Origin of the sequence: Bryobacter aggregatus MPL3 (assembly GCF_000702445.1) — a bacterium.
In the GTDB taxonomy this organism is placed as follows: domain Bacteria; phylum Acidobacteriota; class Terriglobia; order Bryobacterales; family Bryobacteraceae; genus Bryobacter; species Bryobacter aggregatus.
This window is the reverse complement of record NZ_JNIF01000003.1, coordinates 1381204-1438577: the sequence shown is the minus strand read 5'-3', so window position 1 is coordinate 1438577 and position 57374 is coordinate 1381204. Positions and strand designations below refer to the sequence as shown.

Genomic DNA, 57374 nt, shown 5'->3' with positions numbered 1-57374 from the left:
CTTCGATGCTGTCGCGACTGGGTCAAAGTCTGAAACGAATCTTCCTGCTCGACCTTCTGGATGGGCTTTGGCTCACCTTCCGGATGCAGCGGACGACGAATATTGCCACCGAAGAATATCCGAAGCAGCGCCCGCAGGTGGGCGAGCGCTATCGTGGCGCTCCGCGGCTGAACATCAATCCTGATAACGGCGAGACGCTCTGCATTGGCTGCGATCTTTGCGCCAAGGCTTGCCCGGAGAATCTGATCGTGGTGGGCACGGTACGCAACAAGGAAACCCGGCGCCTGGATCTCACTACTTTTACTTACGATCTGTCGCGTTGCATGTTCTGCGGGCTTTGCGAAGATGCCTGCCCTGTTGATGCGCTCGAGTTGACGCAAGATTTTGAAATGGCGTCTTACACGCGGGAAGGTTTGATCTGGGACCGCCAGATGCTTGAGGAAGGACCGAGACCCACTCACTACACCAAGTAATGGACACGGCTCTTTTCTACATCTTCGCCGCGATGACGCTGGTGGGCGCTCTGTTGACGGTGGTGCGGCGCAACCCGGTGCACTGCGCGCTCGCCTTGATCCTCTCGCTGCTCGGCGTTGCCGGACTCTTTCTGATGCTGTCGGCAGAGTTTCTCTTCGCTGTGCAGATTCTGCTCTATGTGGGTGGCGTGATGGTGCTGTTTCTGTTTGTCATCATGCTGATCCATGTCGAGGCTGCCGTCAAGCTGCGGCAGTATAGCCGGCAATGGCCGATTGCGATGGCGGCGGTGGCAGCCGTTTTCCTTGAGTTGGTGGTGCTGATCCGTACGGGTCTGCCGAATCTGCCGCCGGGCCCGGCGCCGCGGCTGAACCCACCGGGGAATACAGAGCGGGTGGCCGATAGTCTCTTGTTGCAATACGCGCTTCCCTTTGAAGCGGCATCGCTGTTGCTGCTGATTGCGGTGGTGGGCGCCGTTTGGATGGCGCAGAAGCATGAGGCGCCGGAATGAGCCTCTCCCCCATCGGTACCGGGCATTATCTGGCTGTGAGCGCCGCGCTGCTGCTGATCGGCTCGATCGGATTGCTGATGCGCCGCAATGTCATTGTCATTCTGATGTCCATTGAACTGATCCTGAACGCGGTCAACATCAATCTGGTGGCCTTCTCGAAACACTGGGAACATGTCACCGGCCAAGTTTTCGCCATCTTTGTGATTACGGTCGCCGTTGCGGAAGCCGCGGTGGGCCTCGGCATCCTCATTGCGCTCTTCCGCAATCGCGGTACGGTTCTCGCCGATGAGATCGACCTCCTCAAATGGTGAATCTTCTCTCCAGCTTCTGGTTCATCCCGCTGTACCCGCTGATCGGGTCGGCGCTCATCGCCGTTTTGCGGCGCGGCTCTGGCTATATTGCGTCACTGGCGATTGCGCTCAGTTTTCTCCATGGTCTGGGCGCCGCGCTCAGCCCCCGCAGTAGTGCGGTGACGAAGCATCTTTATGAGTGGATGCCGGGCATCGGCTTCAATCTCTTCTACGACGATCTCAGTGCGCTGATGGTGCTGATTGTCGGCGGCATTGGCCTGCTCATTCATGTTTATTCCATCGGATACATGGCGGAGGAAGATGGCCGTTGGCGCTACTTTGCCTATCTGAATCTCTTTGTCTTCTTCATGTTCCTGCTCCTCTTGTCGAGCAACCTGGTTCTGCTCTTTGCGGGTTGGGAAGGTGTGGGGCTGGCAAGCTATCTTCTGATCGGGTTCCACCATGACCGTCCGAACGTCAATCGCAGTGCGAACAAGGCTTTTCTCTACAATCGAGCAGGGGACGCCGGGTTTCTGATCGGAATCTTCCTGCTCTTCGGAGTGGCAGGAACCGTCAACTTCCAGGACCTCAATCGCCTGGCCGCCAGTCCTGCGGTGCTGGCCGCTGCTTTGTTGCTGGCGCTGGGGGCGACGGGCAAATCGGCGCAACTGCCGCTCTTTGTCTGGCTGCCGGATGCGATGGTGGGCCCCACGCCGGTTTCGGCCTTGATCCATGCGGCCACGATGGTCACGGCGGGCATCTACCTGTTTGCGCGGCTTGCTCCGCTCTATGCCATCGTGCCGGAGGCCGGTCTGGTGATCGCCGCCATTGGCGCGGTGACGGCTCTGATTGCCGCGACGATCGCGCTGGTGGAGCACGACATCAAACGGATTCTGGCTTATTCCACCGTCAGCCAGTTGGGCCTGATGTTCCTTGCTGCGGGTCTGGGGGCGACAAACGCCGCCATTTTCCATGTGGCCACGCACGCCTTCTTTAAGGCTCTGCTCTTCTTGTGCGCCGGCAACGTGATCCACTCGTTGCATGGTGAGCAGGACGTTCGCTACATGGGCGGACTGAAGGATCGCATGCCCTGGACCTTTCGCCTGATGACGCTCGGCGCACTCAGCCTTGCGGGCTTCCCCGGGCTGGCTGGGTTCTTCTCAAAGGACGAGATTCTCATCGCGGCGCAAGGCTCGCCTTGGCTGCTGGGGATTGCCTTTCTGGTCAGCTTCCTGACGGCTGCCTATTCCAGCCGTATGATCTGGGCGGTCTTCTACGGCAAATACGATCGCACCGATGCGCACGAGGCTCATGGGACAACACTGCACACGCTTTGGCCCCTCGCGATCGGCAGTGTGATTGGAGGCTATTTCGGCCCACACTCGAAGGACGGGCTGTGGATCATGGCTGCTTCGGCCCTGATCTCGATTGCCGGTCTCTGGATCGGGCGCGGCCTTCTGATTCCCCAAACACTCAAAACACTTTTTACGCAGAAGTGGTACATCAATGACGCCTATGAACTCGTGTGGGTACAGGCGATTGGCAAGCGAGGGGCGGCCGGGCTTGCCTGGATCGACGAGAACCTTGTCGACCTACTGCCCCGCGTCTCTGGCTACTTCACCAGCGGTCTCAGCTACCTCAGCGGCGCCTTCGACCGGCTGGTCGTGGATGGCGTCGTCAAGACCGTGGCGATTAGCTTTGAAGCTGCTTCTTTTCCGGTTCGGCTTCTGCAGACCGGCCGCATCTCGCAATACGGTCTGGTGATTGTCCTCACTCTCGCATCCGCGCTTGGCTGGTACTGGCTGCAATGATCTGGCTTCTGCTTCTTCCGATTCTGGCTGCGCTGTTGCTGCTGGCCCTGCCCAAGCGCATGGCTTGGCCGCTTGCCATCCTGGCCGCCGGCGCTTGCCTGGCGGAATCTGTACAACTCGCCCTCGGGCCCGTGCCGCAGGAACTGCGCTATGAGTGGATTCCTTCGATCGGGGCGCAGTTCCTGCTCACCCTCGATGGCATCAGCCTGCTGTTTGTGGGGCTCACGGCCTTGATGAGCCTGCTCGGAATTCTGGCCAGTCCACAAATGCCGCGGGCCTTTTACTCGATGTTGCTGTTGCTTGAGGCTGGCTGCTTTGGCGTCTTTCTGGCGCAGGACCTGCTGCTCTTCTTCATCTGCTTTGAAGCGGTGCTCATTCCGATGTACTTCCTGATCGGAATCTGGGGCGCCGAGCGGCGGCAGTATGCGGCCTTCAAATTCTTCCTCTATACGGTGGCCGGCAGCATTGCGTTGCTGGTGGGCTTTCTTGCGCTCTATCTCCAACACGCGGCGCAAACGGGTATCTACAGCTTCGATCTGCAGCAGTTGCTCCGTGTCAGCTTGCCGTTGCCGACGGAACGTCTGGTCTTCTGGGCGCTCTTCCTTGGCTTTGCGATCAAGATCCCGATGTTGCCCTTCCACACCTGGCTGCCCGATGCGCACACCCAGGCTCCAACAGCTGGCTCGGTGATGCTGGCTGCGGTGATGTTGAAGATGGGCACCTATGGCTTCCTCCGCTTCTCGCTGCCGCTTCTGCCGAAGGCCAGCCTGGATGCGAATGTTGTGCAGGTGATTGGAGCCTTGTCGGTTGCCGCCATCCTCTATGGCGGGCTGATTTGTTTGGCGCAAAGAGATTGGAAGCGCCTGATCGCCTATTCTTCCGTCAGTCATCTCGGCTTCTGCACGCTTGGGATTTTCAGCCTGAATCAGATGGGTATTGAAGGGAGCATCCTCCAGCAGGTGAACCACGGCATCTCCACCGGGCTGCTCTTTCTGTTGATCGGCTTTATCTACGATCGCCGGCATAGCCGCGACATCGGTGACTACGGCGGCATCAGCAAGGTGATGCCCGGCTATGCCGCAGTCTTTGCCGTCGCGATGCTGAGTTCGATTGGTCTTCCGCTGCTGAATGGCTTCGTGGGAGAGTTCACCATCCTGCGCGGTGCTTTCCTGGCGCAACCCTGGTGGGCTGTCCTTGCCGTGGTCGGCATCATTCTGAGTGCCGGCTATATGCTTTCCTTGTACCGGCATACGATGCTGGGTCCGATCACGAAGGAAGAGAACCGGTCGCTGAAAGATCTGAGCTTCCGGGAATGGCTGATTGTCAGCCCGTTGCTGGTCTGGGCGGTTTGGATTGGCGTCTACCCGAGCGAACACTTCCGGCTGATTCAAGAACCGGTCGGGATCCTCCTCGAAAGGTTGCGCCCATGATGCCCGTGTCGATCAACGATCTGTTTACGATCATGCCGGCGCTGGTGCTGGCGCTGTTTGGCTGCTCGCTGTTTCTGATGCGGCTGGATAGCCCTCGTGTGTATCCGGCCTTCCTCGTTGTGGGTGAGATCCTCGCCGCGATCAGCCTCTGGCGGCAGAACGGCTTTACCAGCCTGACTGGCTTCCAGGGTTCGGTGGTGATCGATTCCTTTGGCATCTACATGAATGCGATCTGCCTGGTGGGTACGGTCCTGGCAGCGATTGGCGCTTCCCGGTATCTCGAAGCTCGCGAAGAAGATCATCCCGAGTTCTACGGCCTGATGATGCTCGCCCAGAGCGGCATGTATCTCATGAACGCGGGCACGGAACTGGTGACTGTTTTTATTGGTCTCGAAATCACCGCGGTGAGCTTTTATATTCTGACCGGCTTCCTGCGGCGCGAGCCCCGCTCGAATGAAGCGGCGCTCAAGTATTTGCTGCTCGGTGCCTTCTCGAGTGGATTGCTGCTCTATGGCTTCTCGGTTCTCTATGGGCTGACCGGCTCCACGCGCTATCTGACGATGACGGCGCAACTCGGCACCCGGCTGCCCACCGATCCGCTGATCCTGCTGGCGGTCATCCCGATTGTTCTCGGCCTGCTCTTCAAAGTGGCCGCCGCGCCGATGCACATGTGGGCTCCCGATGCCTATGACGGCGCGCCCACTCCGGTGACGGCTTTCCTCGCAACCGCTTCTAAGGTGGCCAGCTTCGGACTTCTCTTGCGGCTCCTCCTCGGGCCGCTCCATCCCTTCCGTCCCAGTTGGGAAGGCGTCATTCTCTTTGCGGCCCTTGCCAGTCTGACGATTGGCAATCTGGCCGCCATCACGCAGAGCAGCGCCAAGCGCCTTCTGGCCTACAGCAGCATTGGACATGCCGGCTATCTGCTGCTCGGCCTGGTGGCAGGCAACCAGACCGGCATCGAAGGCATGCTGCTCTATCTGCTGGTCTATACGTTGATGACGACGGGCGCCTTCCTGGTGCTGGCTGCGATGGAGCGCGAGGGCGTAGAAGACTTTCGGGGATTGCTCTACAGCCACCCAGCTATCGCGATGCTGATGGTGATCCTGCTGCTCTCTCTGGCTGGGCTGCCGCCGACGGCCGGTTTTTTTGCAAAGTACATGATCTTTCTCTCGCTCGTCCAGACACGGCAGTACGCCGTGGCCATTGTGGCGGCGCTTTATGTTGCGGTCTCGCTGTATTACTACTTCCGCATTGTGCGCGAGATGACACAGAAACCGCGGGAGCAGGTGGGCCCCACGATTGCCATCAGTCTGGGTTGGCGCGCTGCTGTCGGTGTGGCTGCGATTCTCAGCCTGGGTCTTGGGCTCAATCCCGAACCGGCTCTCTCCTGGGCCAGGGAGGCGCTGCGATGAACGAGATCCTGACCGGGTATTTCCCTTACTTGATGGCTCTCGGTTTTGCGGCTGCTTTCCCCTTAGTGGTGGGCTATCTGGTCTTAGTGGAGCGCAAGCTGCTTGCCGACTTCCAGGCCCGGCTCGGCCCGATGCGGGTGGGACCACACGGCTTATTGCAGCCGCTCGCCGATGCGCTCAAGCTGCTGCTCAAAGAAGACATCGTCCCTGTCGAAGCCGATCGGGGCCTCTTCTATCTGGGGCCGGTGATCAGCCTCTGCACGGCCTTCGCTGCCTTCGCCGTGGTGCCGATCACAAAGTTTCTGAATATCAGCGACGTCAATGTCGGGCTTCTCTTTATTTCTGCGATGGCCGCGGTGGGGGTCTTTGGCCTGATTCTAGGTGGCTGGAGTTCGAACAGTAACTACGCCTTGCTCGGCGCGCTCCGCGCGGCGGCACAGTTGATCAGCTACGAAGTGGCGATGGGGCTGGCGCTGGTTTGCGTCGTCATGATGTCCGGAACCCTCTCGCTGGTCGGCATCGTGGAAGCCCAGCAGCGGCTGGGGGTCTGGTTCGTCTTTGGCAACTATGGCGGGATGCTGCTCGCCTTCTTTATCTTTCTGATCGCGGCTGTGGCGGAAATCAATCGCGCACCCTTCGATCTTCCCGAGGCCGAAAGCGAGATTGTGGCCGGTTATCACACCGAGTACAGCGGATTCCGCTGGGCGCTCTACATGCTGGCCGAATACACGAACATTGTGATTGTTTGCTGTGTTGCTGTGACGCTCTTCTTCGGCGGATGGCTCCGGCCCTTTCCGAATGTCGCCTGGCTGGCTTGGCCGATGGAAGCTCTTGTCCCGCTGCTGCTTTTCGGGCTCTGCGCCTATGGCTGCTTCCGGATGAAGCTTCTGCCTTTTACCGTACTCTTTGCATTGGCAGGCTTAGTCTTCCTGATTCCTGTCATGAACCAACTGCTTTCCGGCCCCTTCTGGTTCTTCTTGAAGGCCAGCGGTGTGTTCTATGTCCTGGTCTGGTTCCGGGCCAGTTGGCCGCGCCTGCGTTACGACCAATTGATGGATCTGGGGTGGAAACGCTTGATCCCTCTTGGGCTCGCTTGCCTTCTCGGCAACGCGATCGTCGGAATGATTTAAGAAAAATAGTTTCGTATGGAACTTAACGCTTTGCGTTCTCGTTCGTCATATCAACAGAGAGAGACGGAGAGCACTTCTAGATCCCCTTTCCCTAAAAAAAAGATCCGGAAGTGCTCTCTCGAAATTCTCCAAACACGGTACGTAGCCGGTCGGAAATTTCTCCTACGGTAGCATACGCACGCGCCGCCGCTAAGATGTGCGGCATCAGATTACCCCCTCCGCGCGCTGCCCGCTCCAATCCTTCTAATCCCGCAGTCCAGTCTGTTTGGCTTCGCGAGGCCCGCAATTCGCGGAGACGTGCCACTTGTCCCGTCTCGATCGCCGGATCGATCTGAAACACGGCTGTCATCTGTTTGTCCTCTTCCTCGAACTTGTTGACGCCCACCACAATCGCCGCGCCGCTCTCCACTTGCTTCTGGTACTCGTAGGCGGCGTTCTGGATCTCACCCTGGATGTAACCGCTCTCGATTGCCGCAAGCGTGCCGCCCATGGCATCGATGCGCGCGATGTAGGCTTCGGCCTCGGCCTCCAGCCGGTCCGTCAGCTCTTCCACCCAGTAGGAACCTCCGAGGGGGTCTGGCGTTCCGGTCACTCCGGTTTCGTAGGCAATGATCTGTTGGGTGCGTAAGGCGACACGGGCGGCCTCTTGGGTGGGCAGGCCCAGCGCTTCATCCATGCCGTTGGTATGCAGGCTTTGGGTTCCGCCCAGCACGGCGGCCATGGCCTGGAGAGCCACCCGCGCGATATTATTCATCGGCTGCTGGGCGGTTAACGTAGAGCCTGCCGTTTGAGTATGGAAGCGCAACAGCATCGAGCGCCGGTCCTTAGCTCCAAAACGCTCTTTCATCAGACGGGCATAAAGACGCCGGGCCGCACGATACTTGGCAATCTCTTCGAAGAAGTCATTGTGTGCGTTGAAGAAGAAGCTGAGGCGGGGCGCGAAGGCGTCGATCTGAAGCCCGGCCCGCATCGCCGCTTCGATATAGGCGATGGCATTGGCCAGGGTGAAGGCGATCTCTTGGGCCGCTGTCGAGCCGGCCTCGCGAATGTGATAACCGCTGATCGAGATCGTGTTCCACTCCGGCAATTCCGTACTGGCCCAGGCAAAGATGTCTGTGATGATGCGCATCGCCGGACGGGGAGGATAGATGTAGGTGCCCCGGGCAATGTATTCCTTGAGGATGTCGTTCTGGATGGTGCCCGAGAGCTTCTTGACCTGCGCGCCCTGCTTTTCTGCCACCAGCGTATAGAGCGCCAGCAGAATACTCGCTGTCGAGTTGATCGTCATCGAGGTGGTGATGCCGTCGAGCGGGATGCCTGCGAAGAGCACCTCCATATCGGCGAGCGACGAAATCGAAACGCCCACTCGTCCCACTTCACCCGTGGCGAGGGGGTGGTCGGCATCCATGCCCATTTGCGTCGGCAGGTCAAAGGCAACAGACAGACCGGTGGTGCCCTGGCTCAAGAGATAGCGGTAACGGCGATTGGATTCTTCTGCAGAGCCGAAGCCCGCATACTGCCGCATCGTCCAGAGCCGCTTGCGATACATGTCGGCATAAATACCGCGGGTAAAGGGATACTCGCCTGGGGGAGGTTGGGCCACAGCTAGGATTTGCCGATCTTGCGTGCCTTGAAATAACTCTGGAGACCGTAGGCGGACATCACGAGAAAGGCAATCCCCAACATCACCAGGCGGAAGAAGCTGGACTGGTCGCCTTTATAGTCGTAGATCCCCTTCGCGAGACTTCCAAAAATGAAAATCGCGAACACGGCAAAGAAGAAGCCGATCAACTCGTTCCAGAGAATGTGGAGCGGTTTGATGACACCGGGCATAAAGGCCTGTAAAAAACGTCTCATACGCTCGAAGCTTCATGCTAGCAAAGCCAGGAAGTTGCCGATAAGCCCCAATGTTATTCTGTGACTGGAAGCCGCATGGACGAGAACCTTAAAGAGCTGATGCAAGAGCTCGGGAATGCGATTAATGAGTCCCTTTCGGATTCCGATCGTATTGCTGCAGCAATAGGCGATATCAAACGCGCCGGGTATGACGTGTTCCTGGTGTTGGAGGCGACAATCGGCTTCAACAAACGGGAAGAAGACGAGGATGGCAATACTTCCTCCTCTTCCGCCAATCCTGAGAGCTTTGAAGCGACAGGCAAGGTGAGCTGGAACTCCCAGGACACCAAGTTCCTGAAAGCTTTGAAGATCTCGCTCGAAGAAGACGACCGTTAGGCGGGGAGCAGTTCCCGGTAGACCGCCGCTGTTTTTGCAGCCGCATTCTCCCAACTGAAGTCCTGTGCCCGCGCCAAACCCTTCCTGCACAAGCGGTCCCGCAATGACGGATCGAGGAGTTGTGTCAATCCGTACGCAATTGCTTCATGGTGCCCTGGGTCGATGAGCAGCGCCGCGTCTCCAGCCACCTCAGGCAGCGCCGAGCTGAGCGAAGTGAGCACGGGTAGTCCATGGGCCATTGCTTCCAGGACAGGAATCCCAAAGCCCTCATCGAGAGACGGGAATGCGAAGATCGAGGCGCGCTGGTAGAGCTTTCCCAACTCGTCATCGCTTACATAGCCTAAGACCTTCACCCTGGGCGGCAAGCCCTGCAACATCTCGTCGGCGCCAAAGCCTCCGGAGCCTGCAATCCAGAGTTCCCAATCTGCGGGCATCGCCCGAAACGCTGCAATCAGCCGTTTCGTATTCTTGCGCTTCTGAACAGCCCCCACCGTCAAGACAATCTTCTCCCGGCTCTCGAGCGGCACAACCACCGGCGGGAGTGTGACGCCATGTGGGACGACTCGCAATTGGCTCTTTGGGTAATCGAGATAAGACGCCACCTGGTCTGCCGTAAATTGCGATACGGCGATGATCCGGTCCGATCGTTCTGCTGCTTCTCTGGCCTGTAAGGCAAAGCGCTCGCGAAACTCTCGTGTCGAATACTCCCCGCTTAAAACAAAGAGATCGTGGAAGGTACTCACCATGGGACTGCGCTTGCGGCGCGGCAACCGTTGGTTCAACCCGTGGAACAAGGCCACCGCGGGCGGAAGGAGGTCGAGCAGCAAGGACTTGGGCGAGGGCGCACGGAGATAGCGGTGTGGCCGGTAATAGCGGCGATAAGAAAAGTCATCGGGCAGGCATTCCATCAGGTGCAGAGAGTACTTGCCCACTCCGCTGAGGTTCTGACCGATCGAATAGCTGGCGTCGAGGCCGATTAGTGGATGAGGGACTTGGCCGCCGGATCGGCTGGATCGAATGAGGTCTCGCACGAGGTCTCGAAGCGCCTATTCTCCCATAGCCCGTCCTCGGCCTCATCGAGCAGGCCTTCTAACTGCCAGGAGTTGTGCTCGCTGAGTTGCGCCGCTGCGACTTCGATCTGCACCTCCAGCGGTGTGCCCCGTGCGATGGCTTTGCCTCGAATCGAGTTCCGCAACGCAACCGCGATCTCATAGAGTTCGGTGGCATCGCGATCCGGGCTCAACAGTGCAAAGCGGCCGCGGCCAAGGTAGGATGCCAGATCGATATCGCCTGCCGAGATGCGCAGCAGTTCCGCGGTCTCCACCAGCAGCCACTCTTCCTCATGACGGCCGGCGATTTCCGATACCGCATCGAGATTCGCCAGGCATAACATCGCGCAGGCAGCCGGGGACTCCCGCCGCCCCATCAAGCGGCAGAAGGGCTCGCCCAGTTGTACGAAGCCGGTGAAGTTCAAGAGACCCGTGAGTTCATCGCGCACACTCAGGCGCCGCAGACCCGTTGAGATTCGATTGCGTTCAATGGCGCAACGCAGCGCTCTGCCGAGTGGTGTGCAATCCACCTCGTGCTTCACCAGGACATCCTGGGCGCCTTCTTGCACCAGACGCACCGTCAAGGCCGGATCTTCTGTATTCGCAATGATGAGAATCGGCGTGTGAGCGGCAGCTGCCTTGAGCCGTTGGAAGGTTCCAATACCAGCGCTATCGGGGACCCAAAGGTCAGCCAGGATGACATCGAAGCTGATCTCGTTGAGCAGAAGCAATGCTTCAGAAAGACTCTCGGCATCGCAGAGTTCATAGGGACTCAACCAAGTGTTCCCGTTCTGTAGTTCTTCGAGTTCGGCGAGGGCCTCGCGAACGAGACCAGCATCGGCCATGTTGTCCTCAAGCAGGAGAATTCTCGTGAGCTTCTTGCGCATCCTCACAAGGAAAGTGCAGGTAGCTCCTGATTCTTCTCAAGCTTCTTCGCCGAGTTCGTACTCTTTCAGCTTGCGATAGAGCGTGGTTCGCCCAATCCCCAGAAGCGAGGCGGCGGTGAGGCGATCGCCCTTTGTATATTCGAGTGCCCGCAAGATGGCCTGCTTCTCTAACTCGGCCAACGGAACAATCGGAACCATTGCCAGTGCGGGTGCGGCGGCTGTCCCTGTACCCGGGCTGATCGCGAAGGTGGGGCCAAATTGAGGAGTGCTTGCATCCGGAAAATGAGCAGGCACCGGAGAGAAGGATGCTTGTGGAAGCGTCAGACGCCTCCCGGTTCCGTGGAGGACACTCGAGGGGAGATCGGCTCGATGGAAGGCCGGGCCTGAGTTCACTGCCAACATATGTTGGACGCAGTTCTCGAGCTCCCGTACATTGCCTGGCCAATCGTAGGTCAGGAGTGCTTCCAGCACCTCGGGGTCCATGGCCTGGTGCCGTCCGTAGCGCTTGAGAAAGTGAGCCAGCAGATGCGGCACATCCTCGCGCCGTTCCTTTAAGGGAGACAGGCGCAGTGTGACCACGTTCAGCCGGTAATAGAGATCGCGGCGGAAGTTTCCCTTCTCCACCTCTTTGGCCAGATCGCGATTGGTTGCCGCGATGACGCGGAAGTCTGCACGCTTCTGGGTGAGGCCACCGACCGGCCGGAATTCCTTCTCTTGGAGTACCCGCAATAGTTTGGCTTGCAGGTCGAGCGGCAACTCGCCGATCTCATCGAGGAATGCCGTGCCTCCATGAGCCAGTTCGAGCAAGCCGGCCTTTGAGTTATTCGCACCGGTGAAGGCGCCTCGTACATAGCCAAAGAGCTCGCTCTCCATCAGCGGTCCTACCATCGAACTGCAGTCCACCGTAATAAACGGGCCATCATTCAAGACATGATGGATCGACCGGGCCACTACTTCCTTCCCCGTCCCTGTATCGCCGAGGATCAGGACGGGCCAGCGGCATCGACCGAGCTTGTCGATCAATCGCTGGAGCTGCAACATTCTCGGCGACTGGCCGATCAATACTTTGAGGTTTTCTTCGAGAGTTGGATGCATGAAGTCGACACCTTGGGAACTAGTGGCGCGAAGCCGTAAAAACTCTGTAGAAAAATGTGGCAATCACCATATTTTTCTGGATGTACTAGCTCGGACCAGAGACTCCCATCTTCGGAAGATCCAGTCGAAGCACGAACCCACGATACCCGGCGGCGCGCAGGCGCGCCATTAATTCTTGTGCATCATCTCGCGTGCTCCGTCCTGTGATCACCCGGTAGAGGACGGGCGCTGCATCGTTGGGTACCACGACGACATGGGGGAACTTGCCTGAGAGCTCCCGGCGCAAAGCTTCGGCCCGCTCCCGGTCGGACCATGCCGCTACTTGCACTCCATATAACTCCACTACCTCGCCCTTCGGTGGGGCGATGACGGTCAGCTTCACCTTCGCCAGTCCCGGGCCGATCATCGCGATCTCTTCGGCGGCGCGCTGGGAGAGATCGATGATGCGGTCTCCAACGAACGGTCCACGGTCTGTGATCCGCACATTCACTTGTTTGCGATTGCTCTCATTCTCTACGCGAAGCCATGTGCCGAAAGGCATCGTACGATGTGCGGCAGTGAGTTGCCGCATGTCATAGATCTCGCCATTGGCGGCGCGGCGGCCATGATACGGCACTCCATACCAACTGGCGATGCCTCGTTCGACATCCCCAATATGAACAGTGCGCGCAGGAGGTGGAGGAACCGATGGGGCGCGCTTTGCACTCTTGCGATGAGAGCAAGAGGAGGCGAACAACATAATGACGGCAATGGAAAATAACGCGTGAAGCCTCATGAAGAGAGCGTCCCTACTCAAAAACAATTCTACTGTGAAATGTTTTGAACTTTCACTTGAGTAGCTACCGCGTCCATCGCGAATTTTTTCCCTTGACATTAATTGCGAAAGACTTTATATCTGAAGCACTGAGTCCTCCACGCGAGGACTCAAATTGATGTTAGGGAGAATCATTCGAATGAAGAATGCAACCAAGGCGCCGGCAAAGAAAGCTGCAAAAGCTCCGGCAAAGAAGGCTGCTCCGGCAAAGAAGGCACCTGCGAAAAAGGCTGCTCCTGCTAAGAAGGCTGCTCCTGCCAAGAAGGCCGCCGCTCCTGCGAAGAAGGCCGCTCCGGCTGCTAAGAAAGCTGCTCCTGCGAAGAAGGCTACGAAAAAGTAGTCAGCATTTGTACCCGCAAGGGTGTGAGCCAATCTACAACCACCTGAGCCCCGAGCAATCGGGGCTCTATTCTTTTCTGAACACAACTACCTCAAAGCTCTCCCCCATCGAGAACAATAAGGTTCGCAGTTGCATTTCCCCCAATAAAGACAGGCTTTCCAGCACAGCGGGCCCGAGGGCGATGATGGAGGCCCGCAGCGTCGAGAAGCTGTGCCGCTTCCATCCCACCTCTTCTGCCTCTGCCGTCAACGCATCCCAATCCACATGAGCGGTGATGTCGCGTGAGCCTGGATCGAGCAGTAGATCCTTCGCGCTTGCGGCATGACGGCGGTAGCTCATCAGGGAGCCTTGCGGAAAGCGTGCCCGGTCTCCTTCGCGATACCCGTAGTCGATCAGGATGTAGAAGCCCGGACCATCGATCGAGGCCCAAGCCTCTTCCAGATAGCGGCGGGAAGCGGGCCGTACTTCTCTCACTCCCTCGCCTGGTTCGTGAGGCCACCAGTGGAACTGTCCCAGTGCATCGACATCCACTCGTAAGCTAAGTTCTCCATCCTTCACATCGACAGGCAGAGCATCAATGAATTCGTTCGAGAACAAAATGCTTCGCGATGTTTCAGGAATTTCCTGCCCTTGTTGCACCGCCGTATAGCGATCCTGGAAGGTCTCGCGAAGCTCTTCTCTACCAGCGCCGATGTCGACGAAGCTCTTGAAGTTGGGAAGCAAGCTTTCGGCCAGCGCCTTCACATAAGCGCCAAACACGGGCTGCAACTGGGATGCGGTGAAGAAATCCCCATCTTTGCCGAAGGGGTCTCCGCGATAGTAGCCGTTCTCTTTGTCATAGAGCGCCATCTCCATGAACTCGGAGAAGAGGATGGGCCCACTGGTGCGAATGCGCTGGGCGATTTTGATTGCGAGTGGGCTCACAAGTTATAGTGTCGAGCATGAGATGGATCGTCGGTTTGGCCATGGCAATGCAATTGAGCGCAGCGCCGGAAGAAGCGTCTGTTCGGAAGGTGCTCGACGCGCAGAGTGCGGCCTGGAACCGCGGCGACATTGCAGGCTTCATGACGGGCTATGAGCATTCCGAGGACATCACCTTCATTGGCAAGACTCTTACGCGCGGCTACGACGGCGTGCTTGCCCGCTATCGCCGCGACTACGGAGACCGCGCCAAGATGGGCAAGCTCCAGTTTGTCGATGTAGAAGTGAAGATGTTGGCGGAGGGCGTTGCTCTGGTGTGGGGACGCTATGTATTGGAGCGCACGGCGGAGGGCGGAGGCCCGGCGACGGGCCGCTTCACTCTCATTGCCAAGAAGGCCGCAGCAGGCTGGAAGTTCATCCACGACCACACGAGCAACTGAGCCCTAGTTGGGAATGCGCGCGGCAAACTCTTTCCCGGTCTCGATGGCTTCCTCTTCGCTCAGTCCGGCGATACCGGCGAGATAGCTTCCCTTGGCAAATACAAAGAGCGGCCCGGCGGCCGTGTTGGCAAAGTAGCCTCCATAGGAAGCCACAAACTTCGGATCCTGCATCTGGTTCTTGATGTCAAAGATGTAGCTGCCTGCTTGCTGGGCTGTCCGGCAACGGATGAGGAATAGCTTGTATTGCTTCTTGCCGTCCTCATAGGCAGCGAGATTGCCGCCTCCGAGATAGGACAGTCCTAACAAGGGTTTCTCTACGACGGTGACGGAGATCCGCTTGGCCGATGGAAAGCGGACATCCTCGGCGATCGCCCGTGGAAGATCGGGCAAGGTGGGGGCCTTCTCCGCTGTTGTCTTCGGGACGCTGGAGCAGGAGACGAGGAGGATCGAGAGAAAGAGAAGCTTGCCAGTCATCGGACAGCGATCATAACAGAAGTCTTCGCCGTTAGAAGTATTGCCCGGCTTCAATCAACTGCCGCAGCTCTTGCGGGTCCCGGGTGGCGCCGAGGGCGAGCATCAGCAGGATGCGGGCTTTGGGGCCGCTCAGGCTTCCTGCAAAGAGAACCCCTCGGTTGCGAAGATCGCGTCCGGAGCCTTCATACGCATAGGTGTCGAGCACGCGGCCTTGCGCGCAACGTGTAGAGATCAGCACCGGGATTCCGGCATCGATCGCGCGCTGGATGGCGGGTAGGGTCAACGGTGGCACATTGCCTCGTCCGGTTCCTTCGATCACAAGGCCACGTGCGCCAGTCTCGCGCGCATAGTCGATGAAGCGGCCATCGGCGCCTGAGTACATCTGGAACAGATCGATATGCGGCTCAAAGCTTTGGGTCGCAATTGCCTGGCGCAGCTTGAGGGTCCGGGCAAAGTAGACACGGTCTTTGTCGACGATGCCGAGCGGGCCAAAGACCGGAGATTGGAAAGTCTCAATCGCCTGCGTATCCATCTTGGTGGCATAGGCGGCCGCATGGATTGTCTCGTTCAGCAGGACAAAGACGCCTTGCTCGCGAGAGGCCGGATCCAGCGCCACCCGTAGCGCCGCGCGGATATTGGCCGGGCCGTCATAGGACAGCTCCGAGGCATTGCGCATGGCTCCAATCACGATCACTGGCTTAGAGGAGTGGTGGCGTAGGTCGAGAAAGAAGGCGGTTTCCTCGAGCGTATCGGTTCCATGCGTCACCACGATTCCTGCGATCTCGGGCCTCTCCAACTGTTCGCGGATCTGCTCCGAAAGATCCCACATATGTTGTGGCGTCATCTGCGGGCCAGCGAGGCGGGCAAAGTCGATCACCTCGACACGGGCCAACTGCGCCAGTTCCGGATCGTGGGCGAGGATCTCGTCCCCGGACAAGGCCGGCACCGCGCCTCCGCGCAGGGCGTCGTGCTTCATCGATATGGTTCCACCGGTGAAGAAAAAAAGAACCGTCTGCATCTCCTCCAGTATCGCTAGAGGTAGCGGAGCCACCAATCGTTGCGACGCTGCTTCAGATTGCCAAACCAGACGCAGAGCGGATAGCAGATGCCCACCACCAGGATCCAGATCAGATAGACCTCAGTGAGGCTGTAGCCGTATCCAGCCGGGTAAGTGTCGGCTGCGCCGCCTAGGGACGGCAGCGGCTTCCACAGGAAAGAGACCTCGCCATAGCGCAGCCAGGCGAGAGGAAAGGCGAGCAGATGAGCGAGTGCGAAGTGCAACAGAAAGTAGAATAGCGGCACGCGACCGATGCGGACGAGCGGGTTCGATTCAGACAATTGCCAGCGCCCGAAGAGCGCAAGCAGCAGAAGTCCAGGCCCCATTGTCATCAAGAGGAAATCGAGCGAAGGCGGGTACTTGGTGGTGCGGAAGAAGGACAAGAAGGTACCGGCCCAAGGTTGCGGGTCGCCATAGTGATTGATGCTGCGTAGCAGGACGAATGCCGCGGTCAAGCTCAATCCTGCGGGCAGGCTCCACTTCGGCTGGAAGCAGAAGCCCGCGGCCATGACCGCGATCCAGGGGATCAGCGGGTAGGCGACGAACACCACGATCGGGCCGAGGAGAAAGACTCCCGGTTGGTGGAAGATCTTCCAGGCGCCGTCCAACTGCAGCGGGTCGGCCAGGTTGTGGAGCGCAATGGTTGCCATGCTCAATAAACCCAGAACCAACTTCGGCAGATAGAGAAGGCCGCCCAAGGCGATCATCGAGCAACCGAGTGCCCAGAGGACGGTGAGTAACACCGGACCGTTGCTGAGGCTGAAGAACATTGCCAGGTGCAGCGCGGTCAGCTCCAGGAAGATCAACCAGAGACCGCGGCTGATGAGAAAGCGGGACAGCTTCGGCCGGTCCCCGTGTCCGGCCAGGGCGAGTGAGGCGCCAAGGCCTGCCGTAAACATGAAGACGGGCGCGCAAAGATGGGTCACCACACGGGTCCAGAAGAGGGCGGTTGTGGTGCGGGTCAGGTCGTCCGGCTGGAAGGACATGGCGCCGATATGGAAGAAATCGCGGACATGATCGAGAGCCATGAGAACCATCACCAGTCCTCTGAGGGCGTCGACCGCAGTCAATCGTGGCGGCCTCATAGCAATAATTTGTAACGGTACTACATTGGAGGAGTCCCTAAAAGGCCGATGTTATACTGAGGGCAATTTAGCGGGCGAGGTCCAAAGATGAGGATCAAAAAAGAAGTGGCACACTTCGCCTTGATGATCGTATTGGTCGCACTTGGGTTTGGGACCGCAGGTGGTCAAGGGGCTCGCGCGGATTCCGACAAGAATCAGGCGCAGAAGAAGAATGAAGTTCCGCCGCCTTCCCGTGTCAACATCCAGCCACGCGACGGCAAGCCGTTGAAACCAGAAGATACGGATCCATCCAAGCCCGCCAACTTGCGTGTGGACACAAACTTGGTCTTGATTCCCGTTGCCGTAACGGATCCGCTCAACCGTTTTGTGACAGGTCTCGAGCGAGAGCACTTTAAGGTCTTTGAAGACAAGATTGAACAGACGATCGCTCAGTTTGCCAGTGAAGATGCGCCGCTCTCTGTCGGGTTGGTGTTTGATACCAGCAACAGCATGGGCGCGAAGCTGCAAAATAGCAGGCAGGCCGCAGCGCAGTTCTTCAAGACTGCCAATCCGGAAGATGAGTTCTTTCTCGTACAATTCAACGACCGGCCGGAGTTGATCGTTCCGTTTACGCACAATACGGAAGAGATCCAGAACCGTCTTACCTTTACCCAAGCCAAGGGCCGCACCGCACTGCTCGATGGCATCTATCTGGCGATGAATCAGATGAAGAAAGCGACGAATCCGCGCAAAGCCGTTCTGGTGATCTCAGACGGTGGAGATAACTCCAGCCGTTATACAGAGAGCGAAATCAAGAACTTGGTGCGGGAAGCGGACGTCCAACTGTATGCGATTGGTATTTTCGAATCCTTAGGCGCGAGAGGGCGCACGGCGGAAGAGCTTTCCGGCCCTGGCCTGCTGAATGATCTGGCAGAGCAAACGGGTGGGAAGCACTTTGCGATCGAGAATGTGAATGAGTTGCCCGACGTAGCAGCTAAAATTGGCATTGTGCTGCGCAATCAGTATTTGATTGGCTACTCACCGAAAAATCAGGAACGCGACGGCAAGTATCGCCGCGTCCAAGTTAAGTTAGTACAACCAAGAGGTTTGCCGCCCCTGCGGCCCTCCTGGAGGCAAGGCTATTATGCACCTGTTCAATAGGCGCCTCTTTTTGCTGGCGGCCCCTCTCGCGATTGCGCCCCTGCGGGCGCAAGACGATCCAGTTTTCAAAAGCGACACGCGCCTGGTGATCCTCAACGCAACCGTTGTCGACAACAAAGGCAACCTTGTGACCGACATGAAGCAATCGGCCTTCAAAGTCTACGAGAACAATGTCGAGCAACCGATCAAGATCTTCCGCAGAGAAGACGTCCCCGTATCTCTTGGGGTGATTGTCGACAATAGCGGCAGCATGCGTTTGCGCCGCAATAAGGTTGAGATCGCGGCCATGCAGATGGTGAAGGCCTCCAATCAGCAGGACGAAGTGTTTGTCGTGAATTTCAACGACGACGCCTTTCTCGATGTCGATTTCACCGGTGAGATCAAGAAGATGGAAGAAGGGCTGACACGCATTGACGCCCGCGGCGGCACGGCGATGTATGACGCGATCAGCATGTCGCTCGATCACGTGAAGCGCAAAGGCAAGCGCGACAAGAAGGTGCTGATGCTGATCACTGATGGAGCCGACACGGCGAGCAAGATCTCGCTCGAGAAGGTGATCTCCCTGGCGCACTCGACCGATGTGGTGATCTACGCGATTGCGTTGTTGAGCGAAGAGGTGCCGCGCGAAGCCAAGCGGGCGAAACGGGCACTTGAGATGATCACCAAGGAAACCGGCGGGCTTTGCTTCTTTCCGAAGACTCTTGAAGAAGTGGATGCTCTCGCGCTCGAAGTGGCGAAGGATATTCGCAACCAGTACGTGATCGGTTATACCCCGACGGTGCAGGAACTGGATGGCACCTTCCGCACGATTCGCGTCGCGGCCACCGGCCCGAACCGGCCGACGGTTCGCACCCGGTCTGGTTATTATGCCGGGCCGCAGAAGGCAGCTCCGAAGGCGACGCAGAATAGTCTGCTCGATCCGAAGTAATGATCGGATTCCTCTGGCAATCCTCACGCGGCTACCGGTTGCGGCCCTGGGCTAGTCCTTATCTGCGCTGGCGCATGGAAACCTACTGGGGCACTCATGCCGAACAGATTGATTTCAACCAGTTCTGGAGCTTCCTTTGGACGCACCGCTGGGAAATGTGGCGCTTCCTCCGCTGGGCGGGCCGGATGCGCCACCACTAAATACTAGAGCGTCTGCGTCACCTTGGTAAGCGAACGCGGCTGGTCTGGGTTCAGCCCCTTCTCCGTCGCCAGGTAGCCCGCAAAGAGCTGGCCCGGGATGATGTAGGGGATCGGCGAGAAGAGTTCCGGAATCGAGGCTTGGATGCGGAAGGCCCGGCGCTTCGACTCAAAGGCAGCCTTGTTGCTCTTGTCGGTGATGATCAGCGACTCGTGCGTTGTCGAATCGATGCGAGTCAAGAGTTGCGAGATCGAATCCCAAGTGACGCCTGAGGGGGCAAAGACAAAAGCGGGGAAGTGCGGGTCGACCATCGCAATTGGACCATGGAGAAGGTCGGCGCTCGAGAAGCGCTCGGCGATCACATAGCAGGTCTCCATCATCTTCAGCGCGAACTCGAAGGCGTTCGCATAATTCAGACCGCGGCCCACCACCACTGCATGGTTCATGAAGCGATAACGGCCTGCGATTTCGGCCACCTGTGGTTCGAGCTTCAAGGCCTTTTCGGCAAGCCCGGGCAGGGTTTCCAACTGCTTGCGCTCCAGCTTTGCACCGAGGGCGTAGGCAAGCAGATACATTGCCATCAACTGGCCGGTGTAGGTTTTGGTGGCGGCAACGGATTTCTCTTTGCCCGCGCGCACCAGAATCGAGGCATGGCCCAGCTTGGCCAGGGTCGAATTGGCTTCGTTTGTGATGCCGAGAGTGAAAGCGCCATTTTCTTTGGCGCGTTCGAGAACGAGATTCGTGTCGGTGGACTCTCCCGATTGCGAGATCGCCACCACGAGGGTGTCCTCGAGATTCATCTTGCGATCATAGAGGGTATAGATACTAGGGGCGGCGAGCGAGACGGGAATGCCAGTGAGCAATTCCAGGAGATAGCGGCCGAACTGTGCGGCGTTGTCTGAAGTGCCCCGGGCGGCCAATACAATCAGGCGCGGTGGATAGGCCTCAAATTGCTTCTTGAGCTTCTCGATCCCCTTCCACTCCTGTTGGAGTGTTTTGGACAGGGCCTCGGGTTGCTGGCGAATCTCCTCGAGCATCTTGGACATGAAAAATGAGTCTCCTCAATGGGAGAAGGGGCGTTCCAGTGTCTAGCACTTTGAATCGCCCCTTCGCCGCGTCGTTCGGGTATATCCCTAGCTTTTTTACTTCTTTGTCCCCTTCGAATCGGGGTTTGCCGTCTCTAAGAGGATACCAGAAACGGTTAAAATTCTACGTTGCGCGCCTGACGAATGTTGGGATTTTCGAGCAACTGTGCCAGCACATGCTCCGGTACGACGGCATCGCAAGAAATGATCGCGGTGGCCTTGGCGGGGCCGGATTCGTTCGAGGATGCTTCTTCCCGGCCGAGCGAGAAGTTGGCAATGTTGATGCCGTTCTTGCCCATCACCGTTCCGATGTAGCCGATCACGCCGGGGACGTCGAGGTTCTTCAGATAGAGGAGGAAGCCGTCGAGCGGCGCCTCGCAATAGATGCCGTCAACTGCGAGCAGGCGGGGCTTATCGAGAACAACAGCGCCCTCGATGCTCGTCTTGCCGGCAGAGGTTTCAATCTCGATCCGGATCGAGTCGGTGTGGCTCGAGCGCAGGATGTGGTTTTCGTTGATGTTCAGGCCGCGGTCTCCGGCGATCTGCATGGCGTTGATCAGATTGGCTTTGCTTGCCAAGGAACGAGCCAGCAAGCCACTGAGTCCGGCATTGCGCACCAGTGTGGTGTTCAATTCGGCGACCTTCCCGGAGTAGGTGAACTTGACGGTGACCGGGTTCGAATCGCTGATGAACGAGGCGAAGGTGCCCAGGCGTTCTGCGAGCGCGATGTACGGTCCGAGGGCGCGGTACTGCTCCGGCGAAAGCGCGGGCATATTCACCGCGTTGATCGCGACCCCATTTTTCAGGTATTCCGCTACTTGCTCGGCGATGCGAACGCCCACGATCTCCTGCGCTTCTTCAGTTGAGCCGCCAATATGAGGGGTGGCGATCAGATTCGGCTGCTGAAAGATCGGGTGATCGGCCGGGAGCGGTTCGGGGTCGAAGACGTCCAGGGCCGCGCCGCCGACTTTGCCGGAGCTCAAGCCTGCGAGCAGCGCATCGATGTCGACCAGTTCGCCGCGCGCGCAATTGACGATGCGGACGCCGTTCTTCATCTTGGCAATGCTATCGGCGCCAATGATCTTATTGGTTTCGGGCGTCAGCGCGACGTGCAGGGTGATGTAGTCGCTTTGCGCAAACAGCGTATCGAGGTCAACCAGAGTGACGTTGATGTCTTCGGCCTGCTGCGCGTTGACGTAGGGGTCAGAACCGATGATCTTCATGCCGAAGTTGCGGGCCCGCAGGACGACTTCGCGTCCGATGGAGCCGAGACCGGCAACGCCAAGCGTCTTGCCGCGCAATTCGTTGCCGATGAACTTCCGCTTCTCCCACTTGCCGGCCTTGGTCGACTGGCTGGCGTTAGGGATGGAGCGGGCCATCGCGAGCATGAGGCCCAGGGTGTGTTCGGCAACCGAGATCGCGTTGCCGCCGGGGGTATTCATGACCAGGATGCCGGCGTTGGTTGCGGCCTGCAAGTCGACGTTGTCCACGCCGACACCGGCGCGGCCGACAACGCGCAACTTCGGCGCTTTCTTGATGAGCTCTTTGTTGACTTTGACGGCAGAACGCACCAGCAGCGCGTCGCAATCAGAGAGGTGTTCCTGATAGGTCTTGGGATCGGCTTGGATCACAGTCCAGCCTGGCTGGGAACTGAGGAGTTCAAAGCCCGCGGGGGCGATGGGTTCGGCTACGAGGATCTTCATTCGGCGTTAGACTGCGACAGGTTCCTTGACTTTGGTGAGTGCTGCTTCGGCGTAAACATTTTGGACCGCGGCAACGCCACGTCCAAATTCGACAGGATGGCCATTGGCGGCGAGGATGATCTCGAGTTCGGCGACCATCGCAAAGAGGTCGGGGAAGTCGAAATAGCCCAGATGCGCCACACGGAAGATCTGGCCCTTCATCGTGCCTTGTCCGTTCGCAATGATCGAACCAAAGCGATTGCGGAACTCTTTCACGATGATGCTGGAATCCATGCCCTCGGGCGCACAAATTGCGGTGACCGAAGAACCGGGATTGTTGCCAGAGAAAAGTTCGAGACCCAGAGCCTTGGCCGCTGCGCGCGTCGCCTTGGCCAGCAACTGGGCGTTCTTGATCAGGTTGTCCATCCCCAGATTGCGGATGTACTTCAATGCTTCGTCCAGCGCCAGCAGCAGGCTGACGGCAGGCGTCCAGGCGCTTTCGCCATTGATCGCGTTCTTGCGCTCGCGCTTCAGATCAAAGTAGAAGCGCGGGGTGGTGGCGGTGTCCATGCGCGCCCAGGCCTTTTCGCTCACCGACAGGAAGGCGAGACCGGGCGGGATCATGAAGGCTTTCTGCGAGCCGCCGACAACAATATCGAGGCCCCACTCATCAATCTTGAGCGGCATGGTGCCGATGCCGGTGATGGCATCGATGACAAACAGCGCGCCAGAGTTGCGAACTACCTTCGACATGCCTTCGATGTCATGTGCGGCGCCGGTGGAGGTTTCAGAGGCCTGGACAAAGACGCCGCGCAAATTTGGGTTCGCTTGGAGCGCTGCTTCCACCTGGGCGGGCGAGACGGCGCCGCCGTAGGGTTCTTCGATCACGGTCGGCTTCAGTCCAAAGCTCTTGGTGAGAGCGACCCAGCGCTCACCAAACTTGCCAGCCGTGCATACCAATACTTCTTCACCGGGCGAAAAGCAGTTCTGGATGGAGGCTTCCAAGGCTCCGGAACCGGACGCAACCAGGACGATGACGTCATTCTGGGTTTGCATCACTTCTTTGAGGCCAGCGAGCACCGATTTGTACACCTTCCGGAAATCCTCGGTGCGATGGTGCATGTCGGAACCCATCATCGCGTGGAGAGCTTGCGGCAGGAGAGGTGTCGGCCCCGGGGTGAGGAGGCGTTGTTTCTTGATGTACATATGGAAATGCAGGTAAACCGGGGGGGTTTTCACTAGAATAGCAAACAGCATGAGTTTGACAGAACGGATCCAAAAGGACATGGTCGAGGCGATGAAGGCAAAGCAGGAGCTGCGCCTGAGCACAGTGCGCGCCATCAAAGCGACCTTGTTGAAGTACAAAGCGGACAACATGAAGGAAGCCGATGAGGCTACCGAGCAGCAGTTGTTGAAGACACTGGTGAAGCAGCGTCTCGATGCGAAGGAGCAGTTTGAAAAGGCTGGCCGTCCAGAACTTGCAGAGAAGGAAGCAGCAGAATTAGCCGTGATCGAGAGCTACTTGCCGCAAAAGGTGAGTGCTGAGGAACTCGAAACGGTTCTGGCCGAGGCGATGGCCGAGACCGGAGCCACGACCAAGGCGCAGATGGGTGTGGTGATGAAGGCGGCGCAGTCGAAACTGGCTGGCAAGAATTTTGACGGCAAGGCGCTCAGCGATCTGGTGAAGGCAAAGCTGGTTTAGCGATCGCCCCAAACGGAGTCGCCATGCAGCGAGGGGCTTAAAGGGGGCAGGCTGCTCAATTCTTCCGCCTCCACTTTGACATCGGAAATCGCAAAGAGAAGGTGGGCGCGGAGCAGCAATCCCGCTTTCTGTCCATCGCCCTGATTGAGGGCTTCGAGAATCGGCCAGTGATCTGCTTCGGTCCGCGTCAAATCGACGCGGTCCTGTGCGATCCAGAGCGCATTGCGCAGCTCGAAAGATAACGAATCCCAAGTGCGCAGCAGAATCGAGTTGCGCGATTCCTCGAGAATCCGCCGGTGGAAGTTGAGGTCGTGGCGCGTATAGTCTTCCTTGCGGCCGAGGCGGGCAGCAACGTGGATTGCCTCGGCTTCCCGCCGTAGTTCTTCCACGCGGCCCTTCAAATACGGAGCCGCTAGTTGGCCGGCCAATTCTTCGAGTGCCCCCCGGGTCTGATAAGCCTCGAGGGTGTCCCGGTCGGACACTTTCCGGACGTAGCTGCCTCGATAGGGCTCCGTCACCACCAGTTTTAAGGCTTCCAACTCGCGTAAGGCCTCTCGAACTGGTCCCTGGCTGGTATTCAATTCGCGGGCAATCTGGAGTTCTACCAGCCGCGCGCCTTCGGCGATCTCTCCTGTCAGAATCCGCTGGAAAAGGATCTGCTTGACGCGGTCCGCCATGGAATCACGGCGGATGGGTTCTGGTAACGCCGCACTTTTTCTCAGCACCAGTCTCTCACTCCACCCCAAGTATAAATTATTTGTAACTTCCGCGAAGTTGATATTATCAATAATTGATAGAGGCGCTCTCGGCCGCAATTGAACTATGTGGATTATACGCACGGCACTGGACCGACCCTATACCTTTATTGTCCTTGCCCTCCTGATCCTTTTGATCAGCCCGGTTGTCATCCTCCGGACCCCGACTGACATCTTTCCGAACATCGATATCCCTGTCGTTGCAGTAGGTTGGCAATATACCGGCCTGAATGCACCAGAGATGGAAGGCCGCATCACCACCCAATTTGAGAGGGGGGTGACGACGCTGGTGGACAACATTGAACATGTGGAGTCGATTAGCGTCAACGGCATCTCGCTGATCAAGATTTTCCTGCAGCGGGGCGCGAGTATCGACCGGGCCAACTCTCAGGTCACTGCGGCGACGCAGAGTGTCATCCGCCTGCTTCCTGCTGGCATCACCCCGCCGCTGGTGATCAACTATAGTGCCTCGACTGTGCCGATTCTGCAGATTGGCCTGTCGGGAGAGGGGCTTTCCGAACAACAACTGAATGACGTCGGGCTGAACTTTCTCCGCACACGGCTGATCACGGTTCCAGGTGCGGCCGTCCCTTATCCCTATGGCGGCAAACAACGCCAGATCATGGTGAACCTGAATCCTCCGCAATTGCAGGCGAAGGGGCTCGCGGCAACCGATGTGGTGGCGGCACTAGGGCAACAGAATCTGGTGCTTCCTTCCGGGTCGGCAAAAATCGGATCCCTTGAATATACGATCGGGCTCAACGCGAGCACGCAGACGGTGGAAGAGCTGAACGACATTCCCATCCGGATTGCCGGCAATGCGCCGATCTTCATTCGCGATATTGCCCAGGTCAGCGACGGCTTTGCCCCGCAGACGAATGTGGTGCGGCAGGATGGGCGGCGCGGCTCACTGGTGACGATCTTTAAGTCGGGGAATGCCTCGACGATTTCTGTAGTTGAAAATATTCGCAAGATGCTGCCGGTGATTGCGCCTTCGCTGCCTCCGGAATTGAAAATGCAGCCGCTTGCCGATCAGTCCGTTTTTGTGAATGCGGCGGTGCAGGGCGTGATTCACGAAGGCGTGATCGCTGCGGCACTCACCGGCCTCATGATTCTGATCTTCCTCGGCAGTTGGCGCAGCACGGTGATTATTGCGATCTCGATTCCGCTGTCCGTGCTGAGCTCGATCATCACTCTGAGTTTCCTGGGCGAAACGATCAACCTCATGACCCTTGGCGGGCTCGCTCTGGCGGTGGGGATTCTGGTTGATGACGCGACGGTCACCATTGAAAACATCGAGCGTTTTCTCGAAGAAGGTCACACTCTGGAAGAGGCGATTCTGGAGGGCGCAGGGCAAATCGCGGTGCCTGCGATGGTCTCCACCTTCTGTATCTGCATCGTCTTTCTTCCGATGTTCTTCCTAAGCGGTGTGGCTCGCTACTTGTTTGTGCCACTTGCCGAGGCCGTGATCTTTGCGATGCTCGCCTCCTACATCCTTTCGCGCACTTTGGTGCCGACGCTTGCGATGTATCTGTTGAAGGCCAAGCACCACAACGGCAATGAACGCAGCTTCAATCCCTTGATCCTCTTCCAGCGCGCCTTCGAGCGTTCCTTTGAAGCGTTGCGTGGTGCCTATCGTGGGCTGCTCACCGCGCTGGTCCATTGGCGCTGGGTTTTTGTTCCGGTGTTCCTGTTGGTTTGCTGCTCCTCTGCGCTGTTGGTTCCCTGGCTGGGCGAAGACTTCTTCCCGAGTTCCGATAGCGGTGCGTTCACACTCCATGTCCGGGCCCGCTCCGGAACTCGCATTGAAGAGACCGCACGGCTTTGCGATCTGGTGGAAGGGAGTATCCGGAAGATGATTCCCGCCCATGAGGTGGATAACATCATCGATAACATCGGCATCCCTTACAGCTCGATCAATTACACTTACAACACTTCCGGCATTATTGGACCGGGGGATGCGGACATTCTCGTCTCGCTCAAGAAAGGTCACAAGCCGACGGCAGACTATGTCCGCCGCTTGCGCAAGAGCCTGCCCGATGAGTTCCCTGATGCGACTTTCTACTTCATGCCGGGCGACATGGTGACCCAGATTCTGAACTTTGGCGTTCCGGCGCCAATCAATGTACAGATTGAGGGCACGGATATTCATGGCAACCGTGTGGCGGCGAATCGCATTCTCGAAGAGTTGCGGCATGTGCCCGGCGCGGTGGATCTGCGCATCCACCAGCGTTTTGACTATCCCAAGCTCAATCTCTCGGTGGATCGTACGAAGGCGGCGCAAGGCGGCTTTACGCAGCGTGACATTGCAAACAGCCTGCTGGTTTCGCTGAGCGGCAGCTTCCAGACCACGCCGTCTTATTTCCTCAATCCGGCAAATGGCGTCAACTATAGCCTGGTCACACAAACGCCCCAGTACATGATGCAGTCGCTCGACGCGATCCGGAACATTCCGATCAGTGCCGCTGGTGTGACGCGTCCGGAGATCCTGAGCAATTACGCGACGATTGGACGCTCGCAAGAGATGGCGGTGATCAATCACTACAACCTGCGGCGGGTGATCAATATCTATGCGTCGGTGCAGGACAGAGCCCTGGGTGCGGTGGGGAAAGAGATTGAACAGATTGTCGATGCCAATCGCAAGTTGTTGCCACGGGGCAGCACGGTGACGGTGAGCGGGCAGCTGGCGACGATGCGCGAATCCTATACCGGGTTGATCTACGGGCTGGGCGCCGCGATTGTGCTGGTGTATTTGCTGATCGTGGTGAATTTTCAATCCTGGCTTGACCCCTTCATCATCATTACGGCGCTGCCGGCGGCGCTTGCGGGGATCATTCTGTTTCTCTTTCTGACCAACACCCGCCTGAGTGTACCGGCACTGATGGGCTCCATCATGTGTATGGGCGTGGCGACGGCCAACAGTATTCTTGTCATCTCCTTTGCCAAGGAACGTCTGCTCGCACATGGTGATGCCATTGAAGCCGCGATTGAAGCAGGCTTTACACGCTTCCGGCCTGTCCTGATGACGGCGCTGGCGATGCTGATCGGCATGGTCCCGATGGCCCTGGGGTTTGGCGACGGGGGTGAACAGAATGCGCCGCTGGGCCGCGCGGTGATTGGCGGTCTGCTTTGTGCCACTGTGGCCACGCTCTTGTTCGTGCCGGTGGTTTTTAGTCTCCTCCACAAGAAGAAGGTTCAGTCCTCATGAGTACGTCGACATCTCAAGCCGCGCCTACGGTCAGCAAATGGTTGGTTCTGTTTGTGGCGGCGATTGCCATCATCATTGGATATTTCGTCTATGCCGGCCTTCACAATCGTGTCTCCGCGGAAGCAAATCTGAAGACCGAGACGGAGCGCGCCGCGATCGCCACCGTCAATGTGGTGAGCCCAACGGCTGGAGCACCGATGCAGGAAATCGTCCTTCCGGGGAACGTGCAGGCCTTTAGCGACACGCCCATCTACGCGCGCACCAGTGGCTACTTGAAGGCATGGCATTTTGATATCGGCTCTCATGTGAAGCAAGGCCAGTTGCTGGCCGAGATTGAAACGCCGGAAGTGGAAAAGCAATTGGCGCAAGCGCGAGCCGAATTGGCTACGGCTCAAGCGAGCTTGAATCTGGCGAAATCGACGGCCGAACGATGGCAAGGGCTGCTGCAGTCCAACTCGGTTTCCCGCCAGGAAACCGACGAAAAGATCGCGAGTCTGAATGTCCAAAGAACGAGCTTTGACGCGGTCCAATCGAACGTACACCGTTTGGAAGATCTGAACTCCTTTCAGAAGATTTACGCGCCTTTCGATGGCGTCATCACGGCACGTAACACCGATATCGGCGCTCTCATTGCTGCCGGTGTGGGGACTGTGGCGGGCAAAGAACTCTTTCATCTGTCCGCCATCCAGAGACTGCGTATCTTTGTGAATGTGCCGCAGGTCTATGCCGCCGCTTGCCGTCCGGGATCGATCGCCACACTCTCTCTGCAGGAGATGCCGGATAAGAAATTCAGTGCGAAGCTCGTGCGAACCGCGAACGCCATCGACCCGCTTGCGCGCACCTTGCTGACGGAATTTGAAATGGACAATGCGCGAGGTACGGTGCTGCCGGGAGCTTATGTTTCCGTACGGCTCCGTCTCTCCGAGCAGACCCGTGCCGTGACAATCCCTTCCACGACGCTACTCTTTCGTGGAGAAGGCCTACGCGTTGCCGTCGTACACAATGGACAGGCCGACCTTGTGCCGATCACCATTGGCCGCGACTTTGGCGATGCGGTGGAGGTCCTTTCCGGACTGACTCCCGATGCAAAACTGATCACGAATCCAGCCGATTCGCTAACGAGCGGAACAAAGGTCCGCATTGTCCAATGAGAATCGTTGCAGGTCTGGTGTTGGCTTTGGTGCTGTTCAGCACGGGATGTAAGGTGGGGCCCACTTACACCAAGCCCGTGGTTCCGGCGCCGATTGGTTATAAAGAAGCCGATGGTTGGAAAACCGCACAACCAGCCGATGCGGTGCTGCGCGGCAGGTGGTGGGAGCTTTTTGAGGACACAGAGCTGAGCGCGCTGGAGGAGCGTGTGGCGGTTTCAAATGAGAGTCTGAAGGCGGCGGAGGCTCGCTTCCGGCAAGCACGTAGCTTGATCACCTATAGCAACGCGGCGCGTTTTCCAACGATCTCAACCTCACCGGGAACGGGTGGCCTCAGGAGCTCGGCGAACCGGCCAGGCTTTCCAGCGAATCTCACATCGGAGTCTTCAGCCAATCTGAATCTGCCCTTCGATCTCTCCTATGAGCTCGATCTTTGGGGCAAGATCCGGCGCACCATTGATGCCTCGCGGGATGCGGCACAGGCGAGTGCGGCCGATGTCGAAACTGCGCGGCTCAGCCTGCAGGCGGAGTTGGCTTATCAGTATTACGAACTGCGCGCTGTCGAAGCGCAGCAGCGCGTGCTGCAAGACACGGTGAAGGCGCTCGAGAACCTTCTGCAACTGACGACGAATCGCTATCACGGCGGCATCTCGCCGAAGAATGATGTCGCACAAGCCACTGCGCAACTGGAATCGACCCGTGCCGATCTGACGGAGACCGGTGTCGCCAGAGCGCAGTTGGAGCATGCCATCGCAGTCCTTACGGGTCAGGCGCCGGCAGACTTCCGGCTGAGTGGAACACCATCGCCGCTGAAACCACCGGTAGTGCCAGTCGGGATTCCGGCACAGTTGTTAGAACGGCGGCCCGACATTGCGGCCATGGAGCGCCGGACGGCGGAAGCGAATGAGCAGATCGGAATTGCGAAGGCGGCCTTCTATCCGACAGTTCGTTTTGGATTGTCGGGTGGTGTGCAGGGCACCTCGATGCTGAACTGGTTCAGTTGGCCCAGCCGGATGTGGGCTGTGGGTCCGACGGCGATGCAGACCTTGTTTGATGCGGGCCGGAGGAAGTCGGTGTCCGAGAGTGCGCAAGCCGCCTATGATGCGACGGTCGCCAACTATCGCCAGACAACGCTGACGGCCTTCCAGCAGGTGGAGGACAATCTCTCTACGCTCCGCATTCTGGAGAAAGAGGCGGAGCAGCAATCCCGCGCGATCGCTGCGGCGAAAGAATCGCTTGCCCTGTCGACGAATCGCTACCAGGGCGGCGTTGATACTTATCTGCAAGTGCTGACCGCGCAGACGATCGCACTCACCAGCGAGCGGCGGGCCATCGATATCCAGAGACGGCAGATGGGCGCGAGCGTGCTGCTGATCAAGGCGCTCGGCGGCGGGTGGGATACTTCGCAATTGCCAAAATTGTAGAGCTAGCTTGTGGAGTTTCAATTCCCCAATGCGGCGAAGTCGACAGGTGGCATGTCTGTCGTTGGACTGAAGAATGGTGGGGTTGCCGCGGGATCCAATTCCGGCTATGTATGGATGAAACCCGCCCCGTAGTCCCCGGCGCAATCTCGTGATAAGATCCCGGCCAAGGACGTAATTTTGATGACCCCTTGCTCACGACGTAGATTTCTAAAGACTGGTCTCGGTGTTGGCGCCGCTGTAGGCTTGGGTGCGTTCCCCATTGCCGCTGCGGGCGGCAAGGCAACGGATTGGGTGACCCTTGGCAAATCTGGCGTGAAGGTGACCCGGCTAGCCTTCGGCACTGGAACGATGAGTGGCCGCGTACAGCGGGAACTGGGCCAGGATCAATTCACACGGCTGGTTCGCCATGCCTATGACAACGGCATTCGCTTTTTTGAGACGGCCGAGTCCTATGGCGAGATGCACAAGATGCTCGGCGTCGCATTGAAAGGGCTTCCGCGCGATAGCTACCGGCTGATGTCGAAAGTGACGACGCGTGATGGGGTGGATCCGCAAACGAAGATCGACGAACTGCGGAAGCTCGCAAACACCGACTACTTCGATGTCATGCTGCTGCACTACCAGCATGTCGCGACTTGGCCGAAGGACACGGCACGCTGGCAGGATGGAATCCTCGAGGCAAAAGAGAAGAAGGCGGTGGTGGGACAGGGCGCGTCGGTTCACGGCTTGCCCGCATTGCGCCAGTTCCCTGGCAACAAGTGGCTTGAGATTGCAATGATTCGGATGAATCATAACGGCACCAGGATGGATGCCGAGCAATACAACACGAATGGGCCGGGCGACGTCGAAGAGGTGACCACTCGGGTGAAGGAAGTGCGCACGGATGGAATGGGTGTCATCAGCATGAAGCTGATTGGAGAAGGCGCCTTCACCAATCGGGACGATCGCCAGGCGGCCATGCGTTATGCGTTCCGCAACGCCGGGGTCGATAGCGTCACGGTTGGATTCAAGAATAAGGATGAGATCGATGAAGCGATCGAGAATCTGAATCTGGCTCTGGCCTAAGCGCTGCGTGTCCTGCGCCGTGCTATTTCAGCGGCCAGCCTACGATCGAGCCTCCTCCTAAGATGTTCCGATTCTTTGCGGGCGTAAACATCGTGTAGGGCTGGATCACTTCGAGTGCGCTGCCTTCATCCAGGGCCTGCAGTTGTGCCGGGCTGAGTTGCAGTTCGAGCGAGGCGAGGTTGTCGTGCAACTGTTCGAGCTTGCTGACACCCAAAAGGAGGGAGGTCATGCCCGGCTGGGCTGCCGCCCAGGCCAGCGCCACCCGCGCCATCGGAAGCCCTGCCTCTTGCGCCACCTTACGGAGGCTGCCCAGTACATGCCAGTTTCGCTCATTGAACTTCTGGAATGAGGGGAGGTTCAGATCGAGTCGTCCTCCGCCAACTGCCACCTGGCCGCTGCTGTTTCGCGTGTACTTGCCGGCCAGAAAGCCAGCGGCGAGCGGGCTCCAGGGTGTGATGCCTAAGCCAAACTCGCGGGCTGCAGGAACATGCTCCCGCTCGATGCCGCGCTCGGAAAGAGAATACTCCAACTGGAGTGCAATCGGGCCGTGGAGCGCGTGAGCGGAAGCGAGTGTCGCGGCCTTAGCCGCATACCAGGCCGGTACGTCCGAAAAGCCGAAGTAACGGATTTTACCGGCGCGAACCAGATCGCCTAGGGACTGCAGAATCTCCTCGACCGGCGTTATGAGGTCCCAGGCATGGAGCCAATAGAGATCGACGTAATCGGTCTGGAGCCGGCGCAGTGAGGCTTCGAGCGCGCGATGAATGTTCTTGCGTCCATTGCCTCCTGCATTCGGGTTTCCGGGTTGGGTATTGAAGGTGAATTTTGTAGCCAGCACTACTTGGTCGCGGAGTCCGCGTGCGGTGATGTATTCGCCGACTAGCTCTTCACTACGGCCCTTGGCATAACCGTCGGCGGTGTCGATGAAATTGCCACCGGCATCGATATAGGCGTTAAAGATCGCTTCCGAGACGTCATCGGGAGAACCCCAACGGGGCGTCCCAAACGTGAGAGCGCCCAAGGCCAGTGGGCTGACGAACAGGCCCGATCGGCCAAGACTGCGATAGCTATTGAGTTTCATGATGAGGGATACTCCGCCAACCCTAAGTGCATAATGGCATATGCGAAATGTGCTTGCGGCGATGTTTTCTGTCGCTGTTGCTTTTACGGTTATCCTGCTCTTTGCTTTCCGTGCCCGCCCCTTAGCGAAAACAGTGTCTGATCCCGTCTTCGGAGCAATTGCCGGAATTGCCATCGTGGTTTTCGCGGTACTGCTGTTCTGCAAAATCGTTGGGGTCTCGATTGGCGCCCTGTTCCGGAGGCTGCTTCCGGCCGCAACAGGTTCTCCACTTCCAGCGGCGCCTCTCCAAGCGGCCGCCCAACTCGCCTATGATGAGGACCCGTCGGCTTTGGTCACTTGTATCCACCTGCAGCCCATCGAGAGGGCGATGCGCGCAGCGGGCCTTGAGATCCGTGTGCGGGAATATCTGTCCCGGGCCCCGATTCTGCGGGTGAATTGCCGGATTCACGAAGAAGCGCTCCGCAAGAAATTCCAACTTACCCCGGCCATTCGTTACGCGGAAGGCTACGAGCCCGAGCGTTCGCAATGGGACAATCCGCGCGGCGATATCATCTGCACTGATTGCATTGCGGACCCCAGAGGGCAGGCAGACATTCTGGTGTTGCATCCCGACGAAGAACGGCCGGACTCGCCCTGGTTCCCGTCGCCTCCAGCGACACCGCGTTCTTAGGGGCGCTGCATTATTGTGCTTCGTGCCGCGACCATTTCTGGAAGCGATCGAGATACAGATAAACAACTGGTGTTGTGTAAAGCGTCAGAATCTGGCTGAGGATCAAGCCGCCGATGATGGTGATGCCGAGCGGGCGGCGAAGCTCCGAACCCGTGCCTGTACCGAGGGCTAGCGGCAGAGCGCCGAGCAAGGCGGCCATGGTGGTCATCAGGATGGGACGGAAGCGCAGCAGGCAGGCTTCGACAATCGAATCGTAAGAGTTCTTGCCCTCGATGCGCTCGGCGGCGATGGCGAAATCGACCATCATGATCGCGTTCTTCTTGACGATGCCGATGAGCAGGATGATGCCGATCAAGGCAATGATGCTGAGATCGGTGTTGGTCCAGAAGAGGGCCAGCAAGGCGCCGACACTGGCGGCGGGCAGGCTGGAAATGATGGTGATGGGATGAAAGCAGCTTTCGTAAAGCATCGCCAGGATGAGATACACCGTGATCAGTGCGGCGGCAATCAGATAGGGTTCTGTTGCGAGGGAATCCTGGTAGGCTTGGGCTGCCCCGGCAAATTGGGTTTGAATGGTCGGAGGCAGACCGATTCTCGTGCTGGCTTGTGTGGTCGCTTCTACGGCATCGCCTAAGGCCACGCCGGGCCTGAGATTGAAGGAGAGGGTCACCGCCGGAAAGAGACCCTGGTGGGCCACGGTCAGTGGCGCGGTGACGGTAGTCAGTTTTGAGAAGGCGCTGAGTGGAACCGGATTGCCTGTCGGTGGATTGACATAGAACTGGCGCAGAAACAGCGGGTTCTGCCAGAACTCTGGTGAGGCCTCCATCACGACGTGATACTGATTCAACGCGGTATACATCGTGGAAACCTGGCGTTGGCCAAAGATATCGTACAGGGTGTTGTCGATGACTTGAGCAGAGATACCAAGACGGGATGCGGTGATCCGGTCGTATTCAATCTTGGCTTGTAAGCCGCTGTTCTGCTGGTCGCTGCTGACGTCGGTGATGATCGGAATCGTCCGGAACTCATCCACCAGCCGGGGCGCAAAGCGGTTCAGATCGGCCAGGTTGTCACCGCGCAGCGTGAACTGATATTGCGCGTTGCTCTGGCGTCCTCCGATGCGGAGATCCTGGGCCGCCTGCAGATAGAGTGTGGCCCCCGGGACGTGGGCGAGCTTGGGCCTCAGACGATTGATGACCAGGTCCGCGGAAATCTTGCGTTGGTCGAGAGGCTTCAGCGAGATGAAGAGCCGCGCCGTGTTGTAAGTGCTGCCTCCGGTAAAGCCGACAACGGTTTGGACGGCGGGGTCGGCGGCAACGACGTTGATCATCGGAAGCAGAGTCTTGTCCATGGCCTGGAAGGAGATGTCCTGGTCGGCCGTGATCGCTCCCTGGATACGGCCGGTATCCTGTTGCGGAAAGAAGCCTTTGGGGATCCGGATGAAGAGATAGACGTTGAGAGCAATGGTGAGGAGCAGGATGACCAGGGTGAGAAATTGAAAGCGGAGTGCGATGTTGAGTGTCCGACCGTATTGCCGGACAATCCAATCGAAAGCTCGCTCGCTGGTGCGATACATCCAACCATGCTCTTTTTCCGTCTTCAGCAGATGGGCGCACATCATCGGAGTGGCTGTCAGAGAGACGGCCATCGAGACCGCAATGGCAACCGAGAGCGTGACAGCAAACTCGCGAAAGAGACGGCCGACAATGCCGCCCATCAGCAGCAGGGGAATGAAGACGGCGATGAGCGACACGCTGATGGTGAACACCGTCGCGCTGACTTCCCGTGCTCCCTGGAGCGCCGCCTCAAAGGGCGGCAGGCCTTGCTCCAGATAGCGGGTGATGTTCTCGATGACGACGATGGCGTCGTCGACGACAAAGCCCGTCGAGATGGTGAGCGCCATTAGCGACAGATTGTCGAGGCTGTAGCCCACCAGGTACATCACGGCGAAGGTGCCCAGCAGCGAGAGCGGAACCGCAATGCTCGGAATGAAGGTGGCGCGCGGGCTACGCAGAAAGGCAAACACCACAAGGACCACCAGCACGACGGAAAGAATCAGCGTCTTCTGGGTGTCGTCCACGGAGGCCCGGATGGTCACCGTCTGATCGATGGCGGTTTGTACATTGATGGCCTGCGGAATCGAAGAACGGAGTTGCGGCAGGATCGCATGGATGCGGTCTACTGTCTCGATGATGTTGGCTCCCGGTTGCCGGAAGATGATCACTAGAACACAGGGCTTGCCGTTGGCGTAACCGGCGTTCCGCAGATCTTCGACAGAGTCTACGGTATTGCCGATATCGGAGATGCGGACTGCCGCGCCATTGTTGTAGGCGATGACAAGAGGCTCATAGTCGACTGCCTTGAAGATCTGGTCATTGGCGCCCACCTCCCACATGTGCGCGCCGGAGGAAAGATGCCCTTTGGGCGTATTGGCATTGGCGCCGGCAATGATGTTGCGCACCTGCTCGAGGCTGATTCCATACTTGTTCAGGCTGATGGGATTCAGCTCGATCCGGACACCGGGCAGCGAGCTGCCTCCGATCACCACCTGTCCGACTCCATTCACCTGGGACAGTTTCTGCGCCATGATTGTCGAGGCTGCATCATACATCTGGGCCCGGCCAAGGACGTCGGAGGTGAGCGCCAGAATCAGAATCGGTGAGTCTGATGGGTTCACTTTGCGGTAGGTGGGGTTGCTCGGAAGATTCGTGGGTAGATAGCCCCGCGCGGCATTGATGGCAGCCTGTACATCGCGCGCCGCGGCGTCAATGTCGCGGTTGAGATCGAACTGGATCGTCAGGCTGGTGGAGCCGAGAGAGCTCGATGAGGTCATCTCCGTGATGGCAGCAATGCGCCCGAACTGCCGCTCGAGAGGAGTGGCCACCGAGGAGGCCATCGTTTCAGGATCGGCACCCGGCAAACCCGCACTGACGGAGATGGTGGGGAACTCCACTTGTGGCAGCGGGGAGACCGGGAGCAGGCGGTAGGAAACCATTCCGGCGAGGATGATCGCAACCACCAGGAGTGTGGTGGCTACGGGCTTGCGGATGAATGGCTCCGAGATATTCATGCGGACTTAGGAGTGCGCGAGAAGCGCGTGCCGAGACGGTCGAACCAGATGTAGATGACCGGCGTGGTGTAGAGCGTAAGCACCTGGCTGATAAGCAGGCCGCCGATGATGGTGATGCCGAGCGGACGGCGGAGTTCTGAGCCGCTGCCTGAGCCGAGCGCCAGTGGAATGGCGCCGAGCAGAGCCGCCATGGTGGTCATCATGATCGGACGGAAGCGCAGCAGGCAAGCCTGGTAGATGGCTTCCTCGGGCTTCATCTGGTCTTTGCGTTCGGCGGCCAGCGCAAAGTCAATCATCATGATCGCGTTTTTCTTGACGATGCCAATCAAGAGGACGATGCCGATCAAGGCGATGACGCTGAAGTCCTGGCGGAAGAGCAGGAGCGCGAGAAAGGCTCCAACGCCGGCAGACGGCAGCGCCGAAAGAATCGTCAGTGGGTGAATGTAGCTCTCGTACAGGATGCCGAGTACGAGATAGACCGTGATGAGCGCCGCCAAAATCAGCACCGGCTCATTGGCGAGCGAAGCCTGGAAGGCTTGCGCCGTGCCTTGATAAGTTGCCTTGATGCTGGCGGGCATGTTCATGTCGCTATAAACCTGGTTCACTGCCGTGACCGCATCGCCGAGGGAGACGCCCGGCGCAAGATTGAAGGAGAGGGTGACCACCGGGAACTGACCCTGGTGATTGATCGTGATGGGCGCCGTGGTGGTGACGACGCGGGAGAAGGCGCTGAGTGGCACTTGTCCGGTGATGGGGAATGCCGAGGAAGAGGCGATGGCTCCTGTGGTTGGAGTCGTGGCCGCGGTGCTTGTGGTAGCGGCTGGCGTTGTTGTGGCTGCTGTTGTTGCCGTTGTGGTTGTGCTGCCCAGCGCACCCGTAGGGCGAATGAATAGCGAGCCCAGGTCGGCGGGATTCTTGGCGAAGTGCGGCTGGACTTCAAGAATGACTCGGTACTGGTTCAACTGGGTGAAGATGATCGAGACCTGGCGTTGGCCGTAGGCGTCATAGAGGGTCTGGTCGATGGTGGCGGCCGTGATGCCGAGCCGCGAGGCGGTACTGCGATCGAAAATCAGATTTGCGCGCAGCCCCAAATTTTGCTGGTCGCTGGCCACGTCGCGCAGTTGGGGCAGCTTCTGCAGCTTGGCCAGCATCTGCGGCGCATAGACGTTCAATTCGTCGGTGTTGGGATCCTCGAGCGTGTATTGGAACTGGGTCCGGCTCACGCGATCTCCAATCGAGAGATCCTGCACCGGCTGCATGAAAAGCGTGATGCCCGCAACCTTGGCGAGCTCCGGCTGCAGACGGCGGATGATGTCCGAGGCGTTTGTCTTGCGATTCTCGAGCGGCTTGAGATTGATCAGGATTCGGCCGCTGTTCAGCGTCGTGTTGGTGCCGTCGATTCCGATAAAGGAGGAGAGGTTGGCGACGTCCGGATCTTTCAGAATGACTGCCGATAGCTCTTGCTGCAGGCGGGACATTTCCGGAAAAGAGATCGATTGTCCGGCCTCTGAGACGCCTTGGATCACGCCCGTATCCTGGATGGGGAAGAAGCCTTTGGGGACAAGGAAGAATAGAAAGATGGTGAGCGCCAAGGTGGCTGCCGCCACCAGCAAGGTCATCATCTGCCAGCCGAGCACCCACTTCAAGGTTCTGCCGTAAAAGTTCACGGAGGCGTTGAAGGCTCGCTCGGAAGCCTGATAGAAACGGCCCTCGCTGCGTTCGCTCTTGCGCGCGAGCAGCTTCGCGCACATCATCGGTGTGAGCGTGAGCGAGACCATGGCCGAGGCGAGAATCGTGACGCTGAGCGTGACGGCGAACTCACGGAACAAGCGGCCCACCAAATCGCCCATGAAGAGCAGCGGCACCAGCACGGCAATTAGTGAAACGGTCAAGGAGACAATGGTGAAGCCGATTTGCTCCGAGCCTTTCAAGGCGGCTTCGAGTGGACCGTCGCCCTCTTCGATGTAGCGCGAGATGTTCTCGATCATGACAATCGCGTCGTCCACCACAAAGCCCGTCGAGATAGTCAGTGCCATCAGAGTGAGGTTGTTCAGGCTATAGCCCAGCAGGTACATGATGCCGAAGGTGGCAACCAGGGACAGCGGCACGGCGACACCGGGGATGATGGTGGCTGCAAAGTTGCGCAGGAACAGAAACATCACCATCACGACCAGCGCGACAGTTAACATCAGCTCAAACTGCACATCGCTCACCGAAGCGCGAATGGTGTTGGTTCTGTCCGTCAGGATGTCGACCTTGATCGAGGCGGGCAGTGTTGCGGTCAACTGCGGCAGCAAGGTCTTGATGCGGTCCACTACGGAGATGATGTTGGCGCCGGGCTGGCGCTGGATGTTGAGAATGACGGCAGGGGTCTGGTTCATCCAGGAGGCTTGGCGCAGGTTCTCGATGTCGTCGACGATATTGGCGACATCGGTCAGCTTCACCGGTGCGCCGTTCTTGAAGGCCACAATCAGCGGCGCGTAATCGCTGCTCGACAGCAGCTGATCGTTCGCGCCAATCTGATAAGCCTGCTGCTTTCCATCAAAGTTTCCCTTGGCCTGATTGACGTTTGCCGCCACAATCACACTCCGCAGGTCTTCCATATTGAGACGGTAGGAGGCGAGCGCGGTGGGGTTCACCTGAATCCGGACAGCGGGCTTTTGGCCGCCGCTGATGCTCACCAGTCCCACCCCGGGCAACTGCGAGATCTTGGGGGCCAGGCGGCTATCGGCGAGATCTTCCACCTTCGACAGCGGCAGTTCTTTCGATGTCAGCGCGAGGGTCAGGATCGGTGTGTCGGCGGGATTGGTCTTGCTGTAGATCGGTGGCGTGGGGAGATCGGCCGGAAGGTAGGTGCCTGAGGCGTTGATCGATTGCTGCACTTCCTGCTCGGCGACATCGATGCTGAGGCTGAGATTGAACTGCAGGGTGATGACAGAGCTCCCCGCGGAACTGGTCGAGGTCATCTGCTGCAAGCCGGGGACCTGGCCAAACTGCCTCTCGAGCGGCGCGGTGACCGAAGATGCCATCACGTCCGGGCTGGCTCCCGGATAGAAGGTGACCACCTGGATGATCGGGTAATCCACTTCCGGTAGCGCCGAAACCGGAAGCTGCGTGTATCCCACGGCGCCGGCAAACAGGATGCCAATCATCAGCATCGTGGTGGCAATGGGCCGGAGGATAAAGATGCGGGAAGGGTTCATCTTATCTCGGGAGTTGCGAAGTATTCCAGCCGCCGCCCAAGGCCTGGATCAGTAGCACGCTGGCCGTCATGCGCCGGGTTTGGAGTGTGATGGCCGTACCCTCGGCATTGAGCAGCGCCGCCTGGGCGGTGATCACGGTTAAGTAGCTGGCGGTGCCTGCGATGTATTGCGCCGCGGAAAGTTCGAGGGTTCGTTTCGCCGCATCGATGGTCAGGTTGAGTACAGCGGCTTCGTCTTGCAAGATGCGTAAGGCAGCGAGATTGTCCTCCACCTGTTGCATGGCAGTGAGTACGGTCTGCCGGTAGCCCGCAACGGTTGCATCATAGGCAGCTCGCTGCTCGTTCACGATGCCCCGGCGCCGTCCGGCATCGAACAGCGTTTCCGCAAGCTGGGGCCCGACAGACCAGACGCGACTGGGCCAGGTGAACCATTTTGCGAGGCTGGAACTACTCAATCCAGCGCTGCCGGTGAGGCTGAGGGTGGGATAGAAGGCGGCCATCGCGATTCCGATCTGTTCATTGGCCGCCGCCACTTGCCGTTCAGCACTCGCGATATCTGGCCGGCGCTCGAGTAACTCTGAAGGGACGCCAATCGGAACCGGCGGCGGCAGTAACTTGAGAGGCGTGTGAGCGATGGTCAGCTCCGCTGGCGCCTTTCCCTTGAGGATGGCGATGCCATGCTCATAGGCGGAGCGCTGGACGCCAACGTCGATCAGTTGGGATTGCACTTGATAGAGCTGCGTCTCGGCTTGGGCCACATCGAGATCAGATGCTACTCCGGCGTCAAAACGGCTCCTGGTGAGAGCCAGATACTCCTTGTAGGAGGTCTCGGTTCTGTGAAACAACTCCGCCGCCGAGTCGAGTCCCTGGAGTCCAAAGTAATCTTGTGCCAGTTCCGTTTGATAGAGCAGACGCGCATTCGCGAGGCTGGCGGCCATCGACTGTGCTGTAGCGGAAGAGGCGGTCACATTGCGGCGGATGCTGCCCCAGAGATCGGGTTCCCAGGAAACGTTGAAGGGCAAGCTGTAGGTACGGCTGGAGCCTGTCACTCCCGTCGTGTTCGAGAGTGTACTCGAGATCCCCGTAGCGGTCATCGATGGGCTGGTGCTTACGGTCGGGAAGAGCGCGGCGCGAGCGACGCCAATGGCCGCGCGGGCCTGCCGGTAAAGCGCCTCCGCCTGCAAGATGTTCTGGTTTGAGAGATTCACCTGCTCAACCAGCGCATTCAGTTCGGGATCGTTATAGACCTTCCACCACTCCCCCTTTGCCAGGTCATCGGCCGGCTGGGATTGCTTCCATCCCGCCGCCTCGGCCTCCTTGAAGTTCACCGGTGGCGATTCTTTGAAGGGAGGAAGATTGGGAGGACTGGGACGGGAGTAATTGGGTCCAATGCGGCAACCAGTCAGAGCAGCCAGCAGCAGAAGCATTCCGAGCTGGTTCATCCGGCTCACGGCTTGCCCTTTCCCTTCGTGGGCGCTGGGGCTGGCGCGGGCGTGGGCGGAGTTGGCTTTTGAACGATCACCTTGGTACCGTCTTCCAGCTTGTCGACGCCAGTCATCACCACGACGTCTCCGGGTTGGACTCCGGAAATGACTTCTGTCTCATCGCCCTCGGAGGTGCCCAGCTTGACCGGATGCACCTTGACGGTCGAGTTTGCTCCCACCACATAGACATAGCTGGCTTGCACGTTGCGCTGGATGGCGGCAGTGGGCACCAGCGTCACTCCCGTCTTCATCTGCACCAGCAGACGGGCATTGATGAGCTGGTTGGGAAAGAGGGTGCCCTTTGGATTGTCGAACAAGGCGCGCAGCTTTACGGTGCCGGTGGTCGGATCAATCTGGTTATCGATGGTGACCAGAGTTCCTTGAGCAAGCTTCAACTGGGCATCGCGGGCATAGGCGTCCACCTGCAGTTTCTTCCCCGCAGCCACCTTCGCCAGGATGGCGGGCAGTTGATCTTCGGCGACCGTGAAGATGACGCTCATCGGATCCATCTGGGTGATCACCAGCAAGCCGGTGGTGTCTGTGGCATGGACGATGTTGCCGGCATCCACCAAACGCAATCCCACGCGTCCGGTGACGGGGGAGTGGATTCTACAGTAGTCCAGATTCACCCGGGCACTGTCGATGAGACCCTGGTCGAGTTTTACGATGCCTTCGTTCTGATGGACCGTAGCCTGCTGCGTCGCGAGTTGTTGTTGGGGAATCGCCTTCAGGGGAAACAGTTGCTGGTAACGCGCCAGATCGATGCGGGCGTTATCAAGCGTGGCCTGGTCGCGAATCAATTGCCCCTCGGCTTGGGTCAATGCTGCGCGATAGGGGCCATCGTCGAGTTCGACGAGCAGGTCGCCCTTGTGCACCATCTCGCCTTCCCGAAAGCGCACACTCATCAACTGACCATCGACACGAGTGTGAATGGTGACTGTGGCGAGCGGCGTGACGGCGCCAAGGCCCGTATCGTAAACACCGATCGAACCGGTGCGCGCGGCCGCAGTCACCACCGGCACACTGGCCGGAGTTTTTGGTTTTACCGTGTTCTTCTTTTCAAATTCGGAACGAAAGAAATAGACTCCGATGCCGAGAAGTAACAGGGCCAGCAGGACCCAAGGCCAGCGGCGGCGAGAGGGAGCCTTCGCTGCCTGGGCCGGGGGCGGAGGAGTTCCATTTCCGGGTTCTGGCGAAGGCTTGCTCTCAGGAATCATCAAGTATCTAATACTACGAATCTGAGAGTGAAAAAGAGTGGGTATAGTTACATTTCTAAGACGCTAACGGCGTAAGCTTGGCGGGGGGGGTAGTAGGTTGAAGCCGTGCCGGGCAAAGATCGAGCGTCCTTTTTCGGAGAGCAGGGCCTGAATGAACTGTTCGGCCAGTTTCAAGTTGCCCCCCTTGCGGCGAATCGGAGCCACTACTTGCCGGATTGGTGGGTGCAGATCATCGGGGATCAGATAGCCGCCCTTGTCAAAAATCATGCTCCAGGCGAGAATGCCCACCTCGGCATTCCCAGTTTCGACAAACTGCTGCGTCTGCCGGATATTCTCTCCATAGACCAGCATCGGCTGCACCCGTTCATAGAGCCCCGCTTTGCGGATGGCCGCCACCGCTGCCGCTCCATAAGGCGCCAGTTGCGGATTGGCCACCGCAATCAGCTTCACTCCCGGCTGCGTTAAATCATTGAGTGTCCGCACTGCACCCGATTTTGACCACAAGCCCAGCCGCCCGATCGCATAAACCTGCACCTCCTCCTTCACCACCTTGCGCTTCTTCACCAACTGATTCATAAACTCTTCACTTGCTGACAGATAAACATCGAACGGCGCGCCGTTCTCGATCTGCCGGGCCAGGACGCCAGACGAAGCAAATGTGAAATTGAACCCGATCTCCGGAAACGCCTCCCGAAGGACCCCTTCTAAGGGACTGAGGTCAGAGGCGGCAGCTACTGTAAGCGTATTCTGTCCTTGCAGGCTTGACAGTAAGACACTCATATTCAATACTAGAAGCAGGCTAAGAGAAGCCGGAGGATTCAAACGCATGGGAAAAATCATTGGGATTGACCTTGGAACAACCAATTCTGTTGTTTCAGTGATGGAAGGCGGGTCGCCGGTAGTGATCCCCAACCAGGAAGGCGCCAGAACGACGCCTTCGGTAATTGGTTTTACAAAAGGCGGAGAGCGGTTGGTGGGTCAGGTGGCGAAGCGTCAAGCCGTCACCAACCCAGAGAATACCATCTACTCTGTCAAGCGCTTTATGGGCCGCAAGCTCAATGAAGTGAGCGAGGAAAGCAAGCTGGTTCCCTATCACGTTGTCGCTGGCGACAACGGAGATGTGCGCATCGATGTGCAGGGGAAGCCATATTCGCCTCCTGAAATTTCCTCGATGGTGCTGAAGAAGTTGAAGGAAGCAGCCGAGTCGTACCTGGGCGAGAAGGTCACCGAGGCGGTGATCACCGTTCCTGCCTACTTTAATGACGCCCAGCGCCAGGCGACGAAGGATGCCGGCCAGATTGCCGGTTTGGATGTCAAGCGCATCATCAACGAGCCGACCGCGGCAGCGCTCGCCTATGGCTTGGACAAGAAGAAGGACGAGACGATCGCTGTCTATGACTTTGGCGGCGGCACCTTCGACATCTCGATTCTTGAGGTGGGCGACGGCGTTGTGGAAGTGAAGTCGACCAATGGCGATACGCACTTGGGCGGCGACAATATTGACGACCGCATTGTCCAGTTTCTGATCACCGAGTTCAAGAACGAAACGGGCATTGATCTCGGCAAGGATAAGATGGCGCTGCAGCGTCTGCGCGATGCCTCAGAAACCGCAAAGATCGAGCTGTCGAGCAAGCTGGAAGCAGACATCAATCTGCCCTTTATTACTGCCGACGCGACGGGCCCGAAGCATCTTGAAAAGAAGCTGACCCGTGGCCGTTTCGAGCAGATGATCGACGACATTCTGCAACGCACGATCGACCCCTGCAAGCAGGCCATTGCCGATGCTGGCATCAGCCCGCAGAAGATCGACGAAGTGGTTCTCGTTGGTGGTTCCACCCGCATCCCCAAGGTGCGCGAGATGGTACGCAACTTCTTCGGCAAAGAGCCGAACATGACCGTCAACCCGGATGAAGTGGTAGCCGTTGGCGCCGCAGTCCAGGGCGGCGTGCTCGGTGGCGAAGTCAAGGACGTGCTGCTGCTCGACGTAACGCCGCTTTCGCTCGGAATCGAAACGATGGGTGGCGTATTCACGAAGCTCATTGAACGCAATACGACGATCCCGACCAAGAAGAGCGAGACCTTCTCGACGGCTGCCGACAGCCAGACCTCGGTCGATATCAAGATCTTCCAGGGTGAGCGCCCGATGGCGAAAGACAACCGCCTGCTCGGTGTCTTCCAGTTGGTGGGTATTCCTCCGGCGCCGCGCGGGGTTCCGCAGATCGAAGTCGCCTTTGACATTGACGCAAACGGCATTTTGAATGTCTATGCGAAGGACAAGGGAACCGGCAACGAGCAGAAGATCACCATCACCTCCAGCTCTGGCCTGAGCAAGGAAGAAGTGGAGAAGATGGCGAAGGATGCCGAACTGAACGCCTCGGACGACCGCAAGCGCAAGGAAGCCATCGAGGCCCGCAACCAGGGCGACTCCATGTCCTACAACGTCGAAAAGATGCTGAAGGATCATGGGGATAAGATCGCGGAGTCGGATCGCAAGGCTGTCGAGTCGGAACTGGAAGAAGTGAAGCGGCTTCTGAAGGAAGAGAATGCGACTGCCGAGCAGATTCGCGGCGCTACCGACAAGCTGACCCAGGCCAGCCACAAGCTTGCCGAGGCCATGTATAAGACGGAATCGGCGGGAGCGCAGCAGGGTTCCCCGAATCCGGCCGATGAGCCGGCGGCGGAGAAGCCCAAAGACAATGTCGTCGACGCGGAATTTGTCGACGTCGATGACAAGAAGTAATTGAGATAAGGATCCAGATATGGCGGGCAAGACCGACTATTACGAGACATTGGGCATCAAGCGTGGCGCAAGCGACGATGAAGTCCGCAAATCGTATCGTCGTCTGGCCCGCAAATATCATCCGGATCTCAATCCCGGTGACAAGGCGGCTGAGGAGCGCTTCCGGCAGTTGCAGGAAGCCTACGAAGTGCTGAACGATCCGAAGAAGAAGCAGATGTACGACCAGTACGGCTTTTATTCCGATCAGCCCGGCGCGGCTGAGGGGATGAACAATCCCAACGGCGGGCAGGGCTTCGACTTTGGTGGCTTCGATTTTTCCGATTATTTCCAAAATGCGAGTGCGGGGAGTCGCGGTGGCGGCTCCCGTCCTGGCGGTGGCTCTGCCTCGAGCGGACCGGGTGGCTCGAGCTTCAAGGATCTCTTTAGCCAGGTCTTTGGCGGTGCCGGTAAGCAGAGCGCTGCGGGGCCGGAAGACGGCAGTGATCTGGAATATGCGTTGAATGTTGGCTTCTGGCAATCGATCAAGGGAACGCAAGTGCGGTTGACGATCCAGCGCAATGAATCCTGCGATGAGTGCCATGGCACGGGGGCTGCCGGTGGCGGGAGCACTTGTTTTGAGTGCAATGGCTCGGGTACGGTAACCCAGATGGCTGGGGCAATGAAATTCAATCTCACTTGTCCTCGTTGTAACGGAACAGGCAAGTTGTCTAATACCTGTCCGAAATGCCGTGGCGCCGGAGTAGTCGCGCGTCCGGATCAGGTGGAGGTTCGCATTCCTGCGGGCACCCAAACCGGAAGCCGGCTCCGCGTCGCGGGCAAGGGAAATTCCGGCACCCGGGGAGGCAAGGCCGGTGATCTCTACATCACCATCCGTGTCGAGGCTCATCCTTTCTTCAAACGGGATGGCGATAACATCGAAATCCGCTTGCCGATCACGGTGAGCGAGGCCGGCTTGGGCGCAAAGATCGAAGTTCCCACGATCGATGGACGCGCGATTCTGAAGGTGCCGCAAGGGACCCAGAATGGGCAGCGTTTCCGGATGGCCGAGAAAGGCGTCGAAAACGCGCGGAAGAACAGCCGTGGCGACCAGATTGTCGAAGTCTATATTCAGGCCCCGAGTGTGAATAATGAGCGCACGCGCGAATTGCTTCGCGAACTGGCGCAGGTAGAAGCAGAAGACCCACGCGCCGAAATTTGGCGCGAGACTTCGGCGAAGTAAGAAACCAGGAATTCAGGCATGGCAAGACCCAAAGGCAAAGGCGCTTACATGATCTCGGCAATTGCCGAGATGTATGAAATCCATCCCCAAACGCTCCGGCTCTACGAGCGGGAAGGCCTTCTTTTGCCCAGTCGCAGCGACGGCAACACACGCCTCTATACGGATGAGGACATTGAGCGGCTGGAAGTGATTTTGCAACTGACTCGTGAATTGGGCGTCAATCTGGCGGGGGTTGAAATCATTCTAAACATGCGGGAAAAGATGGCCGCCATGCAACGCCAGATGGAGCAGTTCATCAGCGCGATGAACCAGGAACTCACGCAGCACCCACGGCAGGGGCAGCCTGAGGAAGCAGCGCAGATGCTGATGCGCGTGGCGATTGTCGACGAGTTCATGCCATCCAAGCGCAGCGCGGCGAAGAAGGACTAGCGCGTCGGCGCTGGAAAGCGGCTCTCGCTCCCGGTGAAGATCTCCCGCAGCGGATTCTCTGCGGGCACTGCTCCAATGACATAAGGCCGCACCACAAGCAGAGTCTGTCCGAAAGATTTGCTGTTACCACTGCTCGAGAGCAAGGGGCCGAGCACCGGAATCTGTGACACCCCATTTAGTCCACTGACATTTGGCGAGACGCTGCGTGTCACTAGCCCCGCCGCGACCGCCCATTCTCCGGCCTTCAATCGCACCGTGCCGGTGTACTTCCGGTTGGCGATCACCGGGATGTTGTTGTTCGTCTGACCCGTCAGTACCTTGAACTCCGAATCGAGCTCCATGCTGATCTCTCCATTGGCGTGCATGTGCGGTGTCAGTTTGATCGTCAATCCTAGATCTTCAAACTGGATCTGCGGCGCAGCCACTTGGGTATTGCCGGGTGTGCTGCCGGCGCCGGTATCGAGAAAATTCGCTGTTGCGGTGATGATGGGATACCGATCTCCGATATGCACCGTTGCCGCCAGGCCATCGAGCGAACGGAGCTGCGTTGTATAAATACTTCTCGTATTGGAATGGGTCATGCTGGCAAAGAGTTTCGCGGAAGTCACTCCTAAGCCGAACAGCGTCGCTCCTCCTCCAAAGGTCATTGCGTTGGTAAAGCCGTTCACGATCGCAGGTGTCAGATTGGGCCGCTTGACCAGTGGAATCAGCTGGCTCTGTGTTGGTAGAGAGAATCCAAAGCTGAGTGTCGACTGATCGCTCACCTCATAGAACTCCACCTCCACCATCACTTGTCCGCGGTAGGACAGAAGCTGGGAGAGCGCGAGTTCGGCAGGCTTCACCTTGGACCAACGGTCGCGGATGAGCATCATGCCGCGCACCGAATCGATCGAAACCCGTTGCAATTCGAAGATCTGCTGAATCGCCCGTGCCAGTTCCTGCGCCTCGGGGGCGGAAATCGTGGTGGGCATCGGCAGGATGATGGCGACGTTGCGTTCTTGATCGCGACGCTTCTGATCGGTGTCCCGAATTACCATTGCCAGTTGCGGCGAAAGGGGATTGACAAAGGAATTGGTGGCTACTCCCGCCAGGTACAGCGCTTCGTCAAAGCTTGCATCCTCGAGTTGGACCTGGCGATTCTGAGGATTGTCATACTCGCCGTCGAAGAGCACTTCAATGCCGAAGTGCTGGAGCAGGCGCGTATAAATAGTCTTCGCATCCCCTGTCAGAGTCAGTGTGATCTTGTTTGTACTGGGAGCAAGTGAAGGCGGGGGCAGCAGCCGCGGAGCTTCCCGCAATTCAGCCTCACTGATGTGAATGAGGGGATCGTTCGCATCGGGCTCGACGGGAGTCTCTTTGCCGGAGATGAGATTGGCACCGGCCAGAGCTTTGGTGCGGAGCTGCGTCGCCTTCCCGGCTGCCAGACTATTCTTGGGGTCGATGCGTGCCGCCTGGGTATAGAGCAGCCAGGCCTCGGTTGTCTTCCCTGCCTCTTCCAGTTCCTGGGCGCGCCAGGTCAGGGATCTCGAATCCGGGAAGGAGAGGTCCTGTGCAAAGGCGGAGATCAGGCAAAAAAAGACTAGGGGTGCAAAGCTGCGCATCCAATAGAGAAGACGGAGGATTGGCGTGGAACGTGCAGCCACGGAATCCAGATCCTCCTAAACTTTTCGTTCCAGGCTCCCGATGAGCATCGTATGGGTAGCTTTCCGAGTAGCTTGAACAGCCTAAACCTCTCCACGCGGCAAGAGTCAGCTTCTCAGGCCGCCGGTCTGGGAAGCAACCGTTTTGCCCCGCGCGTGCCGGAGACTTTTGCCGAGCTGGGCATCTCGCAGAGCTTTGTGACCGATCTGGTGTTGCGCCGGCTTCTGCTCGAAGGCTTTAGTTCTTTGTCGAGCCTGAGCCAAACCCTGAAGCTCTCCATCTCGATTATCGATGTTGTTTTCAAGCACTTGCGTTCGCAGCAGTTGATCGAAGTGAAGGGGATGATCGGCAATGACTACTCGTTCGTCTTGAGCCAGGCAGGCCGCCAGTTGGCGAGCGATCGTTTCGCGATCGTCCAATATGCCAGTGCCGCTCCTGTTTCCCTCAAAGACTATGTCGCGGCGACAAAGCTCCAGGCGGCCCGTGTTCAAATCGACCGGCGCACCTTGCGCATGGCGTTTAGCGATCTGGTGGTTCCCGATCGTCTGCTCGATCAGCTTGGCCCGGCGCTGATCAGCCAGAATTCTATTTTCCTCTATGGGCCTTCCGGCAACGGAAAAACCTCTATCGCCGAGCGGATGCTCCGGGTTTATCAGGATGCGATTCTCATTCCCTATGCGATCGAAGTGGATAATCAGGTGATTGCACTGTACGACCCGGTGGTACACCAGCGGCTCGAAATGGACGATTCAGAAATCGATCCGCGCTGGATCCTTTGCAAGCGTCCCTGTATCGTCGTGGGTGGGGAACTCGTGCCGAATATGCTGGAGTTGCGACTGGACGATGCCTCGGGGATCTATGCGGCGCCCCTGCAAATGAAGGCAAACAATGGAATTTTTATCATCGACGACTTTGGCCGGCAGTTGATCAGCCCGCGCGACTTGTTGAATCGCTGGATTGTGCCGCTCGACCGGCGTGTGGACTACCTGTCCCTGCGCTATGGCGTCAAATTCCAGATTCCCTTTGAGATGATGGTGGTCTTTTCCACCAACCTTGATCCCTCTGATCTTGCGGACGAAGCCTTTCTCCGCCGCATCCAGAATAAGATCCTGATCGAGCCGGTGGAGCCCCATGTCTTTGATCAAATCTTCCAGCGGGTGTTCCGGGCTCGGGAAGTGCCTTACTTTGAGGAATCGTCGGAGTTTCTGCGGACGCTCTGTCTCCAGGATGGACGCGAATACCTTCGTGCCTGCTACCCCCTGGATATCTGCAATCTGCTGCAGTCCATCAGCCGCTACGAACATCGGACGGCTGAGGCGAATAAGGACGACCTCGAACGGGCCGTCCAGCTCTATTTTGCGAAGGGTTAGTGTGCCTTGGGCGCGACGAAATCGGGAGGAGCCTCCGCGCCCTCGCCAAAGAAGTACTTTTCCATCTGATCGAGCAGAAACTGCTGTGCCTCCGCCGTGCCGAGATTGAGACGGTACTCGTTCATGAGCATCTTCATATGCTCTACCCACTGTTTCCAGGCTTCTTGCGAGACATTCTCAAAAATCCGCTGCCCGAGAGGGTGTCCGTCAAAGGGAACTTCCTTCAGGCCGGGGAGTTCTTTTTGCAGCTTGACGCAGAAGACCGTACGTTCGGTCGCTTCACTCATATAGCTCCAGTTTAACGGGTTCAGTGGAGCTTGGGAGAATTACGAAGCGATCTGATTCTCCACGCCTGCCCCATTGGGCGAAGAAGCAGAGAGCGCATCGCGACGGGCCTTGAGGCTGCTCAGGTACTCGGAAAGCTTGAGCGGCATCTTGCATCCCTTCTCGTAGGAGCGCTGGACGGCCCTCTGATAGCGCTTGAGCAGGTCCTTCTGGGAAAGGTCGCCGATATCGCAGGATTGGATGTCGAGAAGCACCTCGATTTCCCAGGGCTGGAAGGTGTTGCGATTGATGGCGCCCTTGATCAGTTCCGCAATCAATCGATTGAATTGTGCGTGAACGATTTCAACATCATGCTTTGCCGGATCATACACCAGTGCCATACCGATACCTGAGCTCCCAACAACACATCGGTCACTCGCTCGAAAAACTTAAGAGTGGGACCAAAGTAATAGGAGATTCGATAGGAAGCCGCCGGTCCCTGCAGTGTTGGCGTGGCTCTCCGTTGTGCGAAGGTTCCGCACGAACATCATTGGGCATTCAGCTCAGAGGCGACTTTCTCCTTCGGACCATCGTCAAAGAAGCGGTACATCGCGGGCACCACCAACAGCGTTAGCAGTGTCGAGGTGATCAAGCCACCAATCACAACGATGGCTAGTGGCCGTTGTACCTCGGAGCCTGGGCCGGTGGCGAAGAGGAAGGGTACAAGCCCTAAGGCCGCGACGGTGGCCGTCATCATAACCGGCCGGAAGCGGGAGGTGGCGCCTTGTACAATTGCTTCTCGCACCCCGACCTCCGCTTCCCGCAAGCCATGAATGTTCGAAACCAGCACCACGCCGTTGAGCACCGCGATTCCCCACAACGCGATGAAGCCAACTGAGGCCGGAACCGACAGAAACTCGCCCGTCGCAAACAGTGCCGCCACCCCGCCAATCGAGGCAAAAGGCAGCACCAGAATAATCAACGAGGCCAGCTTCACCGAGCGGAACAACAGGAACAGCAGGAAGAAGATTGCGCCAATGGTGATCGGCACGATCACCATGAGATGCTTCTTCGCCCGTTGCATGTTGTCGAATTGCCCGCCCCACTCAATGTAGTAGCCCGGCGGCATTTTCACTTCAGCATTCACCCGTTCCTGGAGCTCTTGCACGTAGGTGCCGAGATCGCGGTCCCGTACATTGACGCCGGTGACGATTCTTCGCTTTGCCATCTCCCGCTTGATCTGGGATGCGCCTTCCTTATATTCAATCTGGGTGAGGCTGCCGAGTGGAATCTGTGCCCCGTTGGGAGCTGTGAGCAGAATGCCCTGGATGTCCTGGATGCTGTTGCGCAACGCTTCCGGAAAACGAACGACCGCATCAAAGCGCCGTTCTCCTTCAAAGATCTGGGTGGCGCGCTTACCGCCTACGGCCGCTTCGATGACATCGTGTACGTCCGAGGCGTTGAGTCCAAAGCGGGCAATTGCCTGGCGGTCAATCGTAATCGTGAGATTCTGTTGCCCCTTCATGCGATCGACCTTGACGTCGCCGGTGCCCCGCACCTTGCGCGCTACACGAGCCACTTCATTGGCCTTCTCGACAAGCGTGTCGAGATCATCTCCAAAGATCTTGACGGCCACATCCGCGCGGACGCCGGTCACCATTTCATCGACACGATCGGAAATCGGTTGCGCTAAGACCGGGTTGATGCCCGGTAGAGTCGCAATCCGCTTGCGGATCTCTTCGGCAATCTGATCTTGCGTGAAGCCCTGTCTTTGCTTTTCTGGCTTCAACTGCGCCATGAGGTCGCTCTCGTAATAGCCAGCCGGATCGACGGGAGAATCGCCACGGCCCAGGCGGGACACGATGTAGTCAATGCCTGCGATGTCCTTGATCAGGTTCTGGACGGTCATCTCGATCTTGATCGATTCGTCGAGTGAGATTGTGGGGGCGCGGTCCGCATTGGGAGAGATGGTGCCTTCCTTCATTTCAGGAATGAACGAAGTACCCAGATACGGGAAGACGGCAATGGTGCCGCCGAATAAGAGCAGGGCTACGCAAATTGTCTTCCATTCATTTCTGGTGGCAAGGCCCAGCAACCAGAGATAAGGACGCTTCAGCATGCGGAGGAAGAAGGTGTCGTGCTCGCCGCCCCCCTTCAGCAGATAGGCCGAAAGCACCGGTGAGATCGTCATGCTGAGCACCAGCGAGATGGCCAATGCGATGGCGATCGTGTAGGCGAGCGGCGCGAACATCTTGCCTTCCATGCCCTCGAGGGTCATCAGCGGCAGGAAGACCAGGATGATGATGCAGATACCGAAGATCACCGGTGTGGCGACTTCCAGCACGGCGTCGGTGACGACCCGGAGGCGATTCTGTTCCGGATGTTTGCCGAGGCGGTCGAAGACGTTTTCGACTACTACCACCGAGCCATCGATCATCAGACCAATCGCGATCGCCATGCCGCCGAGCGACATCAGGTTTGCCGAGATGCCGTAGTGGTTCATCACCAAAAAAGTCAGCGCGGGGGTTAAGACGAGCGTCGCGATCACGATGATTGAAGAGCGCAAGTCGCCGAGAAACAGAAAGAGAATGACGACAACGAGCAACATGCCTTCGAGCAACACTTTACTGACCGTATTGAGCGCTGCGTCCACCAGCAGAGAGCGGTCATAGTAAGGCACGATCTGTAAGCCGTTCGGCAGCATGCCCTTTGCATTGATCTCGGCAACGCGCGCCTTGATCAACTCCACCACTCGTTTGGCGTTGCCGTTTGCGATCATCATGACGATGCCACCGACACTTTCGGTGTAGCCACCCTTCACCACGGCGCCCACACGGACTTCTTCGCCGATCTTCACTTCTGCGACGTCCCGGATCAGCACAGGAGTGGCTTTCACCTCTTTCAAGACAATCGTGCCAATCTCTTCCGCACTCCGGATGAGGCCGACGCCACGGACCAGAAATACCTCTGGCCCCTTGCTCAGAATGCCGCCACTCGAGTTTGCATTGTTCCGCGCCAGGGCCTGATGGACGTCATGGATCGTCACGCCGTAGTAGCGCAACTTGATCGGATCCACCAGCACTTGATACTGCTTGACATAGCCGCCAGTGGAGTTAATTTCTGCGACGCCGGGGATGTTGCGGAGCAGCGGCCGCGCCACCCAATCCTGGACAATGCGCCGCTCGACTAATTCCTCTTTGGTGAGGGCACGCTTGCCATCCTTTGGACTTTCGATGGTGTACTGGTAGACCTCGCTCAAGGCGGTGGATACTGGCCCCAGTTCGGGATAGATCCCTTCGGGGAGCCGGCTCTTCACGTCGCCTAGGCGTTCCATGACGATCTGGCGCGCAAAGTACAAGGGCGTTTCGTCATTAAACACGAGGGTCACAATCGACAGGCCGGGCTGATTCTGGCTGCGCAGTTCGGTCAAGCCGGGCAAGCCGGTCATAGTGATTTCGACGGGAACCGTAACCAGCCGCTCCACCTCATCCGGCGATCGGCCTTCGACAACAGTGGCCACCTGCACCTGGATGTTGGTGACATCGGGGAAGGCATCGACAGACAACTTGCGCGTCGCATCGATTCCTGCGCCCAGCGCCAATACGGCAAGCACAACGATAATCAACCGTTGCTGGAGAACGGTACGAATGAAGGCTCCAAGCATTGCTTACCCGCCCTCGCTACCCTGGATGGCTTGCTTGCGCCGTTCATTGTTGAGATGGAAGGCGCCGTCGAGCACAAGCTTTTCTCCCGGTTGCACCCCTTCGAGGATCACTCGTTTCTCGCCAAACTCGGCACCCACCTTCACTGGACGGAGCAGGAATACGTTGGGCTTCACCTGCACAAAGATGTACTCCTCGTTCCCTTCGCGCACCAGCGCACTCATCGGAACCAGCCGCTGCCGTTCACTCTGCTCCTTTAAGATGACCGTCGCCAACATGGCCGGCTTGAGCTGTTGGTTGGTATTGGGGACATCCATCCTGCAGCGTACGGTTCTCGTCTGCGGATTCACGGTGGAGCTGACAAAGGACAAGTGTCCTCGCAGGGTCCGTCCGAGCGCGGGAATCTCCGCTTCTACGGCTTGCCCCACCCGCAACCGGCCGGCATTCTGCTCCGGAACATCCGCCACCATCCACAGCGAAGAAAGGTCAGCGATATCGAAGACCGTATCCGCAGGCTGAACGACCTGACCGAGGGTGATCTTTCGGTCCAGCACCGTGCCATCCATACTGGCTACAATCCGGGACACGGAATGGAGGGTGCGGGATTTTCTGAGCTCCTCGATTTCTTCGGCGGGCATTCCCAGCAGACTCAACTGGTCGGCTGCGGCATCCATTTCTGCGCTGGCCTGCGAAAGCTCTGCCTCGCGGCGATGCACTTCCGCCGATCCGATCACATCCGCTTCAATCAGCCGCTTGGCTCGATCCATGGCGCGTTGTGCCAATTGCTTCTGGCTAATCGCCTTCAGATAGCTCAATTGCGCTTCGGATAGTCCGGTGCTGTTGAGCAGTGCAAGCAACTGCCCCTTCTTCACCATTTGTCCTTCGTGGACGAGCAGAGAGGTGATGCGCCCCATCATTGGGCTACTGACGCGCGTTGTCCGCGTCTCATCCGCCTCCAGTTGCGCGGCTACCGTAATGGCGGCCCCGACACTCTCGAGTGTGGGTTCGCCTAAGGTCAATTGCTTGAGCAATAGCGGGGAGGCCTTCACCTCCATCTCGTTTGACTGTTTGACTGGGGTGCTTGCTGCTGCAACGGGTTGCGATGGGGAACTGACCTTTCCGCATCCGGCCGCACCCGCTCCCAGGGCAATTACCAAACCGAATTCCATTCTCCGCATCATGGCTGTTGTCTCCGCAAATCCACTGCTTTCAATTCATCGAGATCGATCAAGGCGGCCTGGCGGTCGAACTGCGCGTGCAGCAGATCCAGCCGCACGGTGCGCAAGACACGCTGTGCGTCGAGCACTTCCAGAATTCCGCGCTCCCCCAATTGATAGGCGGCTTGTGCTCCACGGAGCGCCTCTTCCGCTTCCCGAAGGACGCCTTCGCGATAAGCGGCCAACTGCTCCGTCACCACCTCATATCGCCGATAGGCGCCTTCTACTTCTGCAATCAACTCCAACTGGCGGCTATTCGCGATGGCGCGGGCCTGTGTGATCAGCGCCTGTGCCTCGAGAATGGGCCCCTCCCGGCGATTCCAGAACGGCAGGGGAATCGAGATTCCGGCGCGATAGGTGGGCGAATCCGGGGGGCGATCCACTTCCACTCGCAACGAGGGTTGGGGGCGCACCTGTGCCGATTCATAGCCCAGCCGCGCCTCCGCTCGTCTCACTTCGGCCAGTGCCAAGGCGTAAGCCGGGTTCCGTTCGAGCGTCAGCTTCCGGAATTCTTCGATTGGTGGGAGCGTAATGGGGGCGTCCAACTCGCCCTGCAGCCTGAGTTCTGTGGGGAGCTCAGTGCCAATCGCCGCACGTAGTTGCGATAGCGCCGCAACATACTGGATGCGCGCGCTGCTGGCGGTGGACCGGGCAGTCGTGACTTCTGCATCGGCACGGACGAGTTCTAGCCGTCCCGCCTCCCCCACCTCCACCAGAACCTGAATTCTGTTGCGGAGATCTTCGACCAGCCGCAAATTCTCGACATGAATCGCGATTTCCCCTTGCCGGCGCAGCACCTGGTAGAACGCACGCCGTACCGTGCTGAGCACCGCAAGACGAGTTTCTTCGAGGGCCTGCCGGCTGCTTTCGATGCCACGCTCGGCGAGTTGCCGTCTGGCGGGCCGGAGCCCGCCCAATTCCAGCGGCTGGCTTACCCCAAACGAATAGATCAGGCCCGAGACGTTCCCCGGCACTCGGTAGGTTTGCCGTCCTGCAATCATTCCGGCTTCGGGGTTGGGATAGGCATTGGCGGTAACAATTCCAGACCGTGCTGCCGCAACCTGTGCGGAGCCTGCCTGGAGTTGAGGGTTGTGTTGATCTGCGAGCTGGATGGCTTCCCCAAAGGTAATGACTCTGCCATTCGGTTCCGACTGCCCAGCAAAAACGACTGCGACAAGTGCAACGTGTCCAAAAATGAGACGCAAGTATTAATCTAACTTAACTAGCGCTGAAATTCCAGGCCTGTAGCCTATCAAGGGGCAGATAAATAGCCTGCATATGGGATAGACAAATAGGAAAAGTTGTGATTCATATTTTTGAGCTTGATCTCAATTGGCCGCATTCTTGTGGGTTGACATAAATTCTTCACTCCAGGAATGTACGATGGCATTTGGCCTCTTCATCGATCTGCCAATAACCATGCTTGGCGGGGCTGTCCTGTCCGCCGGCTTTCGGAGCAATCAAAAGTGATCCCTCAACTGAAAACAAAAGCGATTCTGATGACCGCTGTAGCGTTTGCGCTCTTCACCGCGATTCCGCCGCTGCAGTCCCAAACCCCCTCACCCAAAACACAACAGAAGAAACCGCGTCTGGTGCTGATGATCGCCGTCGATCAATTCCGCTATGACTACCTCACCCGTTTTCGCAGTGAATATAAGGGCGGTCTCGATCGTCTGTTGCGGAACGGTGCGAATCACGTCAACGCAAATCTGGAGCATTACCCCACCGTCACTGCCATCGGCCACTCGACGATGATGAGCGGGGCTACCCCACAGACAAGCGGGATTGTAGGCAACGAATGGTGGGATCGCGACGCGCGCAAAGAAGTGACGAGCGTCTCCGATGAAACGACCCAGCTCCTCGGAGGCACGCCGGGAGCCGGTTCCTCGCCGCGCCGCCTGATGGTGAGCACTGTTGGCGATGAGATGAAGCGTTCTGGCCGCGACAAGCCCAAGGTCGTTGGCATTTCGATGAAGGACCGCTCCGCGATTCTCCCCTCAGGGCATATGGCCGACGCCGCATATTGGTACGACAGCAAGACTGGCGACTTCATTAGCAGTACTTATTACTTCCAGCAGTTGCCGGAATGGGTGCAGGCCTTCAATCAGCGCCGTCTGGCCGACAAATATGCCGGAGTGGAATGGCGCTTCGATCAGAAGTCTCCCGATGGCGCCGTCAAAATGCCAGATATCGGTCCCAAACTCTCCGCCGCCATTTACTCCAGCCCCTTTGGCAACGAGATGGTGGAACAATTTGCGGAAGAAGCAATCCAAAAAGAAAAGTTGGGCCAGCGTGACGCAACAGATCTGCTGACGGTGAGCTTC

At 58.2% G+C, this 57374-nt stretch carries 50 protein-coding genes (2 of these 50 only partly in view); 24 read left to right on the top strand and 26 right to left on the bottom strand.

Annotation, left to right across the window (positions count from 1 at the left end):
- The 7 genes in view from M017_RS0106950 to M017_RS0106920 are tightly spaced (each overlapping or abutting the next) and all read left to right on the top strand, a layout consistent with a single transcriptional unit that may run on beyond the window.
- Positions 1-473, top strand: partial view of a NuoI/complex I 23 kDa subunit family protein gene (locus M017_RS0106950; protein WP_238325830.1) — the 3' portion only. 16 nt of this gene lie to the left of the window's left edge; the window shows 473 of its 489 coding nt (coding positions 17-489); the start codon falls outside the window, past its left edge; its stop codon occupies positions 471-473.
- Positions 473-982 (top strand): NADH-quinone oxidoreductase subunit J family protein, encoded by a 510-nt coding sequence (locus M017_RS0106945; RefSeq protein ID WP_031496853.1) that lies wholly within the window; start codon positions 473-475, stop codon positions 980-982. Before M017_RS0106950 ends, M017_RS0106945 begins: the two co-directional genes overlap by 1 nt.
- Positions 979-1293 carry an NADH-quinone oxidoreductase subunit NuoK gene (gene nuoK, locus M017_RS0106940; protein WP_031496850.1) on the top strand — a complete coding sequence of 105 codons (315 nt, stop codon included), beginning with the start codon at positions 979-981 and terminating at the stop codon, positions 1291-1293. The genes M017_RS0106945 and nuoK overlap by 4 nt, the downstream gene beginning before the upstream one ends.
- Entirely contained in the window at positions 1287-3083 is a 1797-nt protein-coding gene (gene nuoL, locus M017_RS0106935) for an NADH-quinone oxidoreductase subunit L (RefSeq protein WP_031496848.1), read from the top strand. The genes nuoK and nuoL overlap by 7 nt, the downstream gene beginning before the upstream one ends.
- Positions 3080-4513 (top strand): complex I subunit 4 family protein, encoded by a 1434-nt coding sequence (locus tag M017_RS0106930; RefSeq protein ID WP_031496847.1) that lies wholly within the window; start codon positions 3080-3082, stop codon positions 4511-4513. Before nuoL ends, M017_RS0106930 begins: the two co-directional genes overlap by 4 nt.
- Positions 4510-5925 carry an NADH-quinone oxidoreductase subunit N gene (locus M017_RS0106925; RefSeq protein WP_031496846.1) on the top strand — a complete coding sequence of 472 codons (1416 nt, stop codon included), beginning with the start codon at positions 4510-4512 and terminating at the stop codon, positions 5923-5925. The genes M017_RS0106930 and M017_RS0106925 overlap by 4 nt, the downstream gene beginning before the upstream one ends.
- Positions 5922-7055 (top strand): complex I subunit 1/NuoH family protein, encoded by a 1134-nt coding sequence (locus M017_RS0106920; protein ID WP_031496844.1) that lies wholly within the window; start codon positions 5922-5924, stop codon positions 7053-7055. The genes M017_RS0106925 and M017_RS0106920 overlap by 4 nt, the downstream gene beginning before the upstream one ends.
- Before the next feature lie 91 nt (positions 7056-7146).
- Here M017_RS0106920 and M017_RS0106915 read toward each other — a convergent pair whose 3' ends face one another.
- Together M017_RS0106915 and M017_RS0106910 are read right to left on the bottom strand one after the other, a co-directional pair.
- A complete protein-coding gene (locus M017_RS0106915) occupies positions 7147-8604 on the bottom strand; it encodes an acyl-CoA mutase large subunit family protein (RefSeq protein WP_035957707.1) in 1458 nt (485 codons plus the stop codon).
- Between the two features lie 56 nt (positions 8605-8660).
- Complete coding sequence (locus M017_RS0106910) at positions 8661-8912, bottom strand: hypothetical protein (protein WP_155121287.1); 252 nt, start codon at positions 8910-8912, stop codon at positions 8661-8663.
- A 75-nt stretch (positions 8913-8987) separates the two neighbouring features.
- On the opposite strand from M017_RS0106910, the gene M017_RS0106905 reads away from it, so the two are divergent.
- The gene (locus M017_RS0106905) at positions 8988-9287 is read left to right on the top strand and encodes a hypothetical protein (protein ID WP_031496839.1); all 300 of its coding nucleotides are present in this window, start codon (positions 8988-8990) and stop codon (positions 9285-9287) included.
- Here the strand turns inward: M017_RS0106905 and M017_RS0106900 are convergent.
- From M017_RS0106900 to M017_RS0106885, 4 genes are all read right to left on the bottom strand, one after another.
- Positions 9284-10318: a glycosyltransferase family 4 protein gene (locus M017_RS0106900; protein WP_238325829.1), complete on the bottom strand. Its 1035-nt coding sequence runs from the start codon at positions 10316-10318 to the stop codon at positions 9284-9286. The genes M017_RS0106905 and M017_RS0106900 overlap by 4 nt on opposite strands.
- Positions 10264-11223 (bottom strand): GGDEF domain-containing response regulator, encoded by a 960-nt coding sequence (locus tag M017_RS0106895; RefSeq protein ID WP_031496836.1) that lies wholly within the window; start codon positions 11221-11223, stop codon positions 10264-10266. The genes M017_RS0106900 and M017_RS0106895 overlap by 55 nt, the downstream gene beginning before the upstream one ends.
- Before the next feature lie 36 nt (positions 11224-11259).
- The gene (locus M017_RS0106890; RefSeq protein ID WP_051669576.1) at positions 11260-12318 is read right to left on the bottom strand and encodes a sigma-54 interaction domain-containing protein; all 1059 of its coding nucleotides are present in this window, start codon (positions 12316-12318) and stop codon (positions 11260-11262) included.
- An 85-nt stretch (positions 12319-12403) separates the two neighbouring features.
- Positions 12404-13093: a septal ring lytic transglycosylase RlpA family protein gene (locus tag M017_RS0106885; RefSeq protein WP_031496833.1), complete on the bottom strand. Its 690-nt coding sequence runs from the start codon at positions 13091-13093 to the stop codon at positions 12404-12406.
- A gap of 178 nt (positions 13094-13271) precedes the next feature.
- Between M017_RS0106885 and M017_RS0106880 the strand changes: the two genes are divergently transcribed.
- Positions 13272-13472, top strand: a complete 201-nt coding sequence (locus M017_RS0106880; protein ID WP_031496832.1) for a hypothetical protein — start codon at positions 13272-13274, stop codon at positions 13470-13472.
- A gap of 66 nt (positions 13473-13538) precedes the next feature.
- On the opposite strand, the gene M017_RS0106875 is transcribed toward M017_RS0106880, so the two are convergent.
- Positions 13539-14396, bottom strand: coding sequence for an SAM-dependent methyltransferase (locus tag M017_RS0106875; RefSeq protein ID WP_031496830.1), 858 nt, complete (start codon positions 14394-14396; stop codon positions 13539-13541).
- A 17-nt stretch (positions 14397-14413) separates the two neighbouring features.
- Here M017_RS0106875 and M017_RS0106870 point away from each other — a divergent pair, with 17 nt between their 5' ends.
- Positions 14414-14833 carry a YybH family protein gene (locus M017_RS0106870; RefSeq protein WP_031496828.1) on the top strand — a complete coding sequence of 140 codons (420 nt, stop codon included), beginning with the start codon at positions 14414-14416 and terminating at the stop codon, positions 14831-14833.
- Between the two features lie 3 nt (positions 14834-14836).
- Here the strand turns inward: M017_RS0106870 and M017_RS0106865 are convergent, their stop codons facing one another.
- The 3 genes from M017_RS0106865 to M017_RS0106855 are packed head-to-tail and all read right to left on the bottom strand — an operon-like array spanning position 14837 to position 17449.
- Positions 14837-15307, bottom strand: a complete 471-nt coding sequence (locus M017_RS0106865; RefSeq protein ID WP_031496826.1) for a hypothetical protein — start codon at positions 15305-15307, stop codon at positions 14837-14839.
- Positions 15308-15338: 31 nt separating this feature from the next.
- Positions 15339-16325 carry an asparaginase gene (locus M017_RS0106860; protein ID WP_031496825.1) on the bottom strand — a complete coding sequence of 329 codons (987 nt, stop codon included), beginning with the start codon at positions 16323-16325 and terminating at the stop codon, positions 15339-15341.
- Positions 16326-16339: 14 nt separating this feature from the next.
- Positions 16340-17449: an acetyltransferase domain-containing protein gene (locus M017_RS0106855; protein ID WP_031496824.1), complete on the bottom strand. Its 1110-nt coding sequence runs from the start codon at positions 17447-17449 to the stop codon at positions 16340-16342.
- Between the two features lie 87 nt (positions 17450-17536).
- Between M017_RS0106855 and M017_RS0106850 the strand changes: the two genes are divergently transcribed.
- From M017_RS0106850 to M017_RS0106840, 3 genes are read left to right on the top strand one after another with little or no spacing between them, the layout of a single operon-like run.
- Complete coding sequence (locus tag M017_RS0106850) at positions 17537-18589, top strand: VWA domain-containing protein (protein WP_238325828.1); 1053 nt, start codon at positions 17537-17539, stop codon at positions 18587-18589.
- Positions 18573-19517 (top strand): VWA domain-containing protein, encoded by a 945-nt coding sequence (locus M017_RS0106845; RefSeq protein ID WP_051669574.1) that lies wholly within the window; start codon positions 18573-18575, stop codon positions 19515-19517. Before M017_RS0106850 ends, M017_RS0106845 begins: the two co-directional genes overlap by 17 nt.
- Complete coding sequence (locus tag M017_RS0106840) at positions 19517-19717, top strand: hypothetical protein (protein WP_031496819.1); 201 nt, start codon at positions 19517-19519, stop codon at positions 19715-19717. The genes M017_RS0106845 and M017_RS0106840 overlap by 1 nt, the downstream gene beginning before the upstream one ends.
- 3 nt (positions 19718-19720) lie before the next feature.
- Here M017_RS0106840 and M017_RS0106835 read toward each other — a convergent pair whose 3' ends face one another.
- The 3 genes from M017_RS0106835 to M017_RS0106825 form a co-directional block, all read right to left on the bottom strand.
- Positions 19721-20761, bottom strand: coding sequence for an SIS domain-containing protein (locus tag M017_RS0106835; protein WP_031496817.1), 1041 nt, complete (start codon positions 20759-20761; stop codon positions 19721-19723).
- A 155-nt stretch (positions 20762-20916) separates the two neighbouring features.
- On the bottom strand, positions 20917-22503 hold the full coding sequence (gene serA / locus M017_RS0106830) for a phosphoglycerate dehydrogenase (protein ID WP_031496815.1): 1587 nt from the start codon (positions 22501-22503) through the stop codon (positions 20917-20919).
- A gap of 6 nt (positions 22504-22509) precedes the next feature.
- Entirely contained in the window at positions 22510-23739 is a 1230-nt protein-coding gene (locus M017_RS0106825) for a pyridoxal-phosphate-dependent aminotransferase family protein (protein ID WP_238325827.1), read from the bottom strand.
- Here M017_RS0106825 and M017_RS0106820 point away from each other — a divergent pair.
- Complete coding sequence (locus tag M017_RS0106820) at positions 23738-24184, top strand: GatB/YqeY domain-containing protein (protein WP_031496813.1); 447 nt, start codon at positions 23738-23740, stop codon at positions 24182-24184. The genes M017_RS0106825 and M017_RS0106820 overlap by 2 nt on opposite strands.
- Here M017_RS0106820 and M017_RS0106815 read toward each other — a convergent pair.
- A complete protein-coding gene (locus tag M017_RS0106815; RefSeq protein ID WP_155121286.1) occupies positions 24181-24909 on the bottom strand; it encodes a GntR family transcriptional regulator in 729 nt (242 codons plus the stop codon). The two genes, M017_RS0106820 and M017_RS0106815, sit on opposite strands and share 4 nt — an antisense overlap.
- 97 nt (positions 24910-25006) lie before the next feature.
- On the opposite strand from M017_RS0106815, the gene M017_RS0106810 reads away from it, so the two are divergent.
- The 4 genes from M017_RS0106810 to M017_RS0106795 all read left to right on the top strand — a co-directional run bounded on the left by M017_RS0106810 (position 25007) and on the right by M017_RS0106795 (position 31784).
- Positions 25007-28147, top strand: coding sequence for an efflux RND transporter permease subunit (locus M017_RS0106810; protein WP_031496811.1), 3141 nt, complete (start codon positions 25007-25009; stop codon positions 28145-28147).
- Positions 28144-29298, top strand: a complete 1155-nt coding sequence (locus M017_RS0106805) for an efflux RND transporter periplasmic adaptor subunit (protein WP_031496809.1) — start codon at positions 28144-28146, stop codon at positions 29296-29298. Before M017_RS0106810 ends, M017_RS0106805 begins: the two co-directional genes overlap by 4 nt.
- A complete protein-coding gene (locus M017_RS0106800) occupies positions 29295-30719 on the top strand; it encodes an efflux transporter outer membrane subunit (protein ID WP_031496807.1) in 1425 nt (474 codons plus the stop codon). Before M017_RS0106805 ends, M017_RS0106800 begins: the two co-directional genes overlap by 4 nt.
- Positions 30720-30899: 180 nt before the next feature.
- Positions 30900-31784 (top strand): aldo/keto reductase, encoded by an 885-nt coding sequence (locus tag M017_RS0106795; protein WP_031496805.1) that lies wholly within the window; start codon positions 30900-30902, stop codon positions 31782-31784.
- 22 nt (positions 31785-31806) lie between these two features.
- Here the strand turns inward: M017_RS0106795 and M017_RS0106790 are convergent, their stop codons facing one another.
- The gene (locus M017_RS0106790; RefSeq protein WP_031496804.1) at positions 31807-32865 is read right to left on the bottom strand and encodes an aldo/keto reductase; all 1059 of its coding nucleotides are present in this window, start codon (positions 32863-32865) and stop codon (positions 31807-31809) included.
- A 40-nt stretch (positions 32866-32905) separates the two neighbouring features.
- Between M017_RS0106790 and M017_RS0106785 the strand changes: the two genes are divergently transcribed.
- Positions 32906-33535, top strand: a complete 630-nt coding sequence (locus M017_RS0106785) for a hypothetical protein (protein ID WP_031496802.1) — start codon at positions 32906-32908, stop codon at positions 33533-33535.
- 10 nt (positions 33536-33545) lie between these two features.
- Here the strand turns inward: M017_RS0106785 and M017_RS0106780 are convergent, their stop codons facing one another.
- The 5 genes from M017_RS0106780 to modA form a co-directional block, all read right to left on the bottom strand.
- Positions 33546-36605 (bottom strand): multidrug efflux RND transporter permease subunit, encoded by a 3060-nt coding sequence (locus M017_RS0106780; protein ID WP_031496800.1) that lies wholly within the window; start codon positions 36603-36605, stop codon positions 33546-33548.
- A complete protein-coding gene (locus M017_RS0106775; RefSeq protein WP_031496799.1) occupies positions 36602-39808 on the bottom strand; it encodes an efflux RND transporter permease subunit in 3207 nt (1068 codons plus the stop codon). Before M017_RS0106775 ends, M017_RS0106780 begins: the two co-directional genes overlap by 4 nt.
- Before the next feature lies 1 nt (position 39809).
- Positions 39810-41249: an efflux transporter outer membrane subunit gene (locus M017_RS0106770; RefSeq protein ID WP_031496797.1), complete on the bottom strand. Its 1440-nt coding sequence runs from the start codon at positions 41247-41249 to the stop codon at positions 39810-39812.
- Between the two features lie 5 nt (positions 41250-41254).
- Entirely contained in the window at positions 41255-42508 is a 1254-nt protein-coding gene (locus tag M017_RS0106765; protein WP_051669572.1) for an efflux RND transporter periplasmic adaptor subunit, read from the bottom strand.
- A 63-nt stretch (positions 42509-42571) separates the two neighbouring features.
- Positions 42572-43288: a molybdate ABC transporter substrate-binding protein gene (gene modA, locus M017_RS0106760; protein WP_162179853.1), complete on the bottom strand. Its 717-nt coding sequence runs from the start codon at positions 43286-43288 to the stop codon at positions 42572-42574.
- Positions 43289-43334: 46 nt separating this feature from the next.
- Here modA and dnaK point away from each other — a divergent pair, with 46 nt between their 5' ends.
- Genes dnaK through M017_RS30400 form a run of 3 tightly spaced genes read left to right on the top strand, consistent with a single transcriptional unit; the run spans position 43335 to position 46896 of the window.
- On the top strand, positions 43335-45248 hold the full coding sequence (gene dnaK / locus M017_RS0106755) for a molecular chaperone DnaK (RefSeq protein WP_031496793.1): 1914 nt from the start codon (positions 43335-43337) through the stop codon (positions 45246-45248).
- A 19-nt stretch (positions 45249-45267) separates the two neighbouring features.
- Positions 45268-46467 carry a DnaJ C-terminal domain-containing protein gene (locus tag M017_RS0106750; protein WP_031496792.1) on the top strand — a complete coding sequence of 400 codons (1200 nt, stop codon included), beginning with the start codon at positions 45268-45270 and terminating at the stop codon, positions 46465-46467.
- A gap of 18 nt (positions 46468-46485) precedes the next feature.
- Positions 46486-46896 carry a heat shock protein transcriptional repressor HspR gene (locus tag M017_RS30400; RefSeq protein WP_031496788.1) on the top strand — a complete coding sequence of 137 codons (411 nt, stop codon included), beginning with the start codon at positions 46486-46488 and terminating at the stop codon, positions 46894-46896.
- On the opposite strand, the gene M017_RS0106740 is transcribed toward M017_RS30400, so the two are convergent.
- Positions 46893-48539 carry a type II secretion system protein GspD gene (locus M017_RS0106740; RefSeq protein WP_031496784.1) on the bottom strand — a complete coding sequence of 549 codons (1647 nt, stop codon included), beginning with the start codon at positions 48537-48539 and terminating at the stop codon, positions 46893-46895. The genes M017_RS30400 and M017_RS0106740 overlap by 4 nt on opposite strands.
- A 72-nt stretch (positions 48540-48611) precedes the next feature.
- Between M017_RS0106740 and M017_RS0106735 the strand changes: the two genes are divergently transcribed.
- Positions 48612-49907 (top strand): P-loop NTPase family protein, encoded by a 1296-nt coding sequence (locus M017_RS0106735; protein WP_031496782.1) that lies wholly within the window; start codon positions 48612-48614, stop codon positions 49905-49907.
- Here the strand turns inward: M017_RS0106735 and M017_RS0106730 are convergent.
- The 5 genes from M017_RS0106730 to M017_RS0106710 all read right to left on the bottom strand — a co-directional run bounded on the left by M017_RS0106730 (position 49904) and on the right by M017_RS0106710 (position 56255).
- Positions 49904-50194, bottom strand: coding sequence for an oxidative damage protection protein (locus tag M017_RS0106730; protein ID WP_031496780.1), 291 nt, complete (start codon positions 50192-50194; stop codon positions 49904-49906). The genes M017_RS0106735 and M017_RS0106730 overlap by 4 nt on opposite strands.
- Positions 50195-50233: 39 nt before the next feature.
- On the bottom strand, positions 50234-50572 hold the full coding sequence (locus M017_RS0106725; protein ID WP_031496779.1) for a hypothetical protein: 339 nt from the start codon (positions 50570-50572) through the stop codon (positions 50234-50236).
- 146 nt (positions 50573-50718) lie between these two features.
- The gene (locus M017_RS0106720; protein WP_031496778.1) at positions 50719-53835 is read right to left on the bottom strand and encodes an efflux RND transporter permease subunit; all 3117 of its coding nucleotides are present in this window, start codon (positions 53833-53835) and stop codon (positions 50719-50721) included.
- Between the two features lie 3 nt (positions 53836-53838).
- Positions 53839-55014: an efflux RND transporter periplasmic adaptor subunit gene (locus tag M017_RS0106715; protein WP_051669570.1), complete on the bottom strand. Its 1176-nt coding sequence runs from the start codon at positions 55012-55014 to the stop codon at positions 53839-53841.
- On the bottom strand, positions 55011-56255 hold the full coding sequence (locus M017_RS0106710; RefSeq protein ID WP_031496775.1) for a TolC family protein: 1245 nt from the start codon (positions 56253-56255) through the stop codon (positions 55011-55013). Before M017_RS0106710 ends, M017_RS0106715 begins: the two co-directional genes overlap by 4 nt.
- A 294-nt stretch (positions 56256-56549) precedes the next feature.
- Here M017_RS0106710 and M017_RS0106705 point away from each other — a divergent pair, with 294 nt between their 5' ends.
- Positions 56550-57374 carry the 5' portion of an alkaline phosphatase family protein gene (locus M017_RS0106705; protein ID WP_162179852.1) on the top strand. It continues 750 nt past the right edge of the window, so only the first 825 of its 1575 coding nucleotides appear in the window; it begins with the start codon at positions 56550-56552; its stop codon lies beyond the right edge, outside the window.

Coding starts and splice junctions, on each gene's coding strand:
- M017_RS0106915 (WP_035957707.1), bottom strand. CDS start 8,604: ATGTATCGCAAGCGGCTCTGGACGATGCGGCAGTATGCGGGCTTCGGC.
- M017_RS0106795 (WP_031496805.1), top strand. CDS start 30,900: ATGACCCCTTGCTCACGACGTAGATTTCTAAAGACTGGTCTCGGTGTT.
- nuoK (WP_031496850.1), top strand. CDS start 979: ATGAGCCTCTCCCCCATCGGTACCGGGCATTATCTGGCTGTGAGCGCC.
- M017_RS0106805 (WP_031496809.1), top strand. CDS start 28,144: ATGAGTACGTCGACATCTCAAGCCGCGCCTACGGTCAGCAAATGGTTG.
- M017_RS0106715 (WP_051669570.1), bottom strand. CDS start 55,014: ATGATGCGGAGAATGGAATTCGGTTTGGTAATTGCCCTGGGAGCGGGT.
- M017_RS0106945 (WP_031496853.1), top strand. CDS start 473: ATGGACACGGCTCTTTTCTACATCTTCGCCGCGATGACGCTGGTGGGC.
- M017_RS0106800 (WP_031496807.1), top strand. CDS start 29,295: ATGAGAATCGTTGCAGGTCTGGTGTTGGCTTTGGTGCTGTTCAGCACG.
- M017_RS0106780 (WP_031496800.1), bottom strand. CDS start 36,605: ATGAATATCTCGGAGCCATTCATCCGCAAGCCCGTAGCCACCACACTC.
- nuoL (WP_031496848.1), top strand. CDS start 1,287: ATGGTGAATCTTCTCTCCAGCTTCTGGTTCATCCCGCTGTACCCGCTG.
- M017_RS0106880 (WP_031496832.1), top strand. CDS start 13,272: ATGAAGAATGCAACCAAGGCGCCGGCAAAGAAAGCTGCAAAAGCTCCG.
- M017_RS0106785 (WP_031496802.1), top strand. CDS start 32,906: ATGCGAAATGTGCTTGCGGCGATGTTTTCTGTCGCTGTTGCTTTTACG.
- M017_RS0106765 (WP_051669572.1), bottom strand. CDS start 42,508: ATGATTCCTGAGAGCAAGCCTTCGCCAGAACCCGGAAATGGAACTCCT.
- M017_RS0106840 (WP_031496819.1), top strand. CDS start 19,517: ATGATCGGATTCCTCTGGCAATCCTCACGCGGCTACCGGTTGCGGCCC.
- dnaK (WP_031496793.1), top strand. CDS start 43,335: ATGGGAAAAATCATTGGGATTGACCTTGGAACAACCAATTCTGTTGTT.
- M017_RS0106895 (WP_031496836.1), bottom strand. CDS start 11,223: ATGCGCAAGAAGCTCACGAGAATTCTCCTGCTTGAGGACAACATGGCC.
- M017_RS0106905 (WP_031496839.1), top strand. CDS start 8,988: ATGGACGAGAACCTTAAAGAGCTGATGCAAGAGCTCGGGAATGCGATT.
- M017_RS0106845 (WP_051669574.1), top strand. CDS start 18,573: ATGCACCTGTTCAATAGGCGCCTCTTTTTGCTGGCGGCCCCTCTCGCG.
- M017_RS0106925 (WP_031496846.1), top strand. CDS start 4,510: ATGATGCCCGTGTCGATCAACGATCTGTTTACGATCATGCCGGCGCTG.
- serA (WP_031496815.1), bottom strand. CDS start 22,503: ATGAAGATCCTCGTAGCCGAACCCATCGCCCCCGCGGGCTTTGAACTC.
- M017_RS0106860 (WP_031496825.1), bottom strand. CDS start 16,325: ATGCAGACGGTTCTTTTTTTCTTCACCGGTGGAACCATATCGATGAAG.
- M017_RS0106835 (WP_031496817.1), bottom strand. CDS start 20,761: ATGTCCAAGATGCTCGAGGAGATTCGCCAGCAACCCGAGGCCCTGTCC.
- modA (WP_162179853.1), bottom strand. CDS start 43,288: ATGAGTGTCTTACTGTCAAGCCTGCAAGGACAGAATACGCTTACAGTA.
- M017_RS0106725 (WP_031496779.1), bottom strand. CDS start 50,572: ATGGCACTGGTGTATGATCCGGCAAAGCATGATGTTGAAATCGTTCAC.
- M017_RS0106790 (WP_031496804.1), bottom strand. CDS start 32,865: ATGAAACTCAATAGCTATCGCAGTCTTGGCCGATCGGGCCTGTTCGTC.
- M017_RS0106930 (WP_031496847.1), top strand. CDS start 3,080: ATGATCTGGCTTCTGCTTCTTCCGATTCTGGCTGCGCTGTTGCTGCTG.
- M017_RS0106885 (WP_031496833.1), bottom strand. CDS start 13,093: ATGAGGCTTCACGCGTTATTTTCCATTGCCGTCATTATGTTGTTCGCC.
- M017_RS0106865 (WP_031496826.1), bottom strand. CDS start 15,307: ATGACTGGCAAGCTTCTCTTTCTCTCGATCCTCCTCGTCTCCTGCTCC.
- M017_RS30400 (WP_031496788.1), top strand. CDS start 46,486: ATGGCAAGACCCAAAGGCAAAGGCGCTTACATGATCTCGGCAATTGCC.
- M017_RS0106825 (WP_238325827.1), bottom strand. CDS start 23,739: ATGCTGTTTGCTATTCTAGTGAAAACCCCCCCGGTTTACCTGCATTTC.
- M017_RS0106730 (WP_031496780.1), bottom strand. CDS start 50,194: ATGAGTGAAGCGACCGAACGTACGGTCTTCTGCGTCAAGCTGCAAAAA.
- M017_RS0106820 (WP_031496813.1), top strand. CDS start 23,738: ATGAGTTTGACAGAACGGATCCAAAAGGACATGGTCGAGGCGATGAAG.
- M017_RS0106855 (WP_031496824.1), bottom strand. CDS start 17,449: ATGAGGCCGCCACGATTGACTGCGGTCGACGCCCTCAGAGGACTGGTG.
- M017_RS0106850 (WP_238325828.1), top strand. CDS start 17,537: ATGAGGATCAAAAAAGAAGTGGCACACTTCGCCTTGATGATCGTATTG.
- M017_RS0106890 (WP_051669576.1), bottom strand. CDS start 12,318: ATGCATCCAACTCTCGAAGAAAACCTCAAAGTATTGATCGGCCAGTCG.
- M017_RS0106770 (WP_031496797.1), bottom strand. CDS start 41,249: ATGAACCAGCTCGGAATGCTTCTGCTGCTGGCTGCTCTGACTGGTTGC.
- M017_RS0106920 (WP_031496844.1), top strand. CDS start 5,922: ATGAACGAGATCCTGACCGGGTATTTCCCTTACTTGATGGCTCTCGGT.
- M017_RS0106720 (WP_031496778.1), bottom strand. CDS start 53,835: ATGCTTGGAGCCTTCATTCGTACCGTTCTCCAGCAACGGTTGATTATC.
- M017_RS0106870 (WP_031496828.1), top strand. CDS start 14,414: ATGAGATGGATCGTCGGTTTGGCCATGGCAATGCAATTGAGCGCAGCG.
- M017_RS0106775 (WP_031496799.1), bottom strand. CDS start 39,808: ATGAACCCTTCCCGCATCTTTATCCTCCGGCCCATTGCCACCACGATG.
- M017_RS0106810 (WP_031496811.1), top strand. CDS start 25,007: ATGTGGATTATACGCACGGCACTGGACCGACCCTATACCTTTATTGTC.
- M017_RS0106750 (WP_031496792.1), top strand. CDS start 45,268: ATGGCGGGCAAGACCGACTATTACGAGACATTGGGCATCAAGCGTGGC.
- M017_RS0106910 (WP_155121287.1), bottom strand. CDS start 8,912: ATGAGACGTTTTTTACAGGCCTTTATGCCCGGTGTCATCAAACCGCTC.